This window comes from Streptomyces sp. NPDC054849, assembly GCF_053610945.1.
This window is the reverse complement of record NZ_JBSGZI010000070.1, coordinates 1,961-43,067: the sequence shown is the minus strand read 5'-3', so window position 1 is coordinate 43,067 and position 41,107 is coordinate 1,961. Positions and strand designations below refer to the sequence as shown.

42 protein-coding genes, 1 tRNA gene and 2 pseudogenes are annotated in these 41,107 nt (G+C 71.6%); 19 read left to right on the top strand and 26 right to left on the bottom strand.

Going from position 1 to position 41,107, the window contains the following annotated elements; all coding sequences use genetic code 11:
* Positions 1–117: 117 nt before the first annotated feature.
* Both ACWGIF_RS26155 and ACWGIF_RS26150 read left to right on the top strand, forming a co-directional pair.
* Positions 118–1,161 carry a chaplin family protein gene (locus tag ACWGIF_RS26155; RefSeq protein ID WP_453500985.1) on the top strand — a complete coding sequence of 348 codons (1,044 nt, stop codon included), beginning with the start codon at positions 118–120 and terminating at the stop codon, positions 1,159–1,161.
* A gap of 194 nt (positions 1,162–1,355) precedes the next feature.
* Positions 1,356–1,703: a hypothetical protein gene (locus ACWGIF_RS26150; RefSeq protein ID WP_453500983.1), complete on the top strand. Its 348-nt coding sequence runs from the start codon at positions 1,356–1,358 to the stop codon at positions 1,701–1,703.
* Positions 1,704–1,787: 84 nt separating this feature from the next.
* On the opposite strand, the gene ACWGIF_RS26145 is transcribed toward ACWGIF_RS26150, so the two are convergent.
* Together ACWGIF_RS26145 and ACWGIF_RS26140 are read right to left on the bottom strand one after the other, a co-directional pair.
* A complete protein-coding gene (locus ACWGIF_RS26145; protein WP_453500981.1) occupies positions 1,788–2,027 on the bottom strand; it encodes a chaplin in 240 nt (79 codons plus the stop codon).
* Between the two features lie 154 nt (positions 2,028–2,181).
* Positions 2,182–2,676 carry a hypothetical protein gene (locus ACWGIF_RS26140; RefSeq protein ID WP_453500979.1) on the bottom strand — a complete coding sequence of 165 codons (495 nt, stop codon included), beginning with the start codon at positions 2,674–2,676 and terminating at the stop codon, positions 2,182–2,184.
* Between the two features lie 267 nt (positions 2,677–2,943).
* On the opposite strand from ACWGIF_RS26140, the gene ACWGIF_RS26135 reads away from it, so the two are divergent.
* Positions 2,944–3,354 (top strand): rodlin, encoded by a 411-nt coding sequence (locus tag ACWGIF_RS26135; protein WP_453500977.1) that lies wholly within the window; start codon positions 2,944–2,946, stop codon positions 3,352–3,354.
* 87 nt (positions 3,355–3,441) lie between these two features.
* Here ACWGIF_RS26135 and ACWGIF_RS26130 read toward each other — a convergent pair whose 3' ends face one another.
* Positions 3,442–4,083: a vitamin K epoxide reductase family protein gene (locus ACWGIF_RS26130; protein WP_453500976.1), complete on the bottom strand. Its 642-nt coding sequence runs from the start codon at positions 4,081–4,083 to the stop codon at positions 3,442–3,444.
* A 192-nt stretch (positions 4,084–4,275) separates the two neighbouring features.
* Between ACWGIF_RS26130 and ACWGIF_RS26125 the strand changes: the two genes are divergently transcribed.
* On the top strand, positions 4,276–5,046 hold the full coding sequence (locus tag ACWGIF_RS26125) for a DUF6227 family protein (protein ID WP_453500974.1): 771 nt from the start codon (positions 4,276–4,278) through the stop codon (positions 5,044–5,046).
* Positions 5,047–5,192: 146 nt separating this feature from the next.
* Here the strand turns inward: ACWGIF_RS26125 and ACWGIF_RS26120 are convergent, their stop codons facing one another.
* Positions 5,193–6,791 carry an MFS transporter gene (locus tag ACWGIF_RS26120; protein ID WP_453500973.1) on the bottom strand — a complete coding sequence of 533 codons (1,599 nt, stop codon included), beginning with the start codon at positions 6,789–6,791 and terminating at the stop codon, positions 5,193–5,195.
* A gap of 63 nt (positions 6,792–6,854) precedes the next feature.
* Between ACWGIF_RS26120 and ACWGIF_RS26115 the strand changes: the two genes are divergently transcribed.
* The gene (locus ACWGIF_RS26115) at positions 6,855–7,811 is read left to right on the top strand and encodes a helix-turn-helix transcriptional regulator (RefSeq protein ID WP_453500972.1); all 957 of its coding nucleotides are present in this window, start codon (positions 6,855–6,857) and stop codon (positions 7,809–7,811) included.
* A gap of 151 nt (positions 7,812–7,962) precedes the next feature.
* On the opposite strand, the gene ACWGIF_RS26110 is transcribed toward ACWGIF_RS26115, so the two are convergent.
* Entirely contained in the window at positions 7,963–8,940 is a 978-nt protein-coding gene (locus ACWGIF_RS26110) for a sigma-70 family RNA polymerase sigma factor (protein ID WP_453500970.1), read from the bottom strand.
* Positions 8,941–9,137: 197 nt separating this feature from the next.
* On the opposite strand from ACWGIF_RS26110, the pseudogene ACWGIF_RS26105 reads away from it, so the two are divergent.
* Both ACWGIF_RS26105 and ACWGIF_RS26100 read left to right on the top strand, forming a co-directional pair.
* A pseudogene (locus tag ACWGIF_RS26105) lies at positions 9,138–9,447 on the top strand (N-acetyltransferase family protein); the annotation flags it as partial.
* Positions 9,448–9,465: 18 nt separating this feature from the next.
* On the top strand, positions 9,466–9,810 hold the full coding sequence (locus ACWGIF_RS26100) for a Uma2 family endonuclease (protein WP_453500969.1): 345 nt from the start codon (positions 9,466–9,468) through the stop codon (positions 9,808–9,810).
* On the opposite strand, the gene ACWGIF_RS26095 is transcribed toward ACWGIF_RS26100, so the two are convergent.
* The 3 genes from ACWGIF_RS26095 to ACWGIF_RS26085 all read right to left on the bottom strand — a co-directional run bounded on the left by ACWGIF_RS26095 (position 9,807) and on the right by ACWGIF_RS26085 (position 13,015).
* Positions 9,807–10,631: a dioxygenase family protein gene (locus ACWGIF_RS26095; protein WP_453500967.1), complete on the bottom strand. Its 825-nt coding sequence runs from the start codon at positions 10,629–10,631 to the stop codon at positions 9,807–9,809. The genes ACWGIF_RS26100 and ACWGIF_RS26095 overlap by 4 nt on opposite strands.
* A 108-nt stretch (positions 10,632–10,739) precedes the next feature.
* The gene (locus ACWGIF_RS26090; protein ID WP_453500965.1) at positions 10,740–12,272 is read right to left on the bottom strand and encodes an MFS transporter; all 1,533 of its coding nucleotides are present in this window, start codon (positions 12,270–12,272) and stop codon (positions 10,740–10,742) included.
* Positions 12,273–12,334: 62 nt separating this feature from the next.
* Positions 12,335–13,015, bottom strand: a complete 681-nt coding sequence (locus ACWGIF_RS26085; protein WP_453500987.1) for a TetR/AcrR family transcriptional regulator — start codon at positions 13,013–13,015, stop codon at positions 12,335–12,337.
* 437 nt (positions 13,016–13,452) lie between these two features.
* Here ACWGIF_RS26085 and ACWGIF_RS26080 point away from each other — a divergent pair, with 437 nt between their 5' ends.
* Entirely contained in the window at positions 13,453–14,730 is a 1,278-nt protein-coding gene (locus ACWGIF_RS26080) for a M6 family metalloprotease domain-containing protein (RefSeq protein ID WP_453500964.1), read from the top strand.
* A 16-nt stretch (positions 14,731–14,746) separates the two neighbouring features.
* Here ACWGIF_RS26080 and ACWGIF_RS26075 read toward each other — a convergent pair whose 3' ends face one another.
* The 7 genes from ACWGIF_RS26075 to ACWGIF_RS26045 form a co-directional block, all read right to left on the bottom strand.
* Complete coding sequence (locus ACWGIF_RS26075; RefSeq protein WP_453500963.1) at positions 14,747–15,508, bottom strand: thioesterase II family protein; 762 nt, start codon at positions 15,506–15,508, stop codon at positions 14,747–14,749.
* 169 nt (positions 15,509–15,677) lie between these two features.
* Positions 15,678–16,574, bottom strand: coding sequence for a hypothetical protein (locus tag ACWGIF_RS26070; protein ID WP_453500961.1), 897 nt, complete (start codon positions 16,572–16,574; stop codon positions 15,678–15,680).
* A complete protein-coding gene (locus ACWGIF_RS26065) occupies positions 16,574–17,527 on the bottom strand; it encodes an ABC transporter permease subunit (protein WP_453500959.1) in 954 nt (317 codons plus the stop codon). Before ACWGIF_RS26065 ends, ACWGIF_RS26070 begins: the two co-directional genes overlap by 1 nt.
* On the bottom strand, positions 17,524–18,252 hold the full coding sequence (locus tag ACWGIF_RS26060) for an ABC transporter ATP-binding protein (protein WP_453500957.1): 729 nt from the start codon (positions 18,250–18,252) through the stop codon (positions 17,524–17,526). The genes ACWGIF_RS26065 and ACWGIF_RS26060 overlap by 4 nt, the downstream gene beginning before the upstream one ends.
* Before the next feature lie 9 nt (positions 18,253–18,261).
* Positions 18,262–18,672, bottom strand: a complete 411-nt coding sequence (locus tag ACWGIF_RS26055) for a hypothetical protein (protein ID WP_453500955.1) — start codon at positions 18,670–18,672, stop codon at positions 18,262–18,264.
* 356 nt (positions 18,673–19,028) lie between these two features.
* On the bottom strand, positions 19,029–20,411 hold the full coding sequence (locus ACWGIF_RS26050) for an acyltransferase family protein (protein ID WP_453500953.1): 1,383 nt from the start codon (positions 20,409–20,411) through the stop codon (positions 19,029–19,031).
* 231 nt (positions 20,412–20,642) lie between these two features.
* Positions 20,643–21,398, bottom strand: a complete 756-nt coding sequence (locus ACWGIF_RS26045) for a helix-turn-helix domain-containing protein (protein WP_453500952.1) — start codon at positions 21,396–21,398, stop codon at positions 20,643–20,645.
* Positions 21,399–21,621: 223 nt separating this feature from the next.
* Here ACWGIF_RS26045 and ACWGIF_RS26040 point away from each other — a divergent pair, with 223 nt between their 5' ends.
* From ACWGIF_RS26040 to ACWGIF_RS26030, 3 genes are read left to right on the top strand one after another with little or no spacing between them, the layout of a single operon-like run.
* Positions 21,622–22,293 carry a DUF4097 family beta strand repeat-containing protein gene (locus tag ACWGIF_RS26040; protein WP_453500951.1) on the top strand — a complete coding sequence of 224 codons (672 nt, stop codon included), beginning with the start codon at positions 21,622–21,624 and terminating at the stop codon, positions 22,291–22,293.
* A 29-nt stretch (positions 22,294–22,322) separates the two neighbouring features.
* Positions 22,323–23,348, top strand: coding sequence for an ATP-binding cassette domain-containing protein (locus ACWGIF_RS26035; protein WP_453500949.1), 1,026 nt, complete (start codon positions 22,323–22,325; stop codon positions 23,346–23,348).
* A complete protein-coding gene (locus ACWGIF_RS26030) occupies positions 23,345–24,130 on the top strand; it encodes an ABC transporter permease (RefSeq protein WP_453500948.1) in 786 nt (261 codons plus the stop codon). Before ACWGIF_RS26035 ends, ACWGIF_RS26030 begins: the two co-directional genes overlap by 4 nt.
* Before the next feature lie 162 nt (positions 24,131–24,292).
* On the opposite strand, the gene ACWGIF_RS26025 is transcribed toward ACWGIF_RS26030, so the two are convergent.
* From ACWGIF_RS26025 to ACWGIF_RS26015, 3 genes and pseudogenes are all read right to left on the bottom strand, one after another.
* Positions 24,293–24,793 carry an SCO4225 family membrane protein gene (locus ACWGIF_RS26025; protein ID WP_453500947.1) on the bottom strand — a complete coding sequence of 167 codons (501 nt, stop codon included), beginning with the start codon at positions 24,791–24,793 and terminating at the stop codon, positions 24,293–24,295.
* Positions 24,794–24,936: 143 nt separating this feature from the next.
* Positions 24,937–25,152, bottom strand: a pseudogene (locus ACWGIF_RS26020) (thioredoxin-disulfide reductase); the annotation flags it as partial.
* A gap of 14 nt (positions 25,153–25,166) precedes the next feature.
* A complete protein-coding gene (locus ACWGIF_RS26015; RefSeq protein WP_453500946.1) occupies positions 25,167–25,616 on the bottom strand; it encodes an arsenate reductase ArsC in 450 nt (149 codons plus the stop codon).
* Between the two features lie 71 nt (positions 25,617–25,687).
* On the opposite strand from ACWGIF_RS26015, the gene ACWGIF_RS26010 reads away from it, so the two are divergent.
* The 4 genes from ACWGIF_RS26010 to ACWGIF_RS25995 all read left to right on the top strand — a co-directional run bounded on the left by ACWGIF_RS26010 (position 25,688) and on the right by ACWGIF_RS25995 (position 28,487).
* Entirely contained in the window at positions 25,688–26,002 is a 315-nt protein-coding gene (locus ACWGIF_RS26010) for an ArsR/SmtB family transcription factor (protein WP_453500945.1), read from the top strand.
* A gap of 61 nt (positions 26,003–26,063) precedes the next feature.
* Positions 26,064–26,870 carry an aquaporin gene (locus tag ACWGIF_RS26005; protein WP_453500944.1) on the top strand — a complete coding sequence of 269 codons (807 nt, stop codon included), beginning with the start codon at positions 26,064–26,066 and terminating at the stop codon, positions 26,868–26,870.
* Positions 26,867–27,907: an ArsO family NAD(P)H-dependent flavin-containing monooxygenase gene (locus ACWGIF_RS26000; RefSeq protein WP_453500942.1), complete on the top strand. Its 1,041-nt coding sequence runs from the start codon at positions 26,867–26,869 to the stop codon at positions 27,905–27,907. Before ACWGIF_RS26005 ends, ACWGIF_RS26000 begins: the two co-directional genes overlap by 4 nt.
* Positions 27,908–27,947: 40 nt before the next feature.
* On the top strand, positions 27,948–28,487 hold the full coding sequence (locus ACWGIF_RS25995) for a DinB family protein (RefSeq protein ID WP_453500940.1): 540 nt from the start codon (positions 27,948–27,950) through the stop codon (positions 28,485–28,487).
* On the opposite strand, the gene ACWGIF_RS25990 is transcribed toward ACWGIF_RS25995, so the two are convergent.
* The 4 genes from ACWGIF_RS25990 to ACWGIF_RS25975 form a co-directional block, all read right to left on the bottom strand.
* The gene (locus ACWGIF_RS25990) at positions 28,480–28,980 is read right to left on the bottom strand and encodes an N-acetyltransferase family protein (protein ID WP_453500938.1); all 501 of its coding nucleotides are present in this window, start codon (positions 28,978–28,980) and stop codon (positions 28,480–28,482) included. The two genes, ACWGIF_RS25995 and ACWGIF_RS25990, sit on opposite strands and share 8 nt — an antisense overlap.
* Positions 28,970–29,296 (bottom strand): ArsR/SmtB family transcription factor, encoded by a 327-nt coding sequence (locus tag ACWGIF_RS25985; protein ID WP_453500937.1) that lies wholly within the window; start codon positions 29,294–29,296, stop codon positions 28,970–28,972. The genes ACWGIF_RS25990 and ACWGIF_RS25985 overlap by 11 nt, the downstream gene beginning before the upstream one ends.
* Positions 29,297–29,365: 69 nt before the next feature.
* On the bottom strand, positions 29,366–29,734 hold the full coding sequence (locus ACWGIF_RS25980; RefSeq protein WP_453500936.1) for an ArsR/SmtB family transcription factor: 369 nt from the start codon (positions 29,732–29,734) through the stop codon (positions 29,366–29,368).
* A gap of 44 nt (positions 29,735–29,778) precedes the next feature.
* Positions 29,779–30,837 carry a flavin-containing monooxygenase gene (locus ACWGIF_RS25975; RefSeq protein WP_453500934.1) on the bottom strand — a complete coding sequence of 353 codons (1,059 nt, stop codon included), beginning with the start codon at positions 30,835–30,837 and terminating at the stop codon, positions 29,779–29,781.
* Positions 30,838–30,942: 105 nt separating this feature from the next.
* Between ACWGIF_RS25975 and ACWGIF_RS25970 the strand changes: the two genes are divergently transcribed.
* From ACWGIF_RS25970 to ACWGIF_RS25955, 4 genes are all read left to right on the top strand, one after another.
* Positions 30,943–32,307, top strand: coding sequence for an NAD(P)-binding domain-containing protein (locus ACWGIF_RS25970; RefSeq protein WP_453500932.1), 1,365 nt, complete (start codon positions 30,943–30,945; stop codon positions 32,305–32,307).
* Positions 32,308–32,312: 5 nt separating this feature from the next.
* The gene (locus ACWGIF_RS25965) at positions 32,313–33,533 is read left to right on the top strand and encodes an MFS transporter (protein ID WP_453500931.1); all 1,221 of its coding nucleotides are present in this window, start codon (positions 32,313–32,315) and stop codon (positions 33,531–33,533) included.
* Between the two features lie 326 nt (positions 33,534–33,859).
* A tRNA-Arg gene (locus tag ACWGIF_RS25960) sits at positions 33,860–33,932 on the top strand.
* Positions 33,933–34,163: 231 nt separating this feature from the next.
* The gene (locus ACWGIF_RS25955; RefSeq protein WP_453500929.1) at positions 34,164–35,045 is read left to right on the top strand and encodes a nitroreductase/quinone reductase family protein; all 882 of its coding nucleotides are present in this window, start codon (positions 34,164–34,166) and stop codon (positions 35,043–35,045) included.
* Here the strand turns inward: ACWGIF_RS25955 and ACWGIF_RS25950 are convergent.
* The 4 genes from ACWGIF_RS25950 to ACWGIF_RS25935 all read right to left on the bottom strand — a co-directional run bounded on the left by ACWGIF_RS25950 (position 34,948) and on the right by ACWGIF_RS25935 (position 40,913).
* Positions 34,948–36,246, bottom strand: coding sequence for an ATP-binding protein (locus tag ACWGIF_RS25950; protein WP_453500927.1), 1,299 nt, complete (start codon positions 36,244–36,246; stop codon positions 34,948–34,950). The genes ACWGIF_RS25955 and ACWGIF_RS25950 overlap by 98 nt on opposite strands.
* 310 nt (positions 36,247–36,556) lie before the next feature.
* Complete coding sequence (locus ACWGIF_RS25945; RefSeq protein WP_453500925.1) at positions 36,557–36,760, bottom strand: hypothetical protein; 204 nt, start codon at positions 36,758–36,760, stop codon at positions 36,557–36,559.
* A gap of 176 nt (positions 36,761–36,936) precedes the next feature.
* Positions 36,937–38,916, bottom strand: coding sequence for an MFS transporter (locus tag ACWGIF_RS25940; RefSeq protein WP_453500923.1), 1,980 nt, complete (start codon positions 38,914–38,916; stop codon positions 36,937–36,939).
* Between the two features lie 128 nt (positions 38,917–39,044).
* Complete coding sequence (locus tag ACWGIF_RS25935) at positions 39,045–40,913, bottom strand: D-alanyl-D-alanine carboxypeptidase family protein (RefSeq protein ID WP_453500921.1); 1,869 nt, start codon at positions 40,911–40,913, stop codon at positions 39,045–39,047.
* Positions 40,914–41,107 lie beyond the last annotated feature (194 nt).

Here is a 41,107-nt window from a genome sequence, read left to right as displayed (position 1 = left end):
GTGCTGCCCCCCACCAGCCCACACCCCCGCGGGTGGCGTCGGTCGTCCCCGGCGCTCAACTCCGAGGCCACCTTCGATTCCACACCGGCCGCAGCGCCGGTAGACAGGGAAGGACCCATGCGACAGGTACTGAGCCGACAGGTACTGGGCAAGGGGATGCTCACGGCCGCGGCCGCGTCGAGTCTGCTGTCGATCGCGACCGGCGCGGCCTACGCGCACACCGGGGCGACGGCCGAGGCCTCGCATTCGCCGGGCGTGCTCGCCGGCAACAGCGTCTCGGTACCCGTCACCTTCGCACCGAACGTGTGCGGCAACAGCGTGGACGGCGGTGCGGCGCTGAACCCTGCGATGGGGAACACGTGCGTCACGACGTCCGGCTCGCACACCGGCGACGGGTACGACCACGGCCGCCACCTCAGCCCGGAGCACACCGAGGCCTTCGAGCGCTACCTCGAGGAGCGCCCGGGCCGGCACGCGGTGCCGGAGCAGCGCCAGGAGTCGCGGCGCCACGAGGAGGCCCGGCCTGAGGCATCCCGGCCCGAGACGTCCCGGCCTGAGGCGTCCCGGCCCGAGGCGTCCCGGCCCGCAGGTCCGCGGCATGCCAAGCCGCGCCATGCGGAGCCGCGCCACGAGGACGGCTACGGCGCCCCCGGCAAGCAGACCAAGGAGGAGGAGTGCGACGACCACCCCGAGTCCGCGCCGACTCCGCCGCAGGGCCACGCTCCGCCCGCGCCCGACCGGCCACACCCGATGCCGGAGCCCGCGGAGGAACACCCTGCCCCGCTGCCCCACCCGGAGCCGGCCCAGGAGGCCCCCGCCCCGCTGCCCGCGCCGGCTCCGGTCGAGGAGGGCCCCGCCCCCCGGCCGCCGCACGGGAGCCAGCCCATGGAGCACCAGGCTCCGGCGCCCGTCTCCGCGCCGGCGCCCGAGGCCGTACGGCCGGCGGACCAGCCGCCGGCCGCCCCAGCCGGTGACCTGCCCGTCCACCTGCCGTCGGCACCGGCCCCGGCGCCCGCCCCCGCCCCGGTCCCCGCACCGGCGCACGTGACCGCGCCCATGCTGGCCGAGACCGGTGCGGGTCAGCCCGCGGCCGCGGCGGCCCTCGCCACGGCCCTGATCCTGGGCGGCGCCATTCTGTACCGGCGGTCCCGTATCTCCTGACCGGCAATAACGGTAATCAGAAGAAATGGCGGCCGGAGAATCCCCCGTCGGATTCTCCGGCCGCTGCCATGCCCTCATTCCTGACCGCGCACGCGTTCGCGTTTCCGCAGCGGCGCCGAATCGTTACCCATGGCGAAAGCGGCGCGACGGTCGCCGCTGACGCCTCTGCCCACGAAAAGAAGAGGATTTCGATAATGAAGCTCACGAAGGTCGCCGCTGTCGTTGCCGGCTCCGTCGCCGCCCTCGGCGCCTCCACCACCGCCTTCGCCGCCGAGCCCACGGCCGCGATGCCTCCCATGAGCCTGACCGGCGGTGTGACGGAGACGCTGAACGCCGTCGGACCCGTCACCGAGTCGCTTCCGCAGACCGTCGGCAACGGGCTGGCCGAGCAGGGCGGGACCGTCGACAAGGTGATGGGCACGGCCCAGAAGGTCAACAAGGTCCGCAACGACGTGCCCGGCACCGTGCTCGGTCTCGCGAACGGCGCCACCCAGACGTCCCCGATGCTCGGCGGTGTGAAGCTGAACGGCGGCCAGGGCTGAACCGCCTCGGCTGAACTCCGGCCGGTACGACTGTGGGCGCCACCGGCGAGGCCGGGGCGCCCACAGTCGGTCGTGCAGCCGACGTCAGTCGTTGAAGCACTGGTTGCCGAACGCGGGGTTCAGCGCACCGATGACGTTCACGGTGTTGCCGCAGACGTTGACCGGGATGTGAACCGGGACCTGGAGCAGGTTGCCGGAGAGGACGCCGGGGGAACCCACGGCCGCGCCTTCGGCCGACGAGTCGGCGACGGCGGAGCCGGCGGCACCGGCCGCAGCGAGACCAGCGGTGGCCAGGACCAGGGCGGCCTTCTTGGCAGAGTTCATGGGAAGTGCACCTTCTGTTCGATGTTCTGCCCCTATCCGGGGCTCACACCGAGCGAAACGGTCCACCCTCCCACGACGACACGGCCTCGCGCACGAACAGACCTGTTCGGCTCAATTGTCGTAACCTTCAGGCGGTTTCCGGCCACCCGGCGCCCTACGGCAGGCCGGGGACGGCCGGGATCTCGGGGATCGCGGGGACCGCGGGGAGCTCCGGGACCTCGGGGACCGCGGGGATTTCCGGCACCTCGGGGACCTCGGGGATTTCCGGCACCAGTTCCACCGGCGCCCCCGGATCGGGCAGCGCGGGAGGTTCGAGCCCCGGGATCCCGGGGAGCTCGACGCCGGGGATTTCAGGCAGCTCCACCCCTGGGATCGTCGGCAGCTTGATCTCGGGGATCTTGATCTCGGGGAGCTTGATGTCCGGGATCGTGATGTCCGGCAGGGTGACGCCGGCCGGCAGGAGGGCCTTGATCTGGTCGAGGATGCCCTTGATGAGGTCGTCGACGGGACCGGCGGCGGCTGCCCGTGCGGGCACCGCACGGGACCCGTCGTCGAGGGCGCTCGCGGGGGCGGCGGCGCCGGACACTATGACGACGGCGAGGGCCGACGGGACGAGGATGCGGGCGCGGAACGGCTTCGTGCGGTGCATGGGGGTTCCTTCGTGGTGGCGACACAAACGGACCCGAGCGATCCGCTTACTCACCCACCGTGCGAACACCCCACACGGAGCGCAACAGGATCTTGAGCGCGCACGGGCTCCGTACGGGCTTCGCGCACGCGTCCGGAGGCCGCTCACCGGGCCGGGGAAAACCTCGGCGCCCGCAGGCCGTTTGAGTGAAGCCCCGGAACCAAACGCCCACGGGGCAGTTGACCAGGACGCTCCATCAGCGGGCACTCGTGCGACAAAGGGATCAAAATGATCAAGAAGTTCATGACCGCCGCCGCCGTCTCCGCCATTGCGGTCGGCGCGGGCGCCGCCGCCGCGGCCCCGGCCATGGCCATCGGCAACGACAACGGGGTCAACACCGTCAACGGCAACGGTGCGCAGCAGATCTACGGCAACCAGAAGACCCACGGCGACCTGAGCCCGCAGCTCGGCCTGGTCCAGGGCACTCTGAACAAGCCCTGCATCGGCCTGCCCGCCAAGGTCAACGCCCAGTCCCTGATTGCCGCGCTCAACATCGGGGTCCAGGACATCAACGTCCTGTCCAACCCGCAGAACCAGCAGTGCACCGAGAACTCGACCCAGGCCAAGGGCGACGAGCCGCTCTCGCACATCCTCAGCAACATCCCGGTCCTCTCCGGCAACGTCTCCGCCGGCAGCTGATTTCCACTCCCTGCGCCCGTGGAGTGAGGTGACGAGGGCCCCGGCAGCGTCCAGCCGCCGGGGCCCTCGCACGTTCCGCGCCGGCGGTCAGCCAGTCCAGAAGTCCCACCACCGCGTGAGGATCAGCATCCCGATCACTCCGACGTGCAGGGCGGGCGGAGCCCAGCCGAACTCGGTGAGGAATCCCCGCAGCGGGCCGGGGGCGGGCAGGAGGCGCGTGCGGACGTTGTGCGCGGTGACCGCCCAGAACATCAGCAGGGTCGCCAGCCAGGCCAGGCAGCACCACAGGCAGAGCGCGTTGATCTCGTAGAGCGACTGGACCATCAGCCAGCTGCAGAAGCCGACGCCGAACAGCGTGCCGGCGTTCAGTCCGAGCCAGAACCAGCCGCGGTAGCGGGCGCCGGCCAGCAGGCCCGTGCCGACGCAGACCACGACGGCGTACGCGACCAGTCCCAGCAGGGGGTTGGGGAAGCCGAAGGCCGCCGCCTGCTCGCTCTCCATCACGCTGCCGCACGAGACGACCGGGTTGAGACTGCAGGCGGGCTTGAAGTCCGGGTCCTCCAGCAGGAGGAACTTGTCGAGCGTGATCACCCAGGAGGCCAGCACCCCGGCCGCCCCGGTGAGGGCCAGCAGCCAGGCCAACCCCTTTGGCACGGCCTCGGGTTCACCTTCGGGTCGCACGCCGAGCCGTCTCTGCTGGCGGGGAACGCCCACTGTATTCGTTGCCATGTGGCCCATAGTCCCGCGCTTCCTCCCAGAGTGGGCCTAACCATGCCCATCCATAAGGAAGTTGACCTGAAGGTGTGGCGGGAACCTCCGATGCTTCCCGGACGTTTTACCGAACCCCGGACGTGATGTCAGAGCGAGGGGTTACGTTGAGCTTCCGCTAAGTGACAAGCTGCGACGGCCTGGAGACCCACCGTGAGCGATCCGTACGAGACAACCGAGGCGCACCTCGACCGCCTCCTCGGCCGCGCCCTGAACTCCTTCGACCTGCCGGACCGGTTGGTCGAGCGCCTCGGCACGGCGCTCGCCCACAGCTCTTCGCTCTACACCACCCACCACAGCCCTGCGACGGGGATATGGCGGGAGACCCACCGGCACACCTACCTGCTGGCCGACGGCGGTTCGGTCTCGCTGTGGGAGCTGGCCTACCGGCTGGAGGACGACCGGACGGTCCGGCACGAGGTCTTCGCGAGCAAGGCGGAGACCTGCCTGGCCGTGGCCCGGCTCTTCGGCGAGGCCGCCGCGGGTGCGTCCCCGGATCCGGTGCTGCTGCCGGGCGACGAGGAGCCCGAGAACGACGTGGCGGTGCTGAGCGCCCTGTTCGCGGGGTCGGCTGCGGCGCGGCGGCACCGGGAGTACACGGTGGAACAGTCCGCCGATCATGCCCGGCGGGTGCTGCGCCGCGCGGAGAACGCGGACCGGCCCGGCGAACCGGTGGCGACGCTGCTGCGCTCGGCGTACGGGCACCAGATCACCCAGGCGTTCGGCGCGAGGCAGTGCCTGTCGAACGGGCGGGACGCGGGCTTCAGCCTGTACGAGCACGCCTTCGTGCTGCTGGACGGGACCGAGGTGAGCCTGTGGGAGGTCGAGCACACGGCGACGCCCGACGGACGGCACATGTGCGAGGTGTACGAGAGCGAGGCGGCCGCGCGCGGAGCCATGGAACTCCGCGCCCGCGTGCGGTGAGGAAGCCGCCTGGGCCGGCGGGGTGAGCCGTAGGACGCGGCGCCTCGGCGCCGGCTCAGGCCGCTCCGGCCACCCCTGCGACAAAGAACGGACATGCCCGCCCACGAGGGGCGGGCATGTCGGTACGGCGAGCGGAGCGGAACGGCCTAGACGGCCGGGACCTGCTGGGCGGCGGGGTCCGCGTGATCCGCGGCGCGCGGCTTCGGGACGGCGCCGGCGTGCTCGGCGGCGCCCTCGCGCTGGTCGATCGGCATCGGCTTGCGCGGCAGCGCGAACATCACCGCGAAGATCACGATCAGGACGGCCGCGACCCACCACAGCGCGCCGCGGAAGGCCTCGACGTAGGGCGGGCCGTAGACCTTGTCGTCGTCCATCAGCCCGAAGAAGACGACGGAGGTCAGCGCGAGACCCAGCGCGTTGCCCATCTGACCGGTGGTGTTGATCAGCCCGGAGGCCGAGCCGGCGTCCTGGCGAGGCACCTCGGACAACGTGGTGTCGTTGAGCGGAGCCACGATCAGGCCCATGCCGATGCCCATCAGGACCAGCGGGGCGGCCATCTGCCAGGAGGTGATCTCCATGCCGTAGTGCTCGGACTCCCAGATGTAGAGGAGGAGCCCCGCAGCCATGATCAGGGCTCCGGCCTGGAGCACCTTGCGGCCGAACCGCGGGACGAGCTTTCCGACCGAGATGCCCGCGGCGGCCGAGACGGCGATGGAGAACGGGATGCCGGTGGTGCCGGCGCGCAGGGCGCTCCAGCCGAGGCCCATCTGCATGTACATCGTCCAGACCAGGAAGAAGATGCCGGTCGCGATGCCGAAGGTGAGCTGGACGGCGATGCCGCCGGCGAAGCTCTTGACCTTGAAGAGCGAGAGCTCTACGAGCGGGGAGCCGTCCTTCTTGATCTTGTACTTCTCGTAGGCGATGAAGCCCGCGAAGACGAACGGCGCCGCGCCCATGCAGACGAAGCCCCACAGCGGCCAGTCGTTCTCACGGCCCTCGGTCAGCGGGAAGATCAACATGACCATGGCGAGGGTGGCGAGGACGACACCGACGAGGTCCAGGCGCAGGGCCTTGGGGGCCTTGGACTCGCTGATGAACTTGCGGCCCAGGATCACGCCCGCGATACCGACGGGCAGGTTGATCAGGAAGATCGGGCGCCATTCGAGACCGAAGAGGTTCCACTCGGTGAGCAGCGCGCCGAGCATCGGGCCCGAGACGGCGCCGAGGCCCACGATCGCGCCGAACATGCCGAAGACCTTGCCGCGCTCCTGCGGAGGGAAGGTGACGTGGATGATCGCCAGAACCTGCGGGACCATCAGGGCGGCCATAGCGCCCTGGAGGAGGCGGGAGGCGACGAGCATGCCCGGGTTCGCGGCGATGCCGCAGAGCAGCGAGGCGGCGGTGAATCCGGCGATGCCGATGAGGAAGAGGCGCTTGCGGCCGTAGATGTCACCGAGACGGCCGCCGGTGATCAGGCCGGCGGCGAAGGCGAGGGCGTAGCCTGCGGTGATCCACTGGATCGCGCTGGGGGAGGCGCCGAAGCCATCGCGCATGCTGGGTATCGCTATGTTGACGATCGTGACGTCGACCAGGTCCATGAAGGCCGCGGTCATCACGATGGCGAGCGCCAGCCAGCGGCGGCGGTCGGTGGGCGAGCTGGGTGCGTCGTGGGCTGCGTCGTTCCGCTCTTCTTGTACGGGCCCGTTCTTTCTTTCGGGCGATGTCTTGGACGTCTCGGTGCTCATGAAGAGAAACCTAGACGGCATGTAGGTCAGTTGGTGTCCTATTTGACTGGCAACCTGGAAGACATGACCGACACCCCCGCACGGCTGCTCTCCCTGCTGTCCCTCCTCCAGACCCCGCGCGAATGGCCCGGCAGCGAGCTGGCGCAGCGGCTGCGGGTCAGCGCGCGGACCATCCGGCGCGACATCGAGCGGCTGCGGGACCTCGGATACCCGGTGGAGGCCACGCTGGGGGCCGAGGGCGGCTACCGACTGGTGGCGGGGGCGGCGATGCCGCCCCTGCTCCTCGACGACGAGGAGGCCGTGGCGATCGCGGTGGGGCTGCGGGCGGGGGCCGGGCACGCGATCGAAGGGGTCGAGGAGGCCTCCGTACGGGCCCTGGCGAAGCTGGAGCAGGTCCTGCCCTCGCGGCTGCGGCACCGGGTCGGCGCGCTGCAGACGGCCACGATCGCGCTGACGCGGGGGGACGGGTCGAGCGTGGACCCGCGGACGCTGACGACGATGGCGTCGGCGGTGGCGGGACCCGAGCGGCTGCGGTTCGCGTACCGGGCGGGGGACGGGGCCGAGTCGCGACGGCTGGTGGAGCCGTACCGGCTGGTGAGCACGGGGAGCCGCTGGTACCTGGTCGCCTACGACCTGGAGCGGGAGGACTGGCGGACCTTCCGGGTGGACCGGGTGGACGAGGCCTTCGCGACGGGGGCCCGGTTCGCGCCGCGGGCGCTGCCGATGGACGCGGAGGACTTCGTGCGGCGGGGGCTGCGGGGCGGCGAGCAGCAGACGTACCTGGTGGAGGCGACCTTCGCGGTGGGGCCGGCGGAGCTGCCGGAGTGGCTGCGGTCCGTGGCCCTGCCGGGCGGGGGGACGGAGACCTCGGTGCGTTTCGAGAGCCGGGACACGCCGGAGTGGCTGGTGGCGCGGCTGGCGCTGACGGGTCTGCCGTTCACCGTGCGGGGGCCGGCGTCGCTTCGGGCCGCGGCCGGTGCGCTGGCCGCGCGGCTCACGTCGGCGGCTGCGACACCGTAGCCGGGGCTCCGCCCCGGACCCTGAGCGCCCCGGACCCTGGGGGCTCGAACGCCGACGGGGCTGAAAAGGCCCGAGCCGGGAAGGGGGGAGCCCCGGCGCCTGGGGGGGATAGGCGCCGGGGCTCGTACAGGGGGGCTTGGCTGCGGGCCGGTCAGGCCACCGCGTCGAAGCCCGTGTCGCGTGCCATCCGCTTCAGTTCCAGCAGGGCGTGCTTCTCGATCTGGCGGATCCGCTCGCGGGTCAGGCCGTGCTGCTTGCCGACCTCGGTCAGGGTCCGCTCGCGGCCGTCGTCGATGCCGTACCGCATCTTGATGATCGAGGCGGTGCGCTGGTCGAGCTTGCCGAGCAGGTCCTCCAGCTCCTCGCTGCGCAGCAGCGAGAGCACGGACTGCTCGGGCGAGATCGCCGAGGTGTCCTCGAGGAGATCGCCGAACTGGGTGTCACCGTCGTCGTCCACCGACATGTTCAGGCTGACCGGGTCGCGCGCCCAGTCCAGGACGTCGCCGATGCGCTTCTCCGTCGTGTCCAGCTCGGCGGCGATCTCGGCGTGCTCCGGGTCGCGGCCGTTCTCGCGGTTGAACTCGCGCTGGACGCGTCGGATCCGGCCGAGCTCCTCGACCAGGTGGACGGGGAGACGGATGGTGCGGGACTGGTCCGCGATGGAGCGGGTGATCGCCTGGCGGATCCACCACGTGGCGTACGTGGAGAACTTGAAGCCCTTGGCGTAGTCGAACTTCTCGACCGCGCGGACCAGGCCGGCGTTGCCCTCCTGGATCAGGTCGAGGAGGGGCAGGCCGCTGCGCGGATAGCGGCGGGCGACGGCCACGACGAGGCGGAGGTTCGAGCGGATGAAGACTTCCTTGGCGCGCTCGCCTTCGGCGGCCAGCGCCTCCAGCTCCTCGCGGGCCGGGGTCTCCCCCTCGCGTTCTATCGCGCCGTCGAGGATCTGCTGGGCGTAGACGCCCGCCTCGATGATCTGGGAGAGCTCCACTTCCTTGGCGGCGTCGAGCAGCGGGGTACGCGCGATCTCGTCCAGGTACATGCCGACCAGGTCGCGGTCTGCGATCTCCCCGCCCACAGCGCGTGCGCTGCTCGTGGACTGACGACGGGCGACGGCGCGGGTTGCCATGCGTGCTCCCTTGCGATGAGTTCGGTCGCGGTGCGGCTGCCGGACGGCCACCGGCGGTGCGGTGGTGCGTCCTGCGGACACTCTCCCGAGTGCCCGCTTCCGAAGGAAACAACGACTGGAATCGGGACAGAATTCCCACGCCGTTCCCTCTTTCTCGAGATCTTGCAGTATCCTGCCCCGCCACGAGAGGGGCGCGGATGCCGCAGAAACCCGAAGAAGTGCAGGTCAGGTGCGAAACGGAGGCGGATCTGGCCGCTCTCACGAACCTCTACAACCACTACATCCGTGAGACGGCGGTCACGTTCGACACGGCCGCTTTCACTCCGGAGCAGCGTCGCCCCTGGCTGCACTCCCACCCTGAAGACGGTCCGCACCGGCTTCTGGTTGCCTGCACGGCTGAGGGAATGGCCGGATACGCCACAAGCAGCCCGTTCCGCCCCAAACCGGCCTGCGCCACGTCGGGGGAGGCGAGCGTGTACCTCGCCCCGCACGCGGTCGACCGGGGCCGGGCGACCACCCGTCCGGGTGAGGTCTTGGATATCCCGGCACGTCACCGAGGACGGCATCGGCATCAAGGCCTCGGCCGTGGAACTGGTCGTCGAGGTCGTCTATCCCGGGCGCGACAGCGTGTCCCGCGACCGGGTACGCAAGCGGCGGGCGTACGCACGCGCGGGCATTCCCGTCTACGTCCTCATCGACGATCACGATGAACTCGGCATGGTCACGGTGCTGACCACCCCCGATCCGGACCAGGCCGTCTACGACGACGAGGTCCGAGTGCCGTACGGGACGGCCGTCACCATCCCCGAGGGGCCCGCCAAGGGCTTCACCGTCGGGGAGGAGATCACGGGGCCGGGCCGGAGGCCCTAGCCGAACTGCAGGGAGCGCTTCGATAGGCCCATCCAGAAGCCGGTCACAGTGTCGCGGCGGGCGGCGAGGTCGCCGGTGGCCTCCGCGGCGCCGAGTGTGACGAAGAGCGGGGCGAAGTGTTCCGTACGGGGGTGGGCCAGGCGGCCCGACGGGGACTTGGTCTCGAAGTCGAGCAGGGAGTCCAGGTCGCCGGAGGTCAGCGCCTCGTGGCCCCACGCGTCGAATTCGGCCGACCAGGAGGGGACGCCCGGGCCCGGGTGCCGCAGCGCGGCCAGGTTGTGGGTGAAGAAGCCGCTGCCGACGATGAGGACCCCCTCGTCGCGCAGGGGCGCCAGCTTGCGGCCGATGTCCATCAGGCGGCGCGGATCCAGGGTAGGCATGGATATCTGGAGCACCGGTACGTCCGCCTCCGGGTACATCTCCACCAGCGGGACGTACGCCCCGTGGTCCAGGCCGCGGTCCGCGATGTCCTGGACGGGGCTGCCGGGGGCCCGTAGCAGCGACCGGACCGAGGCGGCCAGGGCCGGGGCGCCCGGGGCCTCGTAGCGGACCCGGTAGTAGTGCTCGGGGAAGCCCCAGAAGTCGTACACCAGCGGGGCCGGCTCGGTGGCGCCGAGGGCGAGCGGGGCCTCCTCCCAGTGGGCGGAGACCATCAGGATCGCCGTCGGGCGGGGCAGGGCCGCGGACCAGGCGGCCAGTTCGCCCGGCCAGAGCGCGTCGTCGGCGAGCGGCGGCGCCCCGTGGCTGAGGTAGAGCGCCGGCATACGGGTCTCCTGCGGGGGCACGCCCACCGGAGTCAGGGGTGCGGGGGCCGGGGTCATGGGGCGCTCCTCCGTCGTCGGTGCAGGGCTGCCGTGAAAAGACTAACCCCGCTTGGTTCAAATTTGAACCAAGCGGGGTCGTCAGTCATTCCCGTGCGGGTACCGCCGTCAGTGGGCGATCACCGGGACCTTGAGGTCGACGTTCTCGGCGGAACCGGAGGCCGCCGGGCCGCCGATGTGCGGACGGCCGGTGTTGATCAGCGTCAGGGCGATGGCCGAGCTGGCGACCAGGATGCCGACCGCCCACCAGATGGCGGACGCGTAGCCCTCGACCATGGCCTGCGCCTGGACCAGCTGCGCGGCCGCGCCGCCCGCCGCGGTCTCGACCGTGTGATCGGCCAGGTACGCGGTGGTCGCCGAGGCGGCGATGGTGTTGAGCAGCGCGGTGCCGATGGCGCCGCCGACCTGCTGCGAGGTGTTGACCATGGCGGAGGCGACTCCGGCGTCGGCCGGGTTCACCCCGTGCGTGGACAGGGACATGGCGGGCATGAACGCCGTGCCCATGCCGAGGCCGAGCAGCAGCTGCGCCGGCAGGATCAGCGCCGGGTACGAGGACCCGACCTCCAGCTGGGTCAGCATCAGCATGCCGGCGGCGGCGACCAGGAAACCCGGGCCCATCAGCAGGCGCGGCGCGACGCGGGTCATCAGGCGGGCGCCGATCTGCGTCGAGCCCAGGATCATGCCCGCGATCATCGGCAGGAAGGCGAAGCCGGTCTTGACGGGCGAGAAGCCCTTCACGATCTGGAGGTAGTAGGTGAGGAAGAGGAACAGGCCGAACATCGCGATGACGGCCAGGCCGAGCGAGAGATAGACACCGCCGCGGTTGCGCTCCAGCAGGACGCGCAGCGGCAGCAGCGGGGACTTCACCAGGGACTCGACGAGGACGAAGGCCGCCAGCAGGACCGCCGAGCCGACGAACATGCCCACGGTCAGAGCGTCCGACCAGCCCTCGGACTCGGCGCGGGTGAAGCCGTACACGAGGGCGACGAGGCCCAGGGTGGACAGGACCACACCGGGGATGTCCAGCGGGGCGCGGTTGCGGGAACCGGCGGGCTCGCGGATGACCAGCCAGGCACCCACGGCCGCGACGATCGCGAACGGGATGTTGACGAAGAAGGTCCAGCGCCAGTTCAGGTACTCGGTGAGGAAGCCGCCGAGGATCAGGCCGACGGCGCCGCCACCGCCTGCGATCGCGCCGTAGATGCCGAAAGCCTTGGCGCGCTCCCTGGCGTCGGTGAACATGACCGCGAGCAGCGACAGGGCCGCCGGTGCGAGCAGTGCGCCGAAGGCACCCTGGAGGGCGCGGGCGCCGAGCATCATGGCCTCGCCGTTCGCGGCGCCGCCGAGCGCGGAGGCCAGGGCGAAGCCGATGAGGCCGACGACGAAGGCGTTCTTACGGCCCCACTTGTCGGCGATGCGGCCGCCGAAGAGGAGCAGTCCGCCGAAGGCCAGCGCGTACGCGGTGATGACCCATTGGCGGTTGCCGTCCGAGATGTCCAGGTCGGTCTGGGCGGAGGGCAGGGCGATGTTCACGATGGTCGCGTCGAGGACGACCATCAGCTGGGCCAGGGCTATGAAGACGAGTGCCTTCCAGCGGCTGGGATCGGCAGCCAGCGGCGCAGGCGCGGCTGTTTTTGACATGGGGGTACCCACTTCACTGTGCGGAATGACTGGAAAAGGCTAGTTCGTAAGCTTGGGGTGGGTCACATGGTTTTCTGCCGCAGGTCTTCCAAGGTGGCCGCCGAACCCGGGAGTTCGGAGCGGGCCGGAGCCCGCAACCCGTCGAGGAAGAGCTGCAGATGACGGTGGGCGAAGCGGTCGGTGTCGAGGCAGGCGGTGCCGGGCAGGGGGCGGCTGAGCTGGGACAGGGCGACCATCAGGTCGCCGACGCCGATGTCCGCGCGGACCAGTCCGGCGTCCTGGCCGGCGGTCAGCAGGGTCTCGACGGCCGCCTCCAACGCGGTGCGCGCCGCGATGAGTTCGGGGTGGTCGCCGTCGAAGTCGTCGGCGAGCGCGGGGCACAGGGCACCGATCCGCTCGTCGGCGGCGGTGTGCGTGAAGCGGCACAGCGCGGCGAACGCGTCCGGCTCCTCGGCGAGGGAGGCCTCGGCCGAGGCCGTGACCCGGCCCATCGTGAAGAGCACGACCTGGCGCACGAGCGTGGGCCGGTCGGGGAAGTGCCGGTAGAGGGTGGCATTGCCGATGCCGGCCCGGCGGGCCACCTCGTCGAACGGGGTCGCGGCGCCGAACTCGACGAAGGCCTCGCGGGCCGCCGTCAGGATCCGCTCGCGGTTGCGGACGGCGTCGGCGCGCGGGCGCGACGGAACACCGGTCGAGCGGGAGGTGCGGACGGCCGGTCCGGGCTCGGCCGGCTCCCCCGGCACCCCGGGGACCGCGGAACCGGGCGCGAGCGCGGGCGCGAAACCGGGCGCGGGGGCACCGGGCGCGGGCGCGAAACCGGTCGCGAGCGCACCGGTCGCGGCCTCGGGCTCCGCCGCCGGGTCCACGGTCACCCCGAGGACGGGCGGGGCCGCCGGGGCTGTGGCGGTGGAGCGCTTCATTCCGGGGCCTCCCTGGTACGCGACACGCGTAGGACTTCACGATCGGCCCCTTGAAACGGGGAGCCGGTCCCCACTTGGCGGGACTCACGTACAAACGGGGATCTGCTCCCCGGTTATTTCACTCCTTCGCGTGACCTGAGTCACAAGACCGTTCACGTTCGGCCTCTTCCGGCGCGCGGGCGCGCCGCGCCCGTCGGAGGGTGATCGAACAGAGCGCAGACCGGACAGGGCCGGCTGCCGCGGACCCGAAGGCGATCTCCATGCCGCAGACCCGCCACCGGATACGCAGATCACGCTGCACCAGCGCGTTCATCGGGCTGACCGCACTGGCCCTGGGCGTCACGGCGACCGCGAGCACGGGGATATCCAGCCACGGCAACTCGACGGCCGGACCGGTGGGCTCGACCGTCGAAGCGGCTCTCGCTCCCTGCCGGATCGCCGGCACGATGGGCGTGCAGATGTCCGAGGGCCTGCCGACCCCTCCCGGGTACTCCCGCTCGACCGGCGAGGTCCGGGCCCTGAACCTGATGGTCGACTTCCCCGACGCCAAGGGCGAGGGCGCGGCCATGGACCGGCTGGCGGAGTTCTTCCCCCAGACCTCCGACTGGTTCCGCACCAGCTCCTACGGGCGGCTCGCCTACCAGGCCGAGGCGCCGATAAGGACCTGGCTGCGGATGCCGATGCCCTTCGCGGCGTACGGGATCGAGCGCGGGTCCGCGTACGAGCCCGGCTACCGGCAGCTCGCCGAGCACATCGCGAAGGCCGCCGACCCCGAGGTGGACTTCAGCCGGTACGACCTGATCAACGTCCTGGTCACGCCGAACGCCGGGCCGTCCGCCCTGGACACCGTCCTGTCGGTGACCTTCTCGGGCAACGGCGAGGCGCCGGTCGCCGACGGCGTGCCGCTGGCCAACACGTCCTTCGTCTACAGCCGGCAGGACGACGGCTCCGGCACCTACCGGGAGACCGGCTACCGGGTGCTCCCGCACGAGAACGGGCACGTCTTCGGACTGCCCGACCTCTACACCTCCGACGGCGGCAGCACGGTCGGGCACTGGGACATCATGAGCGAGGACTGGGGTGCCAACAACGACCTGTTGGGCTGGCACAAGTGGAAGCTGGGCTGGCTGGACAGCACACAGATCAGCTGCGCGTCCAAGCCGGGCAGCAGCGACCACGTCCTGTCCCCGCTGGCGGTGCGGGGCGGCACGAAGCTGGCCTTCGTACCGCTGTCGGAGAGCGCCGGGTACGCGGTGGAGGTGCGGACCCGGGCCGGGAACGACGAGGCCGTCTGCAAGCCCGGCGTCCTCGTCTACAAGGTGGACTCCGACGTGGACACCGGGCACGGCCCGGTGACGGTGTCGGACAGCGCCGACGCGAGCGGCGGCTGCACCCGGCGGCCCAACGTGCACGCGGAGCTCTCGGACGCGCCGTTCCGGCCGGGCGAGACCTTCACCGACGAGAAGGCGGGCATCAGCGTCTCGGTGGTGGGCGAACTGCGCAACGGCAGCTACCAGGTCCGCATCACCCGGCCGTAGCGCCTCGCGCCGGACGTCAGGCCCCCGCGAGGGCCTGACGCAGGACGTCCACGACCTCGGCTCGGTGCTCCGGGGCCAAGAGGAAGAAGTGGTCGCCGTCGAACCGGCGCACCCGGCACGCCGCGGTCGTGTGCGCGGCCCAGCCGTCCAGCGGTTCGTGCGGGACCAGCGGATCCGCCGTACCGCCCAGCGCGTGCAAGGGCACGTCGAGCCGTACGTCTTCGAACCCCGACGCGGCCTCCCGGCCGAGTGCGAGGTCCGCCTGAAGCACCCGCGTGAGGTGGGCCAGCATGTCCGGATCCTGCAGGACCCACTCCGGCGTGCCCCCACCGTCCTTCAGCAGCCGGACGGCGTCCTGCTCGGTGGTGGCCGCATGGGCCCGGCGCGGGCTTCCGCCGGGCAGCTGGCCGCTGACGACGGCGGCCCGGCAGTGCGGGCCGAGGAGGAGCGCGGCGCGGGCGGCGAGGAGCGCGCCGAGGCTGTGCCCGAAGACGACCGTGGGCAGCGGCGCACGGCCGAGCACCTCGTCGGATACGGAGTCCAGGACCTGGCCGAGCCGGCAGCCGGGGGGCTCGCCGAACCGGCGCTCCCGGCCGGGCAGCGACAGTCCGAGCACTTCCACGTGCTGGGGCAGCGCTTCGACGAGGGGGAGCAGGGTGTTGGGGCCGGACCCGGAGTGCGGCAACACCAGCAGGCGCGCGCGGGGCGCGACCGCCGCGCCCCGGATCCGGAGCATCGGCCACCAGGGGACGTCGGCGGAGGAACGCGACCCGACCATCAGTGATTCTCCTCGGGATCCGGATTGACCGATGGTCAGACTATGCAGCGCCACGACCCCGCTCACCCGGCTTTCACACCGACCGGCCGATCCGCTCCCCGGTCGGCCACGTGCCGGGCAGCCCGCAGCGGCGCCTCCCGTGCGTCGCAGGAAGGAAGGACGTACGTACTCAGTCGACGGGACGCAGTGCCCGCTCGGAACGCAGCGCTGCCCAGACAGCCACGGCGGCCAGGGCCGCGACCCCGGCGAGGGCGAGGCCGCCGGTCAGGGGGGACGGATCGGGCGGGGCCTGGTTCCAGAGGTACAGCTGGTACTGGGCTTCAGAGGGCAGGTTCAGCAAGTCGGCGATCCAGCGGTGCGGTAGGAACGGCGCCGCAGGAAGCATCACGAGTGGCGCGGTCACCAACAGGGGACCGATGCCGAGCGCGAGGGTCCCGATGACGCTGCGCAGCAGTGCCGCCCCGAGGCCGGCCAGGCAGATGAAGAGGAACTGGACGAGCAGGGCGCCGGCGATCGCGCCCGCGGCCTGGCCCCAGGTCGCGGACTCGACGGGCAGGGGAGGCGCCGTGGGAGCCGCCCCGCCGAACCCCGGGGGCACCACGCGGGGCCGCGCCGGCCACAGTCGGGCGAGCGCCGAGGTGGCCAGCCAGAGCAGCACGCCGGTGACGATCTGCACGGCGAGCGCCAAGGCGAGCGCGGCCCCGACCTTGCGCGCCCACAGCACCCCGACCCGGTTCTCGAAGAGGCGCAGGGCGCTCCAGGTACCGCCTTCCAGGGTCTGGCCGAGCCCCATGGCGACGACCACTCCCGTGAGGACGAGACCCAGCAGAGTCGCGAACTGCCATGCCGCCGCTCGCAGCGCCGACGGGAGCGAGGTGAGTGCCGACACCGAGGGGTCGAGCACCCCGTACGAGGCGCCCGCCATCCAGAGCCGGACGGCGAGCCCCAGCACCACCGCCATCGCCACCGCGGTGGCTCCCCACACGGGAGCGGTCCACAGGGCCCGCAGCTCGCCGGCCCACGCGGCGCCCTCCCGGCGTGTCGGCCGGCGCCGGCTGCCGGCCATCAGGCGCGGTCCCGGGTCCTGTTGAACCGGTCCAGGCCGATCCAGAGGAGACCGATGAGGGCCAGAGTCGGCAGGACGCGGAGCAGGACGGGGGCGGTGGAGGGGTCGGTGGAGATCCAGAAGTGGTCCCAGACCCCGTCCACCGCACCGAAGCCGACGAGGTCGGCCAGCGCGCCGCCGGGGAGCCAGGCGCCCAGCCCCGGGGCGGCGGAGGTGCGGACCACCAGGACGAGCAGCAGCATCCCGGCGAGGAAGGTGCGCATCGGCTGGCGCAGCAGTGCGCCGAGGGCGACCGCGACGGCTGCGGCCCCGGCCAGCACGGCTGCCCCGGCCAGTACGCCGAGTGCGGTGTCGGCGAGGACGGTGCCGAGGGCGCCGGGCGAAGGCAGCGGGTAGGCGTTGCGGCCGTAGAGCAGGCCGAACGCGGCCGTCACGGCGGCGGACGCGCAGAGCAGCGCCAGAATCCACACCCAGACGGCCAGGGCCTTGGCGGCGAGCAGCCTGCTGAGGCGGGACTCGTAGAGGAGGAGCGGCACGATGCTGCCCCGGCTCCATTCACCGGCGACGGAGAAGGCCGCCAGCATGACGAGGAGCGCGAGCCCGGGAATGGACGTCAGCAGCCGTACGGTCCACAGCAGCGAGCCCACCGGGTGCTGGGCGTGTGCGGCACGGACTCCTTCAGCGGTGAACCTGTCCTGGATCCGCTCCAGCCCGACGGCCTGCAGGGGCACTTCGGCGAGGCATTTGTCCTTCTGCTCCGGGGTGTTCTGCGCGGAATCACACGATCGGGGCAGGTAGTCGAGGTTGGCCTGCACCTGCTTGAGGTTGTACGAGGCCATGTTCTGGCTCACCCAGGCGCAGTAGAGGGAGCCGAAGACGAACAGCGCGGCGAGGGTGAGGGCGAGCGGGTGCCGCAGCAGCCGCCGGGTCTCCGCCCGGACGAGGCGGTTCACTGGCGGCCGCCGTTCCCGACGAGCCCGAAGAACCAGTCCTCGAAGGCGGCCGGACCGCTTTCCGGGTCGTAGCCGAGCGCGTCGAGAGTGCCGGCGGCGGCGACGCGGCCCTGGGCAAGCATGATCACGCGGTGGCAGATCCGCTGGATCTCGTCGAGCTGGTGGCTGGAGACGAGGACGGCGGCCCCGCGCGCGGCCTCCTCGGCCACGATCCGCCGCACCATGCGCAGTCCCTCGGGGTCGAGCCCGTTGGTGGGCTCGTCGAGGATCAGCAGATCGGGCTGCTTGAGCAGCGCCGCGGCGATGGCCAGCCGCTGCCGCATGCCCTGCGAGTACGTCCCGAGGCGGCGGTCGGCGGCGCCGGTCAGCCCGACGCGGTTGAGCGTACGGGCGATCCGTCCGCCGTCGGGAAGCCCGGCGGTGTCCAGCAGGGTGCGCAGCATGGCGCGTCCGGTGGACCACCGGTGGAAGGCGGGCGCGTCGAGAGCGGCTCCGAGCCGGTCGAGCTGCCGCGGCCGCATCGGCAAGGCCTCCCCGAACAGCCGCACCTCACCGGAATCGGGGGTGGACAGCCCCGTGATCACCCGCATCAGGGTGGTCTTGCCGGCGCCGTTGAGCCCGAGGAGGCCGACGATCTCGCCGGCCTCCAGGCTGAGATGAACCCCTTCCAGCACGGAGTGCTTCCGGAAGCTCTTGGTCACTTCGTGGCAGGAAAGGACGCTCATCGTCTGAGATTACTTCCAGTTGTAGACGACGCGACCCGACGAGTGGATGAACGCCGGGGCGTTGGCTATCTGCATGTAGTAGCTGCCGGCGGGGGCGTTGCCGAACTCCTTCCAGTACACGCCGTTGTCGCAGGACCAGTCACGCCAGGCGACCCACTGGTCGGGCTGCCAGGACTTGTCGATCTTGAAGTCGTAGCCGACCCGGCCCTGAGCGCCGTTGCTCGTGGCGCACGCGTCCTGCGATGCCGACTGGCTGTTGCCCGGGGCCGACCAACGGCCGGTCTCCGCACCCACGCCCTCGTCGGTGAAGGAGAAGTTCTTCACCTGCGTGTACGCAGCGAAGGCGTTCGGCGCGAGTGCGCCAACGAGTCCTGCTGCGAGCGCGGCCGTCACCACGGCCGACTTCATGCGAGTACGCATGGGGTTCCCCTCCGTTCGCTCCACCTTCCCCGGTGGAGTCTGTGCACTGCGCGCCGTCATCGACGCGCAGCCGGAGATGATCTTCATATTTGCTTTACTTCTAGTCAAGTTGGGAAGAATTTGCGCCAACTCGCAGCAGACTCACCGATTTTTCCGGTGGCTTGATTTCACTCCCCCGCAAGAGCGCCCGAGTGGGGCCGACTTGGAGCATTCCGCATGCAGAAGCCGGGCCAGGCGGGTCGGACCGCCCCCGCGACAGGCAAGCCCTCCGGGCGGCCCAGCCTCCCAGATGGCTTGAAGCCGCCTCTCTCCGCGTCGCCGACGACGTGGTGCGCCTTCCCGCAGGTCGGCCCCGATCAGGTATGGGACGTGCCGGACAGGGCGACGTCGGGCTCGGCGGGGGCCGCAGGCGGGGTGGGTGCCGTGGGTGCGGTGCGTGGCCGGCGGCGGTCCGCCGCCTTCTGCACGCGTCGGCCGAGGCGCTGCATCGGCATCTCGACCAGGCGGTACATCAGGTGGCTGACGGCCACGACGACGCCGAGGAAGATCGCCGTCCAGGCGATCCGTCCGAGCGTCGAGGACGGCTGCGGCGGAACGCCCACCAGCGGTTCGATGGTGCGCAGCAGCGGGATGTGCAGCAGGTACACCGAGAAGCTGATCGCGCCGAGCCAGGTCAGCACCTTCGGGAAGCGGCGCCGCCTGAGGAGGAAGCCGATGCCGAAGAGCACCCATGCGGTGAGGTAGGCGATCGACCAGGCCTTCCAGCCCGAGGACCAGGTCCGGTCCAGGGCCTCACCCCGGTTGTACAGCCAGCCGACGAGCACGCCCGCGACGAGGACGAAACCGCAGGAGAGCAGGGCCGGGACCCGGGCGAGCTGACCGTGCTGCGCCCGGTACACGACGGTACCGGCGAACATGGTCGCGAAGATCATCCAGGTTTCGAAGGCGGGGGCCCTGCTGTTGAGGGTGACCAGGAGCAGGCCGACCCCGCCGAGCAGCAGGGCGCCCGTGCCGGTCAGCATGCGGTGGCCGCTGAGCACGCCGACGAGGCCCAGGAGCACGAGCGGCGTCACGATCAGCAGGAGCTGGCGGGTCGAGCCGAGTTCCGCATTGAGGAGCTGGGTGCCGACTGCCGTACCGGTCGCCAGCGCGACGACGGCCAGGGCCACCGCGATGGGCCCGCTGTGCCGGTGCAGGCCACGGGTGAAGAGGGCCGTGACGAAGAAGTAGAAGACCATCTCGTAGCACAGCGTCCAGGTGACGTTCATGCCGTTGATGACGCCGAGCAGGTCTTGGAGCATCAGGCCGTTCGCCACGAGTGAGGCCGGGTCGTCGCCGGTGCGCAGAAGCGCGACCGAGCCGTCCCCGGGCGGCAGCATCATGATCGAGAGGACGAAGGCGGCGATCAGGGCCGGGTAGATCCGGAAGATCCGGCCGATCCAGAAGCCGCGGACGTCGCCCCTTCGCTCCAGCGAGGCCGGGATGATGTAGCCGCTGACGATGAAGAAGAGCATGACGCCGAACAGGCCCATGTCGAAGTTCCGCCAGATCATGCCCCCGAAGGGCAGCATCCTCAGCACGTCGAAGTGGTGCAGGGCCACGATCAGAGCGGCGATGCCGCGGAGCGCGTCCAGCCAGCCGAGCCGGGCTCCGGGTGCGGCGGCCGTAGCCGGTGCAGCGGCCTGTGTGGCGGCCGGTGCGGCGGACGTCTGCCGGGCGAATGGGGGTATGAACTTCACGCAGGGACGATATCCGACCCCCGACGGCCGGCCCGTCGTCCACGGACGGCCGGGGTCGGCGGCGCGAGCCGGTCCTGCGGCGGCCCCGCCCGCTGACCTCGGCGCTTGCGCAACCGCGGTGCCGTACGGACGATCGACGGCGCGTTCGGGTTCCTGCTCGGTCCAGGGTGGGTCTCGCCTCGGGGGCGATCCGGCGCGGGCACCGCCGGCCGTGGCCGTCGAGGCGGGGGACTACCCGCGATCCCCGCTCGGCTCGGCAGCGGCGCCCGTGGGCGTTCCCGGTTTCGTGTAGAGGATCTCGCGGGCCTGCTCCGCGGCCCGGGTGATGCTCTCGCCGACGAAGTCGAGGAAGCGGGCGATGTTCTCCAGGCGGGCGGCGGCCGCGGTATGGGGGCCGAGGATGCCGACCCCCTGCCGTGCCGCCTCGGCGAGCACGGCGTTGGACCGGGCGCTGGCGATCATCGACTGGTACCAGACGTCGTCGTCGACCATGTAGCGCTCGCGGCGGCGCTCGTCGCGCTCCCGGCGGACAAGCCCCTGGGCTTCGAGGAACGCGACCGCTTTGGAGATGGACGCCGGGCTGACCTGGAGGTGCTCGACGAGCTCGGCCGCCGTGAGGCTGCCCGCATTCGTGGTGTAGAGGCAGGTCAGCACCCGGGCCATCATCTTGGGCACGCCCGATTGCATGAGGAGGGTGGTGAACGTCTCCTCGTACTCGCGCACGACCTCGGCATCGCGTCCGCCGGCCTGCGCGGGCGCCTGCGCGCCCCGGGGCGCGGCCTGCCTGCGCCGATGGGTGCGCTGTTCGGTGGCGCGATGGGCCAGGTCCGCGCGGTAGGCGGTGGGGCCGCCGTTGCGCATCACCTCACGCGTGATCGTCGAGGTCGGACGGTCGAGCCCTCTGGCGATCTCCGCGTAGGCGAGGCCGTCGGCCAGCCCCGAAGCGATCTGCTGGCGTTCCTGCTGGGTGAGCCTGCCTCCCGGCATTGCGGTCTCCTTCGTTCTCGTCGATAGCTCCAGCATAGCGTTCACTTTCCATTCATTGCAACGCAGAAGCACCTGACGTTGCGTTAACTTCGCGTCCCGTTGCAACGATTCTCTGCCTCTCACCTGCAAAAATAACGTTGATACGCAATAGGCATCTTGAGGGTTCCTTGAACGCAACGTAGCGTTTCCATCAACGGAAACGAACAAGCCGAAGGAAACCATCATGCAGAAGTTCGCCACCCCCGCCCCGATCGCCGCCGTCCTCGACATCCCCGCGGGACGCATCCGCTTCATCGCCGCCGACCGGGCCGACACCGCGGTGGAGGTCCTGCCCGCGGACGCCTCCAGCGGTCGCGACGTGAAGGCCGCCGAGCAGATCACGGTCGCGTACGGCGACGGTGTCCTGCGGATCGAGGCCGCACCGGCGAAGAACCGGATCCTCGGATCCTCCGGATCGGTCGAGGTGACGGTCCAGCTGCCCGCCGGCTCCCACGTCGAGGCGAAGGCGGCCAGCGCCGAGCTCCGCGGCGTCGGACGGCTCGGCGACGTCACCTTCGGCGGCGCGCAGGGCACGGTCAAGCTCGACGAGACCGCAAGCGCCCGCCTCACCCTCCACGCCGGCGACATCTCCGTCGGCCGCCTGGGCGGCCCCGCCAACATCAGCACCCAGAAGGGCGACCTGTGCATCACCGAGGCCGTCGGCGGCACGGTCACGCTGCGCACCGAGGCCGGCGCGATCTCCGTCGGCGCCGCCCGCGGAGTCTCGGCCTCCCTGGACGCCGGCACCTCCTACGGCCGGATCCACAACACCCTCAAGAACACCGACGGCGCCGGCGCCGCCCTGACCATCCACGCGACCACCGCCTACGGCGACATCACCGCCCGCAGCCTCTGAACCCGCAAGCCTCTGAAGGAGCACCCCTCATGACCAGCTTGGCCATCGCGGCGAACGGGCTGCGCAAGTCCTACGGCGACAAAGTCGTGCTCGACGGCGTCGACTTCGCCGTCCCCGCGGGAACGGTCTTCTCCCTGCTCGGCCCGAACGGCGCCGGCAAGACCACCGCCGTCAAGATCCTCTCCACTCTCATCTCCCCCGACCCCGCCTCCGGCGAGATCCGCGTCGGCGGCCACGACCTCGCCACCGACCCGCAGGCGGTGCGCGCCGCGATCGGCGTCACCGGGCAGTTCTCCGCCGTCGACGGCCTGATCACCGGTGAGGAGAACATGCTCCTCATGGCGGACCTGCACCACCTGTCCAAGCCCGAGGGGCGACGGGTCGCCGCCGAGCTGCTGGAGCGCTTCGACCTGGTCGAGGCCGCGAAGAAGCCCGCCTCCACCTACTCGGGCGGCATGAAGCGCCGCCTCGACATCGCCATGACCCTGGTCGGCAACCCGCGGATCATCTTCCTCGACGAGCCCACCACCGGTCTCGACCCCCGCTCCCGCCACAACATGTGGCAGATCATCCGCGAGCTGGTCTCCGACGGGGTCACCGTCTTCCTCACCACCCAGTACCTGGAGGAGGCCGATCAGCTCGCCGACCGTATCGCCGTGCTCAACGACGGCAGGATCGCCGCCCATGGCACCGCGGAGGAACTCAAGAGGCTGATTCCCGGCGGCCATGTCCGGCTCCGCTTCTCCGACCCCTCCGCCTACTACGCGGCCGCGGCCGCGCTGCACGAGGTCACCCGGAACGACGAGGCTCTCGCACTGCAGATCCCCAGCGACGGCACCCAGCGCGAACTGGGCTCCATCCTCGCCCGGCTGGACTCCGCCGGCATCGAGGCCGACGAGCTGACCGTGCACACTCCCGACCTCGACGACGTGTTCTTCGCCCTGACCGGCACCGACGTGCAGCCCGGCCGGTCCACCCTGCCCGGCCAGTCCGCCCCGCCCGGCCAGTCCACCCCGCCCAGCCAGTCCACCGAGCCCGAGGAGTCCGTCCGATGAGTTCTCTCGCCCTCGCCGTGCGCGACTCGTCCACGATGCTGCGCCGCAACCTCCTGCACGCGCGGCGCTACCCGTCCCTCACGCTGAACCTGCTGCTCACGCCGATCATGCTGCTGCTGCTCTTCGTCTACATCTTCGGCGACGTGATGAGTGCGGGCATCGGCGGCGGCGACCGCTCCGCGTACATCGCCTACCTGGTGCCCGGCCTCCTGCTGATGACCATCGGCAGCACCACGATCGGCACCGCGGTGTCCGTCTCCACCGACATGAGCGAGGGCATCATCGCCCGCTTCCGCACGATGGCGATCCACCGAGGCTCGGTGCTCATCGGGCACGTCATCGGCAGCGTGCTGCAGTCGATCGCGAGCGTGGTCCTCGTGGGCGCCGTCGCCGTGGCCATCGGCTTCCGGTCCACGGACGCCACGGCCCTGGAATGGCTGGCGGCGTTCGGACTGCTCGTGCTCTTCGCCCTGGCCCTCACCTGGATCGCGGTCGGCATGGGCCTGATCAGCCCGAACGCCGAGGCCGCCAGCAACAACGCGCTGCCGATGATCCTTCTGCCGCTCCTCTCCAGCGCCTTCGTCCCGGTCGACTCGATGCCGGGCTGGTTCCGGCCGATCGCCGAGTACCAGCCGTTCACGCCCGCCATCGAGACCCTGCGCGGGCTGCTGCTCGGCAGCGAGATCGGCCACAACGGGTGGCTCGCGGTCGCCTGGTGCCTCGGTCTCGCGGTGCTCGGCTACTTCTGGTCGGCCGCGAAGTTCAACGGCGACCCGAAGTAACCGCCCTGCCGACGCGGGCCTCGTCCCGCAGCTCGCCCCACCCGAGGGCGGCGTACTCCGACACCGTGCGGACGTACGCCGCCCCTTCGGCCCGCCTTGATGACCCGGGCCCGGCCCGTCGTGACGCCATCACGACGGCCCGGGCCCGGGGTCTTGCACTGGCTATGCCTGGCCGGGATCTGCCCGACGGCGGGCGAGGAGACCGGTCAGGCCGCGTACCAGCGCCCAGAGCACCGTGGCGTTGACCAGGGCGCAGGCCAGGATCACACCGTAGAACCCGAACCCCAGCCACATGTCGGACAGTTCGGCACCGGGCAGGTCGTACGCTCCCGAGTCGGTCGGGGGCGGCCCCTCGAGCACGGGCACGGGCACGGGCTCCGGCGTCTCCCCGGGCAGGAGCTCGGGCGCGGGCCCGGGCTCGGCCGGCGGCACGGGGCCCGTGTGGACCGGCGTGACCTCCGGCGATCCGAGCGACTCGGGAGCGGGCGCGTTCAGCCCCAGGGCCAGGAGGCTGAGCGGTGCGGTGGCCAGCACCGGCCAGATGCCGGCGAACCCGGCGTCCCCCGTCCGGACGAGCACGTCCACCCAGACCAACAGCCCGACCACCAGGGCCAAGTAGCCAGCGGGAAACCACACTTCAAGTCTTGACCGACGCCGTCTCACGACTTCTCCCGTTCGTCCGACAGCCAGTATCGGAACGGTCGGGCCTGTGCGCCTGAGTAGGGCTACTCAGGCGCACGTGCACACCTGCCTACGCTGCCGAGGCGCCGGTGGGCTCGGGCGGGCGGCGGAGCGGGCCTCGGCCCTCAGCCTGCCGCTACGAGCTCGGATTCGTCGGTCGGCACAGCGTCACCGAGGGCCGCGAGGTACCGCTCGGCGTCCAGGGCCGCGGCGCATCCGGAGCCGGCCGCGGTGACGGCCTGGCGGCAGAGGTGGTCCACCACGTCGCCCGCACCGAAGACACCGGCGATGCTCGTCCGGGTCGTGGGTGCCTGGGTCTTGAGGTAACCCTCCGCGTCCATTCGCCATGATGCGGTCAGCTCTCCTGCTTGTTGCCGTTCTTGGCGTTCTTGGCGTTCTTGGCGTCGATCTCGGCGACGAGACCCTCGATGAGGCCCTTGATCTCGTCACGGATGGGGCGGACGGCGTCCACGCCCTGGCCGGCCGGGTCCTCGAGCTGCCAGTCCAGGTAGGTCTTGCCGGGGAAGTACGGGCAGGCGTCCCCGCAGCCCATCGTGATGATGTAGTCGGACGCCTGGGCCGCCTCGGGGGTGAGGACCTTCGGCTTCTGGTCGGAGATGTCGATCCCCAGCTCGGCCATCGCGGCGACGGCGGAGGGGTTGACCTGGTCTCCGGGTACGGAGCCGGCGGAGCGGACCTCCACCCGGTCGCCCGCGAGGTGGCGCAGGAATCCGGCGGCCATCTGCGATCGGCCTGCGTTGTGGATGCAGACGAACAGCACGGATGCGAGCGGGGTGGAGGACATCGTCTCTTCCTTCAATCCAATGACTCAGCCCGGACTGGTATCAGCCCCGGATGATGTGACAGTATCAGCGCATGATGACGTCAGTCGACACTGATCTGCTCCGGGTTCTGGCCGACCCGCTCAGGCTCCAGATCGTGACCCTCCTGGCCAAGGAAACGCTCTGCACCACCCACCTCGTGGAGGAGACGGGTGCCAAGCAGACGAACCTCTCCAACCACCTGAAGGTGCTGCGCGAAGCCGGGGTCGTGGAGACCGAGCCGTGCGGGAGGTTCACCTACTACCGCCTGCGCCCGGAGGCCATCGCGCAGCTCGCCGGCCAGTTCGCCGAGCTCGCCCAGAGCGCACGCGCCACCGCCGAGGCGAACGTCAAGCGGTCCTGCCCGTAGCCGGTAGCCCTAGCCCGTAGCCCCTACTCGCTCTGCCTCACCTGCCCGAGGAGAACCCGCCTTGTCCGTCTCCGAGCCCGTCGGCACCGCACCCGCAGCGGAGGCCGTCATAGCCGCCGACGCGCCCCAGCCCGCCCCCGGCGCGCCCCAGCCCGCCCCCGGCGCGACCCCGCCCCGCACCCCGCTCATCGCCCGGGCCGCCGCCGAGCTGGTCGGCACCGCCGCGCTCGTGGCGGTCGTGGTCGGCTCCGGCATCCAGGCCACCGAGCTGACGCAGGACGTGGGCCTGCAGCTGCTGGCCAACTCCACGGCCACGGTCTTCGGCCTCGGCGTCCTCATCGCTCTCCTGGGCCCGGTGTCCGGAGCACACTTCAACCCGGTCGTCACGCTGGCCGAGTGGTGGACGGCCCGCCGCGGCGGCGCCGGCGTCACCGCCCGCGAGCTCGCCGTGTACCTGCCCTCCCAGATCGCGGGTGCGATCGCGGGCGCGATCCTGGCGGACGCGATGTTCGGCGAGCCCCTGGTGAAGTGGTCCACCCACGACCGCTCGGCCGGGAACCTCCTCCTCGGCGAGGTCGTGGCCACCGCCGGCCTGATCCTGCTGATCTTCGGCCTGGCCCGCACCGACCGCCTGCGCTTCGCGCCCGTCGCGGTGGCCTCGTACATCGGCGCCGCGTACTGGTTCACCTCCTCCACCTCCTTCGCCAACCCCGCCGTGACCGTCGGCCGCGCCTTCACCGACACCTTCGCGGGCATCGCCCCCGCCTCGGTGCCCGGGTTCATCGGCGCCCAGCTGGCGGGCGGGGTCGTGGGCCTGGCCCTGGTCGCGGTCATCTTCATGCGCGGCAAGCACGAGCCCGCGGCATGACCCGGCACGCGGATGTGGTGGTGGTCGGGGGCGGCCAGGCAGGGCTCGCCGCCGGCTACCACCTGCGGCGGGCGGGCATCGACTTCACCATCCTCGACGCCCAGGCCACTCCCGGCGGCGCCTGGCAGCACGCCTGGGACTCGCTGCATCTCTTCTCCCCGGCTGCGTACTCCTCCTTGCCCGGCCGCCTCATGCCGCAGCAGGAGGGCAAGCCCTTCCCGGACGTCGCGCACGTGCTGGAGTACCTGGCCGACTACGAGAAGCGGTACGAACTCCCCATCCAGCGCGGCGTCCGTGTCACCGGCGTGCACGACGCCTCGCCACTGCTGCGCGTCGAGACGGACACGGGCGCCTGGACCGCCCGCACCCTCATCAGCGCCACCGGCAACTGGTGGCGCCCCTTCCTGCCGGCCGTTCCCGGCCGGTCGGAGTTTCAGGGCCGCCAGCACCACACGGTGGAGTACCGCAGCCCCTGGGACTACGCCGGCCAGCGCGTGATCGTCGTGGGCGGCGGCAACTCCGGCGCCCAGATCGCCGCCGACCTCGCCCCGCACGCCACCGTCCGCTGGGTCACCCAGCACCCGGCCCGCTACCTCCCGGACGAGATCGACGGCCGCGCCCTCTTCGAACTCGCCACCCGGCGCGTCCAGTCCGGCGGTCCCCGCCTCTCCGACCTCGGCGACATCGTCGCCGTCCCGCCCGTACGCGCGGCCCGCGACGCGTGGCTCATCCCGGACCACCGGATGTTCGACGGCCTGACGGCCGGCGAAGCCCGCTGGGCCGACGGCGCCGTCTGGCCCGCCGACGCGATCATCTGGTGCACCGGCTTCCGCCCCGCGCTCTCGCACCTGACTCCGCTTGGCCTGCGCACGGAAGGCGGCCGCATCCCCACCGAAGGCACCCGCGCCGTCGCCGACCCGCGGATCCACCTCCTCGGCTACGGCGACTGGACCGGCCCGGCCTCCGCCACCCTCATCGGCGTCGGCCGCACCGCCCGCGAGGCCGCCCGCCAGATCGCCGAAGTCCTCAGCGCCTGAACCGTTCAGGAAGGGGAATCATCGCGGTGAGCAGGCCGTGATGAGCGAGATCGGGATGGACCGGCAGGCCGTGTACGCGGACTACGAGCGCGCGCGGCAGACCTTCCACGACCTGCTCGACACTGCCGCGACGGCCGACCTCGCCCGCCCCACGCGCGGTACCCGGTGGACCAACGGGCAACTGCTGTGGCACATGCTCTTCGGCTACGTGATCGCCCGGGTGCTGCTGGTCCTGGCCGGCGTCTTCGGGCGGCTGCCCCGCAGCGCCGGCAAGGCCTTCGCCCGGGCGCTGAACGCCGCGACCGTACCGTTCGACTGGGTCAACTACGTCGGCCCGTGCGGGGCGGTGAAGGTCTTCGGGCCCCGCCGGACGGGCGCCACCTTCGACCGCGTCATCGATTCCCTGCACCGCCGCCTGGCAGCGGAGTCGGATGCCGACCTGGCCCGTGGCATGCACTACCCCGTCCGCTGGGACCCGTTCTTCCGGGACTTCATGACGCTCGCGGACCTCTACCGCTACCCGACGCAGCACTTCGACTTCCACCGCCACCAACTCACTCTGGACGGGGAGCTCAGCTGATCAGCGGGCTCCGACGCTCCAACAGGACCACGTCACGCCACACGCCGCGCCGGCGGCCGATGCGCTCGCGGGTTCCGACGACGCGGAAGCCGACCCGCTCGTGGACGGCGAGGCTGGCGGCGTTCTCGGGAAAGACCCCGGACTGGATCGTCCAGATGCCCGCCGCTTCGGTCGAGGCGATCAGTGCCTGGAGCAGGGCGCGGGCGACGCCACGGCCTCGCGCGGCCGGGTCGACGTACACGGAATGCTCGACCACGCCCGCGTACGCGCATCGGTCCGATACCGCGGTCGCGGCGACCCACCCGAGGACCTTGGCGTTCTCGTCCATCGCGGCGAAGCGGTGGTCCGGCAGCTTGGCGGCGTCGAACGCCTCCCAGGTCGGGGCGGTGGTTTCGAAGGTGGCGTTGCCTTCGTCGATCCCGGACCGGTAGATCGCCAGCACCTGATCGGCCTGCGCCGGCGCCATCGCGGCGACATTGATCTCAGCAGCCATCGGCGGGCGCCCCCTCGCCGAGGATCGCTCGTACGGCGCGGGGGAAGACGCTCTGGCAGGTGTGGTTGACCGTGTAGAGGGTGGAGGTGCCCTGCTTTTCGGCGAGGACGAACCGCACCTCGGCGAGGATCTTGAGGTGGTGCGAGACCGTCGACTGGCCCACCTCGGCCCGAGCGACGATCTCACCCACGCTCATCGCGCGGTCCTCGCCGGCCAGCAGGTGGAGCAGCCGCACGCGGGTGGGATCGGCCAGGGCCTTGAACCAGCCCGCGTACGTGTGAGCGTCTTCTTCGCTGAGCGACAGGTCAACCTTCATCGTCTATCGACGATAATCGATAGACGATACGGGCGCCACCACATCGGCAGGACCCACCTGTGCGCGGCCCTACGCCTCGCGGGCGGAGTCGACCAGCAGCGCCCCCATGGCGGCGAGCACGGACGGCTCGACCCGGTAGTACACCCACGTGCCGCGCCGCTCGGAGGACAGCAGCCCCGCCTCCTTCAGCTTCTTCAGGTGATGGGAGACGGTCGGCTGGGATACGCCCACATCGGAGATGTCGCACACGCAGGCCTCCCCGCCCTCATGGGAGGCGACGGCGGAGAACAGCCGCAGGCGCACGGGATCCCCGAGAGCCTTGAACATCTTGGCCGCGACCTCGGCCTCGCTCGCGGACATGGCGCGCTCGGTCAGCGGCGGGCAGCAGGACGCGACGGCATCGGGCTCCAGGAGTGGCAGAACCTCCGCATTCGACATACGTCTATGTTGACACACATCGAACCAGGTCGGCAGGGGCGACCTCATGTGCGGTCCAGGAAGGCCGCAAGGCGGCGGGCGGCCCGCGCGGCGTCGCGGCCTACCCCGCGCAGGGAGTTCGAGGACAGACTGCGCTGCCACTCCAGGCCCACGAAGGCCAGGCCCGGGTGGGTGAGGGAGGCTCCGCCCTGGTGGTGGGGTCGGCCGGACATGTCCAGGGCCCCGTCGAGTCCGGCGAGGTAGGGCAGGTCGGGTCGGTAGCCCGTGGCGAGGATCAGCGCGTCCACCGCTTCAACGACCCCGTCGGCCCAGGTGACCTTCTCGCCGTCCAGGCCGAGGAACATGGCGCGCCGGTCCGGTGCGCCGGCGCCCAGGGCTGCGCGGTAGCGGCCGTCGTCGAGGACGGGCTGGGCAGGCGGGGTGCGCAGCAGGCGCCCCAGCGGTGCGGTGTCCAGACCGGTGCGGGTCAGCCAGAAAGTCAGGTCGCGGCCCAGCAGGTGCTGGGGGGCGAATTTCAGCGGCGCCCGGGTCGCCAGCGTCGTACGGCTCACCCGGGCGAGCTCGGCTGCGATCTGGACCGCGGAGTTGCCCGCCCCGACCACCACGACCCGCTGCCCGGCGAACGGAGCCGGGTCGCGATAGCCGGCCGCATGCAGTACCCGGCCGGTGAACGATTCCAGGCCCGGCAGCGCCGGACGGAGGGGACACCCGAAGCTGCCGGTCGCCGCGACCACCGCACGCGCCGCGAGGCGCCCGCCACCCTCCAGCTCGACGGTGAAGCCGGCGCCGTTCGCCCTGACCGCGGCCACCCGACGGCCGGTGCGGATGTCGGCCTGGAGCCGGTCGGCGTAGGCGGTCAGGTAGGCGACGACCTCGTCGCGGTGCGGATAGCGGTCCGGGTCGCCGCCGAACGGCATGCCGGGCAGCGCACTGAACCGGGCCGGGGAGAACAGAGTCAGGCTGTCGTAGTACCGCGGCCAGGACCCGGCCGCCCGATCCGACGCTTCCAGGATGACCGGCGCCCGGCCCTGCCGGGCGAGTGCGTCCGCGGCCGCCAGACCCGACTGGCCGCCTCCGATGACCGCGACGTCCACATGCTCCACAAGAAGCCTCCGATTTGATGAATGTCTATGTTGACGGTCATCGAAGCAGGTGCCATGCTGGAAAAGCAAGCATCGATAGATGTCGAAACAAGCAAGGAGCCTGCCATGAACGCGCCTGCCACCACCGAGCTGCCGGTCGTCGTCATCGGAGCCGGTCCCGCCGGCCTCGCCGCCGCTGCCCACCTGGTCGACCGCGGCATCGAACCCCTCGTCCTGGAGGCCGGCTCCACAGCCGGCGCCGCCGTACGCGAGTGGGCGCACGTGCGGCTGTTCTCCACCTGGGGCGAGGTCGTCGACCCGGCCGCCGAGAAGCTCCTCGCCCCCACCGGCTGGGTCAAGCCCGACCCGGCCACCTACCCGTCCGGCGGCGACTGGGCCGAGCTCTACCTCCAGCCCCTCGCCGACGTCCTCGGCGAGCAGGTCCGCTACGACGCGAAGGTCACCGGCGTCTCCCGCACCGGCCGCGACCGTATCGTCGACGCCGACCGCGAGGCGCAGCCCTTCGTCATCAACTACGAGACCGGCGACGGAGACGAGCAGCGCGTCTGGGCACGAGCCGTCATCGACGCCTCCGGTACGTGGGCCACCCCGGGCCCGGCGGGCGGCAGCGGACTTGCGGCCCTCGGCGAGAAGGCGGCATCCGACCGCATCACCTATCGCGTCCCGGATCTGAAGGACCCCGCCGTCCGCGCCCGGTACGCAGGCAAGCGCACCGCGGTCATCGGCTCCGGCGCCTCCGCCTTCACCGCGCTGGCCTATCTGGCCGACCTCGCCAAGGACGAGCCGGGCACCCACTCCGTGTGGATCCTGCGCCGTGGTATCAGCGGCTCGACCTTCGGCGGTGGAGCCTCCGACCAGCTCCCCGCCCGCGGCGCCCTCGGCCTCGCCGCCAAGGCCGCCGTCGACAACGGTTACGCCGACGCGGTCACCGGGTTCCGCACCGGCGCCGTCGAGCGCGACGGGGACCGGCTGGTTCTGGTCTCCGAGGAGGGCCGCCGCCTGGACCCGGTCGACGAGGTCATCGTCCTCACCGGCCTGCGCCCCGACCTCTCCTACGTCTCCGAACTTCGCCTGGGCCTCGACGAGCGCCTCCAGGCGCCCCTGGAGCTGGCCCCGCTGATCGACCCCAACCAGCACTCCTGCGGCACCGTCTACCCGCACGGCGTCAACGAGCTCTCCCACCCGGAGAAGGACGTCTACCTCGTCGGCATGAAGAGCTACGGACGCTCCACGGCCTTCCTGGCCATGACCGGCTACGAGCAGGTCCGCTCCATCGCCGCGGCCCTCGCCGGCGACCGGGAAGCCGCCGAACGCGTCGAACTCACCCTGCCCGAGACCGGCGTCTGCGGCGGCGCCGGCCTCTTCGACCAGCCCGAGGTGGCCGAGGCGGCCGAGGCGACCGGTGGCGGCTGCTGCGCAGCCCCCTCCACGCTCACGATCGGCGCCCCGGCCTCCTCCGGCGGCTGCTGACCACCGTGCAACCCATCCAGGCCGACGCGGCCGCGACCGGAACGGGGACCCGGGCGCGGCCGCGCGCCGTGCTGCCCGCCCTCTGCGCCACGCAGATCACCGGCTGGGGAATCGTCTACTACGCCTTCCCCGTCCTCCTGCCACGGCTGACCGCCGACACCGGCTGGTCCACCAACGCGGCAACGGCCGCGTTCTCCCTCGCGCTCCTGGTCTCGGCCGTCGCCGGGATCCCCATCGGCCGGGTCCTCGACCGGCGAGGTCCGCGCGCTGTGATGACCGTCGGCTCCACACTCGGCACACTCGCCCTCCTCCTCATCGCGGCCGCCCCCAACCTGCTTGCATTCACCCTTGGTTGGATGCTCGCGGGCGTCGCCATGGCCGCCACCTTCTACCCGCCCGCTTTCGCCGCCCTGACCCGCTGGTGGGGCCCCGACCGCGTCCGCGCCCTGACCATCGTCACCCTCGCCGGCGGACTTGCCTCCACCGTCTTCGCACCCCTGACCGCCCTCCTCGCCGAGCACCTGAGCTGGCGCGAGACGTACGCGGTCCTCGCGGTGATCCTCGCCGCCATCACCATTCCCGCGCACGCCCTGGCCCTGCGCGCCCCCTGGCCGGCCGCCCCACCCCAGCCACCGGTCGTCGACCGCACTCCCATCCCGCGCAGCCGCCCGTTCCTCCTGCTGGCCGCGGCCTTCACCCTCTCCAGCTTCGCCATGTACGCGGTCGTCATGGGGCTCATCCCCCTCCTCACCGAGCGCGGCGCCACGCCCACGCAAGCCGCCTGGGCGCTCGGCCTGGGCGGGGCGGGCCAGACCCTCGGCCGCACCCTCTACGCGAGCCTGTCCACCCGCACCTCCGTCACGACCCGCACCGTCACCCTCATCACCCTCGGCGGCGCCACCACCGCCGCACTCGCCTTCGTCTCAGGCCCCGTACCCCTGCTGGTCCTGCTCGCGGTCCTGGCCGGCGTCGTCCGCGGCAACCTCACCCTCCTCCAGGCCACCGCCGTCACCGACCGCTGGGGCACCACCCATTACGGCCGCCTCTCCGCCCTCCTCGGAGCCCCCGCCCACATCACCGCAGCCCTCGCTCCCTGGGCATGCGCCGCCCTCGCCGGCCCCCTCGGCGGCTACCCGCACCTCTTCGCGGCGCTGGCCGCCGTCTCGCTCATCGCGACAGCACTGGCGGCCGTACCTGCCAAGAAGACTTTCCCGACGACGAGTTGACACGCTCGGCGCGGTAACCGACCCACCCCGCCGAAGAGCCCGGAGGCCCCAGCCCGCCTACGGAGCCATGCTCAGCCCCTCCACGCAGCCCTGCTGATCTCCATCGGCTTCGCCCGGCTCGGCAACTCCGTCGCCCGAGCCAAGATCACCCACGCCCCGCGGCTCGACCCAGCGCGCACGTATCTCCGCCGACGGATCATGCACCACCCGCTACACTGACGGCGGTGGCAACGCCCTCACGGGCTGCCACCGCGCCTGTCGCCAGACACGCCTGAGCAGTCCGCCTACCTCGGCAGACTTTCAGACACGTTTTTCGACAGATCCCCGCCTTCGTAGCTCAGGGGATAGAGCACGGCTCTCCTAAAGCCGGTGTCGCAGGTTCGAATCCTGCCGAGGGCACACTTCGAGGACCCCCCGCCGTAAACGGCTGGGGGTCCTCTCGCGTTGTGGTTACCATGGCGCCCGTGTCGCGTGACGCCGCCTACTGAGATGTGGGCCGGGCGGTGGTTGGGCAGGCACCTGTTGGTGAAGGACCGGGCCCATGGGCATGTACGCCACCGGCTACGGGTGATCCCCCTCGGTTGTTCCGCTGCCATCGCACGCACACACACCGTGAGGAATCCACACTCCGTGTCATCGTTCAATCAGGTTGTCATCGAAGAGTTCAGGGCGAACGCCGGCCGCGTCGGCGGGCCCTTCGAAGGATCCGAGCTGATCCTGCTCACCACCACCGGAGCCAGGTCCGGCAAACCGCACACCGTCCCGCTCGGGTTCGTCCGCGAGGGCGGCGGGGACGGGGGCGGTGAAGGCGACGCCCGCCGCGGCGGCGGGCACCTGCTGGTCGTCGGGTCCGCGGGCGGGGCCGACCGGCATCCCGCCTGGTATCACAATCTGCTCGCGCGTCCCCTCGTCCAGGTTGAGACCGGGACCGAGGAGTACGAGGCCGTCGCCGTGCCCGCCGAAGGGGCGCGGCGCGACGAGCTGTTCGCGCACGTCGTGCGCGAGGAGCCCGGGTACGGGGAGTACCAGGCGGGCACCGCGCGGGTGATCCCGGTCGTGGCGCTCCAGCGCACGCACGAGGCACCCGCCGCGGAGGGCGGGATCGCCGGGAAGCTGCTCGACGTGCACGGCTGGCTGCGGGCGCAGCTCTCCCTCGTACGCGACCTCGCACGGGAGGAGGAGCCGAGCAGCGGCGGGCCGGCGTCGCTCGGGCTGCAACTGCGCCAGCACTGCCTCGCGTTCTGCCACTCGCTGGAATTCCACCACAGGAGTGAGGACGCCGGACTCTTTCCATACCTGGAGCAACAGCATCCCCAGCTGCGGGAGTTCTTCCGCCGGATCGGAGCCGAGCACCGCGTCATCGCCCGCCTGCAGGAGGAGTTGGTGCGCGCGCTGGACGCTCCGAGCGCCGGATTCAGCGAGCGGGTGGAGCGGATGAGCCGGGAGCTGGAGGATCATCTCGACGCCGAGGAGGCGCAGTTGCTTTCGGTGCTGCGGGCTCTGGAAGCGTGACGCGGGCCTCGGCGCCGCCCTCCTCCCGGTTGCGGAAGGCGAGGGCGGCGCCGAGGACCTGGGCCTGGCCGGCGGCGATCGTCAGGCCCAGCCCGTGGCCCTTGCTCGTGCCCTCCGTGCGGAACCGCTGCGGGCCGGTGGTGAGCAGGTATTCCGGGTAGCCGGGGCCCGCGTCGGTCACCGTCAGGATCCGGCCGTCCACCGTGATCGTGACGGGGGACGCGCCGTGGCCGTGCGCGTTGGCGACGAGGTTCCCGAGGATCCGCTCCAGGCGGCGCCGGTCCGTCTCCACCCGCAGGGAGGAGACCACCTCCAGGCGGGTGTCGGTCCCGGAGGCGCGGATCGTGCGCGCCGCCAGTTCGGCCAGGTCGTACGAGTCCAGCTCCACGCGCTCGCTGCGCGTGTCCAGCCGGGAGATCTCCAGCAGGTCCTCGGTCAGCGAGCGCATCGCCTGCACCCGGTCCCGTACGAGCTCGGCCGGGCGGCCCGGGGGCAGGAGCTCGGCGGCCGCGTTCAGCCCGGTCAGCGGGGTGCGAAGCTCGTGGGCGACGTCCGCAGTGAACCGCCGCTCCGCTTCGAGCCTGCACTGCAGCGATGCGGCCATGGTGTCCAGGGCCCGGGAGACCGCCGCCACCTCGTCCTTGTTCCGCCGACTGTCGTCGACCCGCGCGTCCAGGTCGCCCGCGCTGATCCGGCGGGCCACCTGCGCGGTCAGGTGCAGCCGCCGGGTGATCCGGGTGACGACGAACGCGCCGACGAGGAGGGTGCCGCCGATGGCCAGCCCCGAGGAGCCGAGGATGGCCCGGTCCAATTCGGCGATGGTCCGCTCGCCGGCACGGAAGTCCACGGAGACGGCTATCGCGGTGCCGTGGTCGGCGGGCCCCGCCGCCCACATGGCGGGGCGGCCCCGGTGCTCGCCGATCGCCGTGCCCCGCTTGCCGCCGACGGCCAGCGCGCGCAGCCGAGGGGGCAGGCCCGCGGGGTCGATGCCCTCGCCCCGCGGCAGGCGGGCGCCGGCTTCGTAGGCCTGGACGGTCCGCTCCAGCTTGGTGAGGGCCTTCTCGCGCGCCGTGCCGACGGTCTGGCGCGTCATGGCGCTGTGCACGAGGCCGCCGAGCAGTGCTGCGAGGCCGCAGCACATGAGGGTGATGAAGACCGTGGCCTTCCAGGTGAGGGTGGAGGTCCAGGCGGGCAGCCGCATCACGTCCATGGTCCTCGAGGCCCGTCCGTCCTTGCGTGGGAGACGCGGATGGTGAGGCGATCAGGTCCCGGTGACCCTCCCCCGCCGGATCACGTTAATGCGCCCGTCTCGGCAGGGGTGCGGCGGGATCATGCCCCCAGGCCGGCGCAGCAGACGACGTGGTGGTGCGGTGCCCGTCCTCCAGCTCTCCGTCGCAGGTCAGCGGCAACGCCGCGGCGCACGAGACGCACGAGACGCACGAGACGCACGAAGCCCTCCCGGCCGAGGCCGGAAGGGCCGTGCCACCACGAATGCGCCGTCCCGTGAGGGGTCAGCTCAGACCACTGCTGCGTTCGCCGATACGGTCGCCCTGCGGAGTGCCGGCCCGCTTGAGAGCGGCCTTCGTGTGCAGTCCGCCCTTGACCTTGCTGCGTACCGGCCCGTCGAAGCCGTGACCCGGAGGGCGCGGCGGCTGTGCCTGCTCCTGCGCCTTCGCGATGGCCGCCCGGACGTCCCGCTTCTGCTCTTTGTTCATCCCGTCGTCAACTCCCTCGGGAAGCACCCAATCGGACTACTGGGATCGTATGCATATAAACGGACCAACGCACCTGGACCGGTGCGTAAAGAAATTCCGATCAAGAGTTCTCGATCAGTGCGTATGCGTGCGGGGTCGGCGCGTGCAGGACCGGCGCGTGCTCGGCGCGTGCGGGATCAGGGGCGGGGCGGAGCCGGCCGGCTCGGCTGCCCCAGCGTCTGGTGCACCAGGTCCTCCGGGCAGGGCGTCCCCCGCGGCAGCTGGTACTTCGCCGCCACCCGGTACTCCCCCGGCGCCGGCGCCAGCAGCTCCGTCCACACGTCGCCGGTCTCGTCCGGAGCAGCCTTGAAGAGGCATCCCGCGGTGTTCGCGTACTGCTTGCGCAGCGCGCCGCCCTCCCCGCTCCCGCCCCGCGCCCTCGAGGCGAAGGTCTCCTGCGGCGGCGGCACCGGCTTGCCCGCCGCGTCCACCAGCCCCAGCCACGGCGAGTGCGGGATCCGCACCAGCACCCGTCCGGCCTGCTTCACGTCGATGACCAGGCGGTCGGCGCCCGCCCGCGACACGGTGGCCGGGCCGGTCACGAGGTCCGTCGGCTCGTGGACCTTGAAAAGCTGCCAGTTCGCGTCGCCCCAGATCTGCTGGAGGTACGGAACTCCCCCTCGCACCAGCCTCGCCTCGTCCTCGCCGCCCGAGTCGGGTTTGTCGGCGGGCAGCACCACGTAGTGCACCGCCCAGCGCTCCAGCCAGGCCCGGTAGCTGTCGGCGGTGAGGGTGTCGTCGTAGAAGAGCGGGTTGCGCTCGAGGTCGGCCTGCCGGTTCCAGCCGCGCGCGAGGTTCACGTACGAGGGGAAGGCCGAGGACTCCCGGTGGCTGCTGGCCGGGACCACCTCGACCCGGCCGCGGTCGGCGCCCGCCTTCTGCAGCTGGTCGACGAGCGGGGCCAGCTCCCGGTTCCAGGCGGCCACCGGGGTGGTGCGGACGATGTCCGTGATGCTGTTGGTGGTGATCCAGGCGTTCAGCCCGGCGAAGGCGAGCAGCACCCCGTACCAGCGCCGGGTGCGCGGGACCTCGTACGGGAGGGCCGCGAGCAGGACGGCCCCGCCGAACAGCATCACCATCCGGGTGACGTTCGAGCCGACCTGGGAGTCGATCGCCCAGGTCAGGAAGACGCCGAGGGCGTAGACCGCCGAGGCGATCCGGACGGTCTTCCACCGCCTCGGGACGAGGAACAGGATCAGCAGCGCGAACACGAACGGCAGCCCGGCCGAGCCCAGCTTCATCGGCTGCGTCCCGGAGAAGGGGAACAGCCAGGCCGACAGCCCGACCACGGCCACGGGCGCCAGCCCCAGCGCGTACGCACCCGGGCGCCGCCGGCTCAGGAACAGCGCGGCGGCGATCACCCCGAGGAAGAGTCCGGCGACCGGACTGGCGGCCGTCGCGAGGGCGGCCAGCGGGGCCGCCACCGCGGCCTTGGCCCAGCGCCGCTCCGCCCATTTGCGGGGCCAGCAGAAGACGGCGGCGACGGCGCCGAGCGCGAACATCACGCCGAGGCCGAAGGTGACGCGGCCGGACAGCGCGTTGCACAGCAGCCCGTACACGCCGGCCAGGGCGGGCCACAGCGGCTCGCGCACGGAACCGCGGCAGCGGGTCAGGATCAGCGCGAACAGCCCGGCCGAGACGGTCCCGGCGATCATCATCGTGGTCCGGACGCCGAGCATGTGCATGAGGTAGGGCGAGACCACGCTGTACGAGACGGGATGCATACCGCCGTACCAGGCGAGGTTGTACGCCGAATCGGGGTGACGCCCGACGAACTCGGCCCAGGCGTCCTGCGCGGCGAGGTCGCCGCCGCTGTTGGCGAAACAGAAGAACCAGACGACGTGCAGCACGCCGGCGAGGACGGTCGCGACGGTCACCGGATGGCGGCGGGCCCGGTCCAGACCGGCTCGGAGGAGACCGCCGGGCCGAACGGCGCCGGGGACGGTGGGAGTGGTGGCCGTGGGAGTGGCGGCGGGGGTGGTCGCGGCGGGGGCGGGGGTGGCGGCGTGCTCGGGCGTCCCGGAGCCGCCTGCGTCGCCGCCTCCGTCTCCGTCGCTGTCGCCGTCGGCCGACGCTACGGCTCTCCGGCGCCGGCCCTGCTGCTCAGCGGTGGTCACTGCCGCACTCCCCAACGCATCGGTCCACACCCGCACCCGCACCCGCACACGCACACATCCCGGGTGCCAAGACGCGCCCCGGCGCCCCGGGGTTGCCCGGGGCGCCGGAACCACGCTCTCACCCGATGTCAGCCGACGCGCGTCAGCTTGCTGCCGATCCCGGGCGCGGCCAGGTCGCTCTGCAGCGCCACCGGCACCTTGACCTGGCTCGCACCCTCGCCGACGGTCAGCACGCCGACCTCGGTGCCGGCCGTCGCGGTCTGCGGCAGCTTGCCACCGCCGTCCGCGAGCTTGACGTCGACGGTCAGGGAGGCCCAGCCGACCGCCTGCACGTCGGCGGTGGCCACGACCGGCGTCCGGCCGCCGAGGCCGTCGTCGACGTAGCCCACGACAGCGCCCTTCTTCACGACGGGCGCGCCTTCGAGGGCCTTCTGCGTGGCGATCATGAGCTGCTTGCTCGCGGCGATGACGCTGTCGATGATCGGCGCCTTGTGCTGGCCGAGGACGGCTCCGACGATCAGCTGGTTGGTGTTGCCGACCTTCTTCTGCGCGGCGAAGAGGAGGTTTCCACCCGCCTTCGTCGTCGTACCGGTCTTGATGCCGAGCGAGTCGTTGTACGGGACCAGGCCGTTCCAGTTGCGCCAGTTCTTGCCCGACGGGTCGGTCCAGTTGCCCTTCTTGGTGATGTCGAGCAGCGTCTCCATCTCCACGAGCTTCAGGCCCAGCTTCACCTGGTCCTCGGCGGTGCTGACCGTGGTCGCGTCCAGGCCCGAGGGGTCCGTGTACGTGGTCTTGGTCATGCCGAGTTCCTTGGCGGTGTCGTTCATCTTCTTGACGAACGCCTCCTGGGAACCGGCGTCCCAGCGCGCCAGCAGCCGCGCGATGTTGTTGGCCGACGGGATCATGAGGGCGGCGATCGCGTCGTACTCCGAGATCTTCTCGCCCTCCTTGACCGTGTCGAGGGTGGACTCGTTGTTGACCGAGTCGTTCTTCTTGCCCTCGGTCTCGGCCGTCTTGTCGATGTCGATCATCGCGCCCTGCTCACCCTTCTTGATGGGGTGGTCGCGCAGGATGATGTACGCCGTCATCGACTTGGTGACGCTCGCGATCGGCACGGGCTTCTGCTCGCCGGACTGGCCGAGCGTGCCGAGGCCGGCGGCGGCCATGTAGGCCTGGCCCTCGGAGGGCCAGGGCAGCTGGGGCTTGGAACCGTCGAAGGTGTACGAGGACGTCGCCGTCATGACGAGCTTCGGCTCGGGCAGCGGGCGCACCAGCTGCACGACGGCGAGGATGATCGCCAGCAGCGCGACGAGCGGGGCGTAGATCTTGAACCGCCGGACGGCGGTGCGCATCGGGCTCGGCGGCGGGGGCGGGTTGTTCGTGAGGTCCGCCAGCATGTCGAGCGGCGGCTTGGGCGGCAGGGGCTGCTGGGTGGTCCGCTCGGACCGCGCGATCCGCTCGGCGGCGGACAGGGGAGCCGCGGGGGCTGGGGCCGGCGGCGCCGGAGGGGTCGGAGGGGTCGGTGCCTTCGGCGGCAGCTGACCGGCCGCGGCCTTCGGCGCACCGCCTTCCGGACGCAGCGGGACGAAGGTGCTGCCCTTGGGGGGCACGGGCGCCGACTTGGCGGCATCCGACGCGGGGGCGGGCTTCGAGGGCGCCGCCGGCTTGACCGCTTCCGGCTTGACGGCATCCGGCTTGACGGCATCCGGCTTGACCGCCGGCTTGACCGCCGGCTTGAAGGCGCGGAAGACGGCGGTGCGCTCACCGTCGGCCGACTCCTCGGCGGGGGCGGGCTTCGGGGCCCGGAAGACCGCGGTGCGCTCGCTGTCCGCGGACTGCTCGGCCGCGGGCTTGGGCTCCCGGGCCGGGGCCGCGGCAGAGCCGGAAGCGGAGCCGGGCTTCACGGCCCGGAACACGGCCGTACGCTCGCTGTCCGCGGGCTCGTCGGCCGCGGGAGCAGTCTTCGGCTTCTCCGTCGCGGGAGCCGCCGACTTCACATCGGCAGCCGAGCCCGACGCAGAAGCGGAATCGAACTTCGGCGCCCGGAACACAGCAGTGCGCTCACTGTCCGCAGGCTCCGCAGCCGCAGGAACAGGCTTCGGCTTCTCCGTCGCGGGAGCCGCCGACTTCACATCGGCAGCCGAGCCCGACGCAGAAGCGGAATCGAACTTCGGCGCCCGGAACACAGCAG

Excerpts from the sequence above, each read along its gene's own strand:
- ACWGIF_RS26155 (WP_453500985.1), top strand. The coding sequence starts at position 118 with ATGCGACAGGTACTGAGCCGACAGGTACTGGGCAAGGGGATGCTCACG.
- ACWGIF_RS26150 (WP_453500983.1), top strand. The coding sequence starts at position 1,356 with ATGAAGCTCACGAAGGTCGCCGCTGTCGTTGCCGGCTCCGTCGCCGCC.
- ACWGIF_RS26145 (WP_453500981.1), bottom strand. The coding sequence starts at position 2,027 with ATGAACTCTGCCAAGAAGGCCGCCCTGGTCCTGGCCACCGCTGGTCTC.
- ACWGIF_RS26140 (WP_453500979.1), bottom strand. The coding sequence starts at position 2,676 with ATGCACCGCACGAAGCCGTTCCGCGCCCGCATCCTCGTCCCGTCGGCC.
- ACWGIF_RS26135 (WP_453500977.1), top strand. The coding sequence starts at position 2,944 with ATGATCAAGAAGTTCATGACCGCCGCCGCCGTCTCCGCCATTGCGGTC.
- ACWGIF_RS26130 (WP_453500976.1), bottom strand. The coding sequence starts at position 4,083 with ATGGCAACGAATACAGTGGGCGTTCCCCGCCAGCAGAGACGGCTCGGC.
- ACWGIF_RS26120 (WP_453500973.1), bottom strand. The coding sequence starts at position 6,791 with ATGAGCACCGAGACGTCCAAGACATCGCCCGAAAGAAAGAACGGGCCC.
- ACWGIF_RS26115 (WP_453500972.1), top strand. The coding sequence starts at position 6,855 with ATGACCGACACCCCCGCACGGCTGCTCTCCCTGCTGTCCCTCCTCCAG.
- ACWGIF_RS26110 (WP_453500970.1), bottom strand. The coding sequence starts at position 8,940 with ATGGCAACCCGCGCCGTCGCCCGTCGTCAGTCCACGAGCAGCGCACGC.
- ACWGIF_RS26095 (WP_453500967.1), bottom strand. The coding sequence starts at position 10,631 with ATGACCCCGGCCCCCGCACCCCTGACTCCGGTGGGCGTGCCCCCGCAG.
- ACWGIF_RS26090 (WP_453500965.1), bottom strand. The coding sequence starts at position 12,272 with ATGTCAAAAACAGCCGCGCCTGCGCCGCTGGCTGCCGATCCCAGCCGC.
- ACWGIF_RS26080 (WP_453500964.1), top strand. The coding sequence starts at position 13,453 with ATGCCGCAGACCCGCCACCGGATACGCAGATCACGCTGCACCAGCGCG.
- ACWGIF_RS26075 (WP_453500963.1), bottom strand. The coding sequence starts at position 15,508 with ATGGTCGGGTCGCGTTCCTCCGCCGACGTCCCCTGGTGGCCGATGCTC.
- ACWGIF_RS26070 (WP_453500961.1), bottom strand. The coding sequence starts at position 16,574 with ATGGCCGGCAGCCGGCGCCGGCCGACACGCCGGGAGGGCGCCGCGTGG.
- ACWGIF_RS26060 (WP_453500957.1), bottom strand. The coding sequence starts at position 18,252 with ATGAGCGTCCTTTCCTGCCACGAAGTGACCAAGAGCTTCCGGAAGCAC.
- ACWGIF_RS26055 (WP_453500955.1), bottom strand. The coding sequence starts at position 18,672 with ATGCGTACTCGCATGAAGTCGGCCGTGGTGACGGCCGCGCTCGCAGCA.
- ACWGIF_RS26045 (WP_453500952.1), bottom strand. The coding sequence starts at position 21,398 with ATGCCGGGAGGCAGGCTCACCCAGCAGGAACGCCAGCAGATCGCTTCG.
- ACWGIF_RS26040 (WP_453500951.1), top strand. The coding sequence starts at position 21,622 with ATGCAGAAGTTCGCCACCCCCGCCCCGATCGCCGCCGTCCTCGACATC.
- ACWGIF_RS26035 (WP_453500949.1), top strand. The coding sequence starts at position 22,323 with ATGACCAGCTTGGCCATCGCGGCGAACGGGCTGCGCAAGTCCTACGGC.
- ACWGIF_RS26030 (WP_453500948.1), top strand. The coding sequence starts at position 23,345 with ATGAGTTCTCTCGCCCTCGCCGTGCGCGACTCGTCCACGATGCTGCGC.
- ACWGIF_RS26015 (WP_453500946.1), bottom strand. The coding sequence starts at position 25,616 with ATGTCCTCCACCCCGCTCGCATCCGTGCTGTTCGTCTGCATCCACAAC.
- ACWGIF_RS26010 (WP_453500945.1), top strand. The coding sequence starts at position 25,688 with ATGATGACGTCAGTCGACACTGATCTGCTCCGGGTTCTGGCCGACCCG.
- ACWGIF_RS26000 (WP_453500942.1), top strand. The coding sequence starts at position 26,867 with ATGACCCGGCACGCGGATGTGGTGGTGGTCGGGGGCGGCCAGGCAGGG.
- ACWGIF_RS25995 (WP_453500940.1), top strand. The coding sequence starts at position 27,948 with ATGAGCGAGATCGGGATGGACCGGCAGGCCGTGTACGCGGACTACGAG.
- ACWGIF_RS25990 (WP_453500938.1), bottom strand. The coding sequence starts at position 28,980 with ATGGCTGCTGAGATCAATGTCGCCGCGATGGCGCCGGCGCAGGCCGAT.
- ACWGIF_RS25985 (WP_453500937.1), bottom strand. The coding sequence starts at position 29,296 with ATGAAGGTTGACCTGTCGCTCAGCGAAGAAGACGCTCACACGTACGCG.
- ACWGIF_RS25980 (WP_453500936.1), bottom strand. The coding sequence starts at position 29,734 with ATGTCGAATGCGGAGGTTCTGCCACTCCTGGAGCCCGATGCCGTCGCG.
- ACWGIF_RS25970 (WP_453500932.1), top strand. The coding sequence starts at position 30,943 with ATGAACGCGCCTGCCACCACCGAGCTGCCGGTCGTCGTCATCGGAGCC.
- ACWGIF_RS25950 (WP_453500927.1), bottom strand. The coding sequence starts at position 36,246 with ATGCGGCTGCCCGCCTGGACCTCCACCCTCACCTGGAAGGCCACGGTC.
- ACWGIF_RS25945 (WP_453500925.1), bottom strand. The coding sequence starts at position 36,760 with ATGAACAAAGAGCAGAAGCGGGACGTCCGGGCGGCCATCGCGAAGGCG.